Consider the following 57,671-nt stretch of genomic DNA (forward strand, 5'->3'; position numbering starts at 1 on the left):
GTACCAATACACCGAGGCGACGATTCGGACGCAGGCACAGCTTTTGACCTCGCACGCGGACGATGCACGGTTTGCCGGAGCGAAACATCTCGACGGGAACGCCGGGCTGCAAACCGAACTCTTCGAGCCGATGCACGTCGTCCGAGCCCCCGATCAGCTCGGCGATATACCCCGTTTCGCCCGGCTTCAGGTGGTGCAGCGGGACCAGCGAAGGATCATCCGTTATGCGTTGCTCCACACGGCGGAACGAGATCATTGAATCGACTCCCGGGTTGGGTTCCGGCCGAAATCGGCCAAGTCGCCATTATCGCAAAATTCCTGGAAAGCTCCACCCGCGGCTTCCCTCACCAACACCGCAAAGCAGCCGCGACTCATCCAGCCGAAACTGTTATTGATAGCGAGTCTCAAAAATTCTAGCATTGCAGTACCCAAATAGCAAGAGGGTTTCTCCCAAATTTCGCGGTGGGCATCTGGGACGGCGAAGCGATCAGAGAATTCCACCCAAAAACCGCAGAAAGCGTCGATTGCCGAGCAAGAAAAGGCCGGTCCGGCGACCACCAGGGTGGTCCTCACACGATGTGCGGTCGCCGGACCACGGAGAGCTACCAAAGGAGGCCCGATCAGGAGCTTGCCGCTTTCTTGCGAGTGAACAGGTCGTACAGAATCGGCAGCGTGATCTGCGTGAGCACACCAGAAACCAAGATTCCGCCGACGGTCGCAACTCCGACGCCCACACGAGGCTCGGCGCCGATACCGCGTCCCAAGGCCAACGGCAACATACCCAGCACTGCCGCCAAAGTGATCATCACGATCGGCCGGAAGCGATCGCAGGCGGCCTGGATCATCGCTTCGTGGCGTGCGACACCTTGTTCGACCAGCACGTTGAATTGGTCGACGATCAAAATGGCGTTGTTGACCACGATACCGGTCATCATGACAACGCCCATCATCGCAAACAGATCGAGGCTTTGGCCGGTCCAAGCCAGCGCCCAAATCGTACCCAGCAACGCGAACGGCACCGTCACCAAGACCAGAAACGTCCGCCGGAAGCTCTCGATGATGGCGGCCAATGAAAGGAACACGAGCACGACCGAGATGATGCCCGCCTCGATCAGGCCTTGGAAGCCTTCGGCCATCGTTTCATACACGCCGGCAAACGTGTAACGATAGCCGGGCGGCAGGGTGACTCGCTCATCGATCCCTTGGGAAATCAACTGAACCGCCGTCCCCAATGGAAGATCCGGAGCCAATTGGGCGGTCAGCTTCGTAATGCGTTCCTTATCCTTGCGGATGATCTGAATCGGAATGCGCCGTTCGTCGACTGCCCCCAAAGCGGCAAGCACGACGGGATGCCCCGGCCCGCCGGGGAAAAGAAATCCCTCGACCTGCTCTTTTCCTTCTTGTTCGGCAAACTTGACGACAATGTCGTAGTTTCGGGCGGTAGCCCGCGACTTGAACGTGCCGGCCTCGATCCCTTCAAGGTTGCCGCGCAAGACCATCCCCATTCCTAAGGCGGGCGTCCCCACATCGGCGAGAACTTCTCGCTTCGGTCGCACGCGAAGCTCGGGCTTGGGCGGTCGCACAGACGTATCCGGCGTCTCCACCCCCGCAATGTCTTGAGCCACACGCAGGCTCTCCAGCGCCAAGCGATTCAACTCCTCGAGGTCCTGGCCGGCTATTTCCATTTCGATCGGGTTCGACTGTCCGCCGATGATCGAGGTTTGCGTCACCGTCACGACGGCTTCGGGAAACCCGTTCATACGCCGCCGGACCTCGTCCATCAGGTCGAAAATCGTCTCGGGACGCTCGGTTCGCTGAGGGAATTTCAATAGCATTTGGGCCAAGTACACGCCTTCGCTCGATTGGCCCAAGGTCCCTTCCGCCTTACCGATGGTCGTCAACACGTGTTGCAACCGCGGCACATCGGCAATGCGACGCTCGGCTTCGGCCACGCGTTGCATGGTCGCATCGAGACTGTAGTCGGTCGGAAATTCAAGCCGCACGTAAACTTCGCCTCGGTCGGAGTCCGCGAAAAAGCCCGCTCCCACTTTCTTGGCGGCCACGAGAAAACCGTGCGCCATCAGCCCCAAAACAGCCAGGATGACCAGCGCCGCGGCCCACCGACGCCTTTCGCAAAAGTGCAGGAACGCCCGATACACGCCGACGAGCCGATTGAACATACCGTCGAACTGCCGTCCCAGCCATTTCAACAGCGAACTGTGCCCCGAATCGGCCCGCAAGATCAGCGAGCACAACATGGGCGTCAGCGTGAACGAGATGAACAGCGAAACGACCGTCAAGATCAACATCGTCAAGGCTAGAGGGGCGATGAACAGACCCACCCGGGTTTTCATGACGGCCAAGGGGAAAAGCACGACCACATTTGTCAACGCGCTGGCCAGAACGGCGATGAACACTTCACCCGCACCGAGCCTTGCCGCCTCTTTGGGATCATTCGATTCCTGAAGACGACGGACGATCGCCTCCAAGACGACGATCGAGTTGGTTACGAGGATACCGACGGAAAGCCCGATGGCGATCAACGTCGCCAGGTTGAGCGTGTACCCCACCGCATGCATGAAGAACAGGCTAATCACGATCGTCAACGGCATCGTGATCGCAACGACGAACAAGGTCCGCAAGTCGTACAGGAACAGGAACAGAATCGCCGCGGTCAGCACGATACCGATCGCAACGTTCTTCCAGGCGTCGAGGTTCGTCGCTTCGATGAAGGTTGCGTCGTCGGTGACCCAAACGAGCTTCATGCCCGCGGGCAACTGCTCGTTGATCGCCTCCATTTTCTCGCGCACGGCGTTGGCAACGACGACGGCATTGGCGTCGGCCTTTTTGACCACCTTGATCGCCACGCAAGGCTTGCCGTCCAAAAGCGCTTTCTGCCGCATTTCGGCAGTCGAGAGCACGACCTTTCCGATGTCGCGCAGATAACAACGCCGCCCCTCGCTGTTGGCGATTTCCAAATCGGCCATCGCCTCGATGGTCTCGTAATCGGCATCGAACTTGACGGAATACTCCTTTCCGTTGTCGCGAATTCGCCCCGCTGGAATCGACCTTACCGCCCCGCGGATCGCCTGGACTATGTCCATCGTCGAAAGGCCGCGAGCCGCAAGTTTGTCGCGGTCCAATTCGACATGCACTTCACGTTCGGCACCGCCGACCAGTTGCACGTCGGCGACACCCTGGATCACCGTCAAACGGTCCCGAAGCTCATTGTCGGCAAAGTCGTATAATTCTTCGATCGACAGATCGCCCGCCAAGGCCATCGTCACGACGGGCTTCGCATTGATATCGAACTTCTGGATAATTGGATCTTCGACGTCCTCGGGCAACTCGGAACGTACCAGGTCGATCTTTTCCCGCACGTCGGTCGCAGCGATGTCGACATCGACGCCCATCTCGAACTCGAGCAACGTCTGGCAGACGTTCTCCATGCAGATCGAGCTGACGTGCTTCAATCCTTCGACCGACGAGACGGCATCTTCGAGACGTTTCGCGACATCCACTTCCAACTCATCGGGTGCGGCCCCCGGATATACGGTAACCACCGTGATAATCGGCACGTCGACCTTGGGCATCAATTCCAAGCCCATGTTTCGGTAGGCATTGATTCCCAAGAGCGTCAGCCCGATGATCAGGCAGCTCGTCGCAACCGGTCGTTTGACGGCGAAATCCGACAGGATCATTGCTCGCCCTCCTGCTGGTCGACTACCCGCACCGGATCCCCATCGTCAAGCATCGATTGCCCCATGACGACCACGGGTTGTCCCGCTGTGATTCCGGAAAGAACCTCGCGGAAGCCGTCTTGGTCCCACCCGAGCGAAACGGGCACCATCTTCGCACGACCGTCGACGACCATGAACACGACCGACCGCCCCAATCGCTCCAAAACGGCCTTACTCGGCACGCCGACACCGCGGCGAGAATCAAAGACCAAAGTTACATCCGCCAGACAGCCGGGCACGACTTCGGCCGGCGGTGACGTGATACGCCCCTTTACTTGGAACGTCCGCAGTTTCGGCTCAACCACCGGACTCTTGTACGTGACCGGTAACTCTCCCAAATCGACCGTGCCGACACGCACGCGCATGATCGTCTTGCCGGGCTGAACTCGCTCGTAATACTCGGCGGGCACGAACACGCTCACTTCCAACTGTGACAGATCGTCGATGCGAACCACCGGCGTTCCCGCTCCGGCCATTTCTCCCGGCTCTTTCATCCGTTGCGAAACGCGACCGCTGACGGGCGCCTTCACCTGCGAATCGGCCAAATCCTTCTCGGCAATCCGCAGATTCAGTTTGGCCTGTTCGAGCTGCGCCTTCGCCAGATCAATCAACGTGCGGATATGGCGTACCTCGGCCTCGAGCGACTCGACTTGCAACTGCTGATGCTCGACAGTCTGCCGGGCAATTGCGTTCCGTTCATTCAAGTCGCGGTATCGCTCCAAATCGGTTTGCGCTTGACTCAATGCGATTTGCGTCTTTTCCAACAGTGCCTGTTTTTCTGCGACCGCGCATTCGGCCACGCGAACCTGCTCTTTCGCAATTTCGACCGCATTTTTCAGCTTGACGGAATCCGTCTGAAACAAGACGGTCTTGCCCGCTTCGACATAGTCGCCTTCGTCGACGAAAATGTCGTCGAGCGTTCCCGGAATACGGGCGGAAACCAAAGCGAAGCGATCGGCCAAAACACTACCGGCGACCTGGAGGCGATCCTCGAAGGTTCGTTCCTCGGCAACCGCCAGCACGACCGACATTGCCTCGGCGGCCGACACCGGCTTCGCGTCGTCCCTCGAAGCAATCGGCTTTTCTTCTGCTCCCTGGTACCGTTCGGCAAACACCGCAACGACCGCGATCACGGCCGTAAACACCCCTGCACCAGCGATCCACGCCAAACGGCGGGTTGGTTGTCGACCTGCCATGTTGTCGTCCTCCCGAAAAATCGCAACACCCAGACGGTGTATCGCGTTTGTCCCCGCTTCTTTTTGTCCGTTGTCCCATCCCAAGATTTGTTGCCGCCGTCCGAAAGAACCGTCTCGCGGCAACATCTACTCGCGGCCCATCACAACTTCAATCGCCATTGGTCGCCTCGCGGACATGCGAACTCGACCATTGTGACCGTGCCGAATCGGTAAGAAATCCGCGCAAAAACGTGTCGAGAATGTGCTGTACACATTCTTCGCCGTCGCGACGGACGCCCGTGTCGAGCTGCCGCTCGATGAGAAAGTTCGTCGCCCCAATGAGAAGTTCGGCCGCCGTCTCGGCATCCAGTGCCCGCACGACGCCTTCCTCGATCCCCTGTCTCAAGATTCCCGCAATACGATCGATCGTACGGCGATCCCGCTTCCTCCGGGCACTGAAACAGATTTCTCGAACTTCCGACTGCCGGAACAAGAAGTCGAACAGCCCACGATGCTCGGCAAACAGGTCGAACCACATTCGCAGCGTTGCCTTGAGCTTCTCCAAAGCCGACTGTTCCGATCCTGCGATTCTGTCCCCCCGCGTCATCGCCGGCTCGATAATCCGATCGAAGATGTGCGTCACCAGATCCTGCTTGCCGGAGAAATAGTTGTAGATGCTCCCCTTGGCGACACCGGCAGCCTCGGCCACGCGGTCCATCGTCAACCCGTCGTAGCCGTGCTGCTTGAGCACCTCGATCGCCGCATCGGCGATCCCGTCCTTCATTGCCGCGGTCGCCAGCTCTCGGCACCGCTCGGTCAGATTGGCCATCGCGTATTCTCCAAGTGCGGACCAAACGCCTTTGAACTCGCCCCGGCTGCCCCAGTGAAACTATAGGTCACTCGCTCGCCTGCGCCGTCACCGTCAAAAACTCTACGTACCATTATATCGACCTGTTCGTTTTCGACAATGACTGTTCAGTCACTTTGGTGACGATACGGTTTAAGACTGAAGGTTCTGTGACGAAAGCGTCGATTATCGGAATAGCTCTTTTTGCGCCGATTACACCGGAAAAGCGGGACACGCCCCCTCATCCGATGTAGCAAGAGCAGAACGCCCAGGACACGAAGACGTAAGTCCCTGTATTTCCAACGGTTACAAACAACGGACAAACGAGCCTTCAGGGGGGAAACGACATGTTTGCGGGAAGGCCCCGTAGCGCGGCCGCCTTTGCGCTCGCCGCGATCGTCTTGGCATCAACCACAGGATGCATGACGAGCTTCAAGGAATGGATTCATCAAGGTTTCAAAGTCGGCCCAGACTACCACCAACCGGGGGTTGAAGTCGGCGAAGCCTGGATCGACAGCGAACAACCGGGCGTCAATACCGGTGAGATGGACTACTCGGAGTGGTGGACCGTCTTCAATGATCCCCAGCTCAACGAGTTGGTTCTCTCGGCCTACGAAGAAAACATCCCGCTAAAGATCGCTTGCCTGCGGATCCTTGAAGCCCGCTATCAATTGGGCGTTGCCCGAGGCTACTTGCTTCCTCAAGAACAGCAAGTGGTCGGCGCGTACCAACGCCAGCAACTTAGTCACAACGCCTACCCCTTCGGCGACTTCTCGAATATTCCCGGATTCCGCCTCAGCGCCGACGACTTCTCGCTCGGCGCCACGGCCGCGTGGGAACTCGATTTTTGGGGACGTTTCCGCCGGATGATCGAGTCGGCTGAAGCGAACGTCCAAATCCAACAGGAAGATTACCACGCCGCGCTCGTCCTCCTTCAGGCCGAAGTCGCGCAAAACTACATCCAAATGCGAACGGCCGAAGAGCGTTTGGCCTTGGCTCGCAAGAACGTCGAATTGCAAGAACGGACATTGCAACTCGTTCAAGCCCGCTTCGACCAGGGACTCGTCAGCGAACTGGACGTAAACCAGGCCAAAGCGATCCTCGAAACGACCCGCTCGATCATTCCGATGCTCGAGTTGCAACGTCGATTGGCACAGAACCGTCTGTGTACGCTGCTGGGCCAGCCGCCTCAAAGCCTCGACGACATTTTGCAGGGACCGGCCAAACTGCCCGAAGTACCGCCCGAGGTCGTGGTCGGGATCCCGGCCGATCTGTTGCGTCGCCGGCCCGACGTTCGCAAGGCCGAACGGATGGCCGCCGCACAATGCGCGCGTATCGGCGTCGCCGAGGCCGAATTCTACCCGCACATCGCCATTACCGGCCAAATCGCCTTTCAGGCGGACGACTTCGCCCACTTGATCAATACCGACAGTATTGCAGGAATGATCGGGCCGGCCTTCCGCTGGAACGTGCTCAATTACGGCCGTATCAAGAACCAAGTGCTCGCCGAAGACGCCCGCTTTCGCCAGGCCGTCTTAGGATATCAAGAGACCGTCCTGCGAGCCTCGGAAGAAGTCGAAGGCATGATCACGGCTTTCCTGAAAGAACAAGATCGCGTCCGCAAGCTCGAAAAGGCCACCGAGGCGATTGCAAAATCGGTCGACCTGGCCACGCTGCAATATCAGCAAGGGCTGATCGACTTCCAGAGGGTCATCGATTCTCAGCGTGCCCTGGTGCAACAACAGGATGCGTTGGCCGAAGCCCGCGGAAACGTGGCCCAACACTTGATTGCCGTGTACAAGGCACTCGGCGGCGGCTGGCAGATGTGCTTCCGGATGCAGCCCGGTGCGGTGCACGTCGTCTCGGAAACCATCGTTTCGCCGGCAAACGAAGAGGGTGAAATCGTCGTCGGCGATATGGGCACAGGCGAACAAGCCCCGGCGCCGACGCCTGCGTTCACTCCGGAAGAACCGGCTACCGCCCCGTCCCCTAAGAACGAGGCCGCGCCGCTCCCGGCTCCCGCTCCGGATGAAAGCAGCGATGCGCCGCTTCCTGAGCTCCCGCTCGTTCTCACCAATCGTGCCATGTGAGGCGCTGTGAGGCCGACGGTTCGCTCGCCGACCGATCCCCGTCACCGGTTCGTTTCAACACCGCCGGTGACGTTTCTATTTCTTGAAGCAGTGGAACCAAACGACCGGCCGAAGGGGAACGCACAAGCGGCTCATTGTCGACAGTCGACAGCCTTTCAATTCGCAACACATCGGATGGGTCCTGTCGCCTTACCCCGAAGACTGTTACATTAGGGACAGACTTAACAGCGAACACGCCACGCGGAAAAAACCATGCGTAAGGCGTCTATAGGGACAACGGCTCGGCCGTCCTTCGGCCGCCGCGTTCCCCACCGGACGCGTGCAATCGGGGCTCGATCAGCCGCCGGCTCGCATCGGTTCGAAATCGTTTCAAACCAAGGGAGTCGTCATGAACCGCAACCAACCATTGATCCACGAGGACTTCCTCTTGTCGAATGAACAGGCGCGTCGTTTGTACCACGACTACGCCGCGAAGATGCCGATCCTCGACTACCATTCACATTTACCGCCGGACCAGATCGCAAGCGACCATCGTTTCGAAAACTTGGCCCAGATTTGGTTGTACGGCGACCACTACAAATGGCGTGCGATGCGGGCGAACGGTGTGCCTGAACGGTTTTGCACCGGCGATGCCTCGGATTGGGAAAAGTTCCTCAAATGGGCCGAAACGGTTCCCAAGACGATTCGCAATCCGCTGTACCATTGGACGCATCTCGAGCTGAATCGCCCGTTCGGAATCAAGGATCGTTTGCTCTCCCCCGAAACCGCAGAGGGCATCTGGAAGGAGTGTAACGAGAAGCTGGCTCAGCCCGAATTCTCCTGTCGCGGCATCCTGAAGCAAATGAATGTCGTCGCGTTGTGCACGACGGACGATCCAACGGATTCACTCGAACACCACAAGGCCATCGCGGCCGATGCGTCGTTCTCGATCGTCGTGCTCCCCACGTTTCGGCCCGACAAGGCCATGAATCTCGATTCACCCGAAGATTTCAATCGCTGGGTCGACCGACTGGCGAAGGTGTCGGGCATGGAAATCAAGGACTACGACACCTTCATCGAGGCGTTGCGGTCGCGGCACGACTACTTCCACGAGATGGGCTGCCGCCTTTCGGACCACGGCCTCGAAAACTTTCCCGATGCCACTTTCAGTGCCACCGAGATCGCCAATATTTTCCGCGAAGCATCCAAGAATCGGCCGATCCCGTTGCCGGAGCGACACAAGTTCCGCATGGCGGTCCTGCTTGAATGCGCCCGCATGAATCACGAGAAGGGCTGGACACAGCAATTCCATGTCGGAGCGTTGCGGAACAACAACACGAAGATGTTCCGGGAACTCGGTCCCGACACGGGCTTCGACTCGATGGCCGACGGTCCTTTGGCCAAGCCGATGGCCCGGTTCTTCGATCAGCTTGCCCGTAACGACCAACTAACGAAGACGATCGTCTACAACCTCAACCCGTCGAAGAGCGACGTCATGGCGACGATGATCGGCAACTTCCAAGACGGCTCGGAACCGGGCAAGATGCAATACGGTGCCGCCTGGTGGTTTCTCGATCAGCGCGACGGCATGTTGCGGCAGATGGAAGTCCTCTCGAATTACGGCCTGTTGAGCCGCTTCGTAGGCATGTTGACCGACAGCCGCTCGTTCCTGTCGTTCACTCGTCATGAGTATTTCCGCCGCATCCTCTGCGACATGCTCGGGCGTGAAATGGCCGACGGCTTGATCCCGAACGACATGGAAGCCGTCGGCGAATTGGTGTGCGACATTTGCTACAACAACGCCGCCCGCTACTTCGGCTTCGACGTACCGCAAGACGTTCGTCCCTGACGGACAAATCGTTTTGCACGCGGCAGGTTTGGACGGTAGACTGCGTGTGGTCATTTTTCCGGTCGGCCGAAGTCAATATCACGACGGCGGCCGATCGGATCGTGCGCCGTCGTCCCACCCGTCAGTCGCCTTTCAGCGGGGGCCTGCCATGTTCGACTTTCTTTCCGCCTTACCGATCGAGCGCAGCGTACCTCGGCCGTTCATCACGTCGAACACCGATTGCAAGCGAGCACCGACTTTCGTGCTCTTCTCGTCTTTTGTTGCGTCGCTCGCGTTGGCGACTGCGTATCTAGGCGGGAACGCCCTGGCGTACAATCCACCGGTCGACACGGTCGACGGGGTGACGGTACGAATCGAGGGGCCGTCCGAAATCCGTACGATCGCCGAGCCGTTTGTCGCCAAGGTGGTGGTGGAAAACAAAAGCGATGCACCGCTACACGCCCGCGTTCGGCCGGGCGTGATCGACGATTGGTCGGCGGAACCGGCGGAACGTGATTTGACGGTTGCCGCCGGCGACACGGCCGCGGTTCAATTCTCGATTCAACCGAGCAAACAAACGCACAACGCTTGGTATCCCGTACACACCTTCGTGGTCGGCAAATTAGGCGAGAAACCTTGGGCTGCCCATCCGATCCTCCTATTGCAGGCAAAACACCCGAACCCGCCTACGGCAACACGGGTGTTGCCGTGGCTTCCCGTTTTGGTGGATGCCGAAAGCACGCTTGCCTTGTGGCAAATCCCCACCTATCGCGCCGTCGTCGAAGTTTTCGATCATCCGCCGGAAGTCATGCCAGTCGGTTGGAAAGGCGCCCACGCGACGAACGGAGCTTCCCTGGTCGTTGAGCCGGGAATCGTCGTCGGCGGCCGAGCCGAACCGGGGTTTCGTGAACATCCGCCGTGGAAAGACGGGCAGGCGGGAACGCTTACGATCGAAATTCCTCTCAAGCTTCCGAAGACGTCTCCCATCGTGCTTCGGTTCGCCAACGGCGTTCCGGACGATCACAGCGACGGCGTAACGTTCCGCGTGTCCGTCGTCCCGTTCGACGCGCCGAATGGAACATCGGGCGATCCGATCTTCGATCGTCACGTCGCCCCCGGAAAGTTCGAGAACGGCGAAGCGGACCTTTCGTCATGGGCCGGGCACGAAATCCGACTGCAATTGCAGGTCCACCCCGGCCCCAACAAAAACACCGGATGGGATCAGTGCTGTTGGGGTAGGCCGACTCTCGTGTGCGGAACACCGCCTTCGAAACCTCCGTTTCCGCCCGCCTCGAACGACGGTGCGGTCATTCTGGGCGGAGGCCGGATCGGTTCTCAACCATGCACGTATTGGGTTCGTCCCGGCAAGCGAGGACTGCTGGACGCCGTTGTCGGTATCGAATGCAACGGCAAGACGCTTTACCTCGACGGGTTCCACGTTCGCGTTCTCGGGATGAATCTCGAAGACGCCGACAGCCCATGCCAACTCCGAGAAATCACCATCGATCGCCCGGACGGCAAAACGCTGACGGCAACGCACGCGTTGTCGTCGCCGTTGGGCAACTTGACGCTTATCGGCACGATCACCGTCCGAAACGGCGTTCTCGACACGGCATTTCAATTGATCGAAGCGCCGCCCGATCGTCCCTGGTTTCATGCCTACATCGAAGAAATCGCACTGGGGCGTTGGAGTGAACCGATCGAGGCGGTCTACGCCGGACCGGGTAACGTCGTCGTGAAACCGGAAGCCTACCGGCTGCGTTTCGACGGCCATCGTCTTGCGACGTCGTTCGTGGGTACCGACCTCGGAAACGACTGGCACATCGTTCACGGAACGAACAACCCTCCCACCGAACTCGTGACCGCACCGGAACGGCGCCATGTGTCTCTGTACGTTCCTCATGATTCACGACTGACGATCATTCCGGCCGAGTCGGTATGGTCTGGAGCCTGCCGGTGGCACGATGTCAACGGCCTCGAAGCGGCCGACGGCGTGCCCGCGGCTGCCGGGCGATTCGTATTCGACCTCTGGGGAGGTCGCTACGCCGACAGCGACCGCGCTCTTCGAAAAAGCCTCCGGTACGGTCTCACACACAGCATGGTCGTGTGGCACAACTGGCAACGCTGGGGATACGACTATCGTCTGCCGGAAATCTATCCGCCCAATCCGCAATGGGGTACGGAAGCCGAACTGAAGCAAATGATCGAAACGTGCAAAGCAAGCGGGGTCCCGTTTGCTTTACACGACAACTACATCGATTTCTATCCCGATGCGCAGGGCTTTTCTTACAAGACCGTCATCGCCTTTGCGGCCGACGGGCGTCCCGTCCCGGCCTGGTACAACCAAGGACGTGACGCACAATCGTATCGGTATCGAGCCGATGCCGTCGAACCGTTCCTACGTGCCAATCTCGAGGTCATTCGGGCGAATCTCGCACCGACGGCGTACTTCATCGATGTTTGGTCCAGCATTCAGCCGTACGACTACTGGACTTCCGACGGACGATTCGTCGATCGCGTGTTTACACGGAATTCGTGGGGCGACCACTTTGCGTGGATTCGCGAATTCCTAGGCAACCACGCGCCGCAAATCTCCGAAAGCGGTCATGACCAGCTCATCGGAAAGCTCGACGGTGCCCAGACGAATCATCTGCGGGTAGGCGAACCGACCGAAGGTTATTACAAGTGGGCCGTGTGGAACTGGAAGTGCGCCGACGCCGAACGTATTCCATGGTTCGATGCCGCACACCACGATCGCTTCGTACTTCACGGAGCCGGTTATTCGGGGCGTTACCAGGCCGGACTCGACGCCAAAATGCACGGCATCTACAGCGACGATTACATCGCCACCGAAGTGCTTACGGGCCACCCGCCGATGGTGCCCGAGCCGTTTTCCAGAGATTGCGTTCGCAAGTACTGGCTACTCTCGACCTTCGCGCGAGCAGTCGCCTTGGATCGAATCCGAAACGTCGACTTCGTCGACGGGAACATTCACCGTCAATTCGTCGAATGGGAAAACGGAACTCGCGTATGGGTCAACCGCGGCAGCGGTGATTGGATCGTGAACGACCACATCTTGCCGTCGTACGGCTTTCTGGCGATCGGCCGTTCCCAAGATGGTCCGTGGTCGATTGCGATCGAAAAACGCAACGGTATCATCACCGAAATCTGCAAGACGGTGAAATCGATATATGTCAACGGACGCAAGCCGCATCGCGACCGTTTCCCGGCAAAAGTTGCGGTTCGCGGATTCCGTGATCTAGGCGACGGCAAATTCCAGCTCGACCTTCAATGGGACTGCGAGCGCCCTGTGCCTGCCGAGTACCGTCCGTTTTTGCACTTATGCGACGAACAAGGGGAGATCGTCTTTCAGGCTCAACACCAACCGAACATCTTCGACGGAACGCGATCGGGACGATTCGGCGCAGCGGCATTCGGTATCGTCCCGGAAGAACGGCGAGCGACCGCCGGACACTACGAGCTGCGTGTCGGCTTTTACATGCCTAACGGCGGACGCCGTCTGGACATCGAAGGCGTGCAAGACGGAGAACATCGCACACGGCTGGGTACGTTGATCGTCACTCCGAGCGAAAAGGGGCCGCAACTGGGGTGGGAACCGCTTCCCGCACAGGCCGATCCCTACGAACGACGCATCAATCCGACGGGCAAACCGATCGATTTTGGCTGCATTGTCACGGCCGGAGCCCTGAAGCTGGAACGAACCGGGGATACGCTTCAGGTGATCCCCCTTCCCACGCCGCCCGACGACACCACCGAATGCGAGCTCGTGTGGGATGCTCTCCCGTGGTCGGTTCCCCCGTGCTCCCGGATCGACTACCTGGACGAAGCGGGAAACATCGTCCGACAAGAAAGTCGCTCACCCATCGGCGGCCGATTGTCCTTGACGATTCCGGGGTCCGTGTTCGCCGTACAGCTCTCACCGTAATGGCGATGAACTCGGCAACCTTCGGATCGCCGTGCCGGCCGCGGAGAACGCCCCCTCCGAAAAAACAGAGCCTACCGCTCCCCAATACTCAGTGAGACGAATTGCTGCTATCATAGAACGTTTTGAAGCACGGCAGGGGAGACCCTGCCGCAACGGGTACATCGTTCTGTACCGTGGCGAACGTCGACTGACTGCGAGGAGCGGTAGCCGTGGACGACATTCGAGAACAATTGACGTCGGACCTTGCAGGCTGTAACAGCCTCGACGACGTCGAAGCCGTTCGCATCAAATACCTCGGTCGCAAGGGTCTCATAACGACGCTGGCGAAGAATACGGACTTCAGCAAGCTTTCTCCGGAAGAAAAACGGAGTTTCGGCCAGCGTTTGAACGCGCTCAAGAAATTCGCTGAAGAGGCGATTCGCCAGGCAAAAGAGGCAGCCAAGACAAAAGAGACAAGCGGCGGAACCGTTCTCAAGGATCTCGACCTCACGTTGCCCGGCACCGATCATCGCCGAGGATCGTTGCATCCCATTTCGCTGGTTCAGATGGAGCTGGAACGCATCTTCAAAGGACTCGGGTTTCGCGTGCTGACCGGTCCGGAAGTCGAACTCGAATACTTCAACTTCGACGCACTGAACATCCCCGGCGACCATCCTGCCCGCGATATGCAGGACACGTTCTGGCTAACCAACGGGATGCTGATGCGAACACACACGTCGGCGAACCAGGTACGTGCCCTACAGACGTACGGAGCCCCGATCCGCGCCATCTTCCCCGGGCGATGTTTCCGGTACGAAGCCATCGACGCCAGCCACGAGAATACGTTCTTTCAACTCGAAGGCCTGCTGGTCGATCGAAACATTTCGGTGGCCAACCTGATCGCCGTGATGAAAACCTTGCTCAGCGAGGTCTTCCATCGCGACGTAACCGTGCGGCTGCGACCGGGGTTCTTTCCCTTTGTCGAACCGGGGTTCGAACTGGATTGTCAATGTCTGCTGTGTCACGGAAAAGGCTGCTCGACCTGCAAGTCGACGGGGTGGATCGAATTGATCCCTTGCGGCCTGGTACATCCCAAGGTTTTGGAGCACGGTCGCGTCGATACCGATGTGTACAGCGGCTTCGCCTTCGGCATGGGACTCACGCGCTTGGCCATGATGAAATACGGAATTCCCGATATCCGTTTATTCAATTCGGGCGACATCCGATTTTGCAGTCAATTTCCTGCGAGCGTTTGAGCGGAAAATTCGAATAGCCCCGCGGCCGACGCGCATGGAATCGACGTCGGCGGCCGTTCGTGAAGCGACACCCGCTCGGCCCGCATCGGAGGGAGGTTTACTCGGTGAAAATATCGCTGGACTGGATCTCGGACTACGTCGATCTTTCCGATCTCGATCCGACGACGATCGCCGACAAGTTGACGCTTTCGACTGCCGAGGTCGAAGACCTGATCACCGTCGAGCGATCGGTCGAAGGGGTACTCGTCGGTGAGCTCGTCGAAGTCGAACCGATCACCGCCGAGGGAAAGACTCTGCACCGCGTGGTCGTCGACTGCGGGAAGCAGCGTTTCACAACCGTTTGCGGGGCTCCGAACGTTCGCTCGGGCATGAAGTCGGCTTTCGCGCCCGCCGGTGTGACGTTGGCCGGTGGAACGACCATCACGAAAAGCGAGCTGGCTGGACACGTCAGCGAAGGTGTGTTGTGCTCCGCGGCCGAATTGGGAATGAGCCGTTGGCACGAGGGAATTCTCGACCTGCCCGCCGACTTGGAAAACGGAGCACCGCTGAGCCGGTGGATCCCGCCGACCGACACCCTGATCGAGTTGGACAACAAGAGCCTCACACATCGTCCGGACCTTTGGGGACATTACGGCTTCGCACGCGAGTTGGCGGCGATTTTCGGTCGTCCGCTGCGCCCGCTCCCGCAGGTCGACTTGAGTCGTTTCGACAACCTACCGGCATATCCACTGAAAGTCGAAGATCCCGAAAACTGCCCGTGCTACGCCTGTCTGGATATCAAACTCGACGCTGCGGTCCCGTCCCCGTTGATCGTCCAACGCCGCTTGCACGCGCTCGGTCAACGAACCTTCAACTTGATGGTCGATCTGACGAACTACGTCATGCTCGAGATCGGCCAGCCGACCCATGCGTTCGACGGGGACTTGGTCCACGAGATTCGTGTCGCACCGATGGGACAACGCGGCACGTTCGTGACTCTCGACGGCCAAGAGCGTGAAATGCTGCCGGAGGACCTGCTCATTTGGAACGAAAAGGAACCGGTCGCCTTGGCCGGCGTGATGGGCGGCTTGCACAGCGAGGTCACCGCCTCGACCCAGCGCGTTCTGCTCGAATCGGCGAACTTCAAAGCGGCGAGAATCCGCAAAACTTCGGTCCGTCTCGATTTGCGTACCGATTCGGCCCAGCGATTCGAAAAGAGTCAACCGCCGGTGATCGTCAAATGGGCGGTGGCTCGAATTCTCGCCTGTATCGAAGAAGCGGGGCGCCCCTACGAGGTGCTGTCGCGATTCACGGTCGCCGGTGATCTCGATGACGCCTACCGGCCGTTGGAAATGCCCTGGCGCGACGTCGCCCGCATGGCGGGTCAAGATCTCCCCGAAGACGAAGTGCTCGCCATTCTTCGTTCCTTGGGGTTCGAAGCCGAGCGACAGGGTGAAGTTCTCAAAGTGGGCGTGCCGCCGTTCCGCAGCCGCAAAGACGTTTCCATTCCGGCAGATATCATCGAGGAAATTCTTCGGATCTACGGGTACGGCCGATTGACCCCGCGCTTGCCGGAATCCCCCATCGCCCCGTTGCCGGAAAACCGGCCGCTGGACGTCCAACACACCGTTCGCAGCGTATTGGCCGAGGCACACCGCTTCATCGAAATCCACAACTATGCATGGACCGACGACAAGTGGTTGACCCAACTCGGTTTCGATCCGCAAGACGCCTTGGAACTGAAAAACCCGGCCGCGCAACCGTATCGCCGTTTGCGGACCACGCTGCTGCCGAATCTCTTGGCATTGGTACGCCCAAACCGAGTACACCGGGACGCCTTTCGACTGTTTGAAATCGGCGATGTTTACCGCGCCGACGGTGATGGTTGCGTCGAAACGACGCACTTAGGCGGTGTGAGTTTTCAACAGAGCGCCCTGGGAAGTTTGGAAGAGCATTTTCGCTCGATCCGCGGCGCGGTGGAAGAAATCGGGGCAGCCGTTTTGAAACGGCCGTTTCGCATCGAGGCGGGGAGGAAGTCATCTTTCCCGTGGTTGGAAGCCAAGCATTGGGTAACGATCAAATCCGACAATCAAGACCTCGGGTACCTTGCCGTATTGCCGCGGGCGATGATTCAGAAGGTAGTCGCTGAAGGTCAAGTGATCGTCTTCGAACTCGATCTCGACCGGCTGGCTGCGCTGCCCGTCACAGAACAACCTTATCGGCCTGCACCGGTCTACCCCGGCTCGTGGCAAGACTTCTCGCTGTTGTGGGACGCCAACGCGGGCTTTGCGGCATTGGACGACTGCTTGGCGAAATTCAGCCATCCACTGCTGAAACAACGCGACTTTTTGTACACCTACAAAGGGAAAGGTCTGCCTGCCGGCAAGTTCAGTTATACGTTCCGCTTCTGGATCGGTGCCGACGACCACACCTTGACGGGAGACGAAATCGAATCGTTTCGCCAAACATTCTTGGAGTTCCTCAAGCAAAACGCCATTGCCCTGCGTTGAAATCCCCTATTCCTCCTCGACAAACCGTCCTGTGGAGCGGAAGATCGGCCACCGAATGGAGGGATTGACCGACAACAGACCATCCTGACAATAAGCCCTTGGTGTCATCATCATATACTCCGATTTGGTTAGACGCAGGGTGGTGGAACTGTCGAGAACGCCAACAACGCCACCCGAGAACGGTACGTATCGTCGCGGCGATGATACCCGATGTTTCTCTGCCGCGACCGCGCCGTCGACTGCAACGGGGCTGCCCCGGCGCTCGGTCCGCTACTGTGTCGCCTAGGCAAACCGACTACCGTCGATCGGCGGCCTGATTGCCTGGCGTGGGAATACGATACAAACACGAGCACACAAATCCACAAGGAGAAACGAATGTTCGCCGAATTCCAACAGGCAGCCAAGACGATCTTCGAATCGGCAATGCACGACGGGCGATTGATTCGCAACCCCGATGAGGCCCGTTTGCGCGGACTTGCACTGGAGGAACCGAACGTCCGCGAGACCAAGTACGGCAGCATCATGGCCGAGTCGGAACCGATGTCGCGGGCGGCCATGTTTACGCGAAACAACGTCGACAGCGAGTTTGGAAAAGACGAATACGACCTTTTGGAAGCTGCCAAGCGGCGATTGGCACAAGAGGAACTGGTCAGTATCGATGTAGAAGTCGGCGACGGCGCAGAAGGCGTCACCGCTCGCTTGATCGTCCCCAAGCGATTTGCCCATATCGCGTACGCCGGCGTCAAGTTGTTCAAGCCGACTTCGACGGACGATCCCACATACCAGGTCGTGTTTTTCACCGACGAAGCCTATGAAGGCAACGTCGAAAAGCCGCTTCCCGAAAAAGACATCACGATCCGTTTGGCCTTCGGCGACGGCGGCAAGATGATCAAGATCGTCCGCAACAGCAACTACTTCGGCGAGTGGAAAAAGGGAGTCTTCGCCGGAGAGGACTACCGAGTCAAGCAAAGCGGCGATGCCATCTTCCTGCACGTCGGTTGTCGCAAGGATACCCTCGAAACCTCCCACGGGGGATACAAGACAAGCATTTCACTCTTTGCCGCATTGAGCGCCAACGGAAAAACGAGCACCAGCTGCAAAGTGCTTGCCCGCAAGGGCCATGAACGCTCGTGGCTTATTCAAGACGACGGCGGCAGTTTTTGCCGAGACGGCCGCTTTCGCGGCTTCGAGGCCGGCGGCCTGTTCATCAAGACCGACAAGCTCAATCCCGGCGATCAAATCGAAGCGTACTACGGCGCTTTGAAGCGAACGACCTTCCTCGAAAACGTTCATATCGAAGAAGACGGCAGCATCGACTTCTTCAACCTGGAACGCACCTCGAACGGTCGCGCCGTCGTCCAGCGACGCGATTTTATGCATTGCAGTAACGACATCAACACCGACCGCGTCGACAACCTTTTCCTGATCACCCGCGGGTCGATCATTCCCGCGGTCGCCAAGTTGACGCTCGAGCAAGCCGTCGCCTTCATGGTGCTGGGACAGTCGATGGAGTCTTCGGCGGGCGACCCCACGCAAGCCGGTAAAATCAAGAACGTGTTCTTCTACGACCCGTTCGTGGCCGGCGACCGTGCCGAACACGCCAACTTGTTCTACGACTTGCTCCAAGCCAATCCCCACATCAATTGTTTCCTGCTGAATACCGGTTGGGTTGGAGAAGGCGAGTCCTTCAGGGATATCCGACTGCAAGATACCATGGGCATTCTGGATTCTGTCCTCCGAGGCGGCCTGGAAGACTGGACATATTCGGAAGCCACCGGACTCCTGGTTCCCTCGGCGGTTCGGACCGTCGATTCGATTCTGTTCCATCCCGAAAAGCTGTTCTCACCGGCCGAGTTCGAGAAGCGCCAGAAAGCTCTCGACAAGCAACGTGCGGAGCAGATGGACAAGTACCCGGGCCTCAATCCGAAGATCCGCGAAGTCTTTCAAAAGTAATCGAATCTCCTTGAAATCAGTCGCCAGCGACGCGAGAGCATCCTCTGTCGGTGCTCTCGCTTTTCTTTTCGCAAGTCGAAACGGTAGCGTCGCGCACGACGGCAAAACGTGAAAGACTTGCCTCGACACATGGCCCACCTGAGAATCATGAAATGAACATTTCTCGGACTTCCTCATTGTGTGGTCGCGGCCCATGAATACGGCGATCTTCCGACGAGCCCTCGCCGACGGGTTTTGGCAACTGGTCTTCAGCGTGCTGATCGTGTTCGGCTTCGCGTGGCTTTTCGTGTGGCTGATGGGCAGTCTCGTGCAATTGGGATTGTGGACGAGTCTGCTCAATCTACTTCCCAAGTTCATCCACAAGGCAATGGGAATGTCGCCCGCAGCGTTGGTCAGTACCAAAGGGAGATTGAGCATCCTTTTCGTTCACGCCGTTCCGATGCTGATTTTCGTGGGGTGGGCCGTGGGACGCGGCAGCGACACGATTGCCGGCAACCTCGAGCGTGGCATTCTCGAACTACTCGCGACGCTCCCCTGCCGGCGATTTCAGTTCGTCGTCGTTCCCAGTCTTGCAACGCTCGTTGGAATCGTGATTCTCTCGATCGCACTTTGGACCGGCCTCGCCGTCGGCCTCTACACTGTCCCGCTTGATCCACCAGTCGATTGGCGAGAATTCTGGCCTGCCGTGTTGAACCTCGCGTCCATGAGTTTCGCTTTGGTCGGAATCTCGACGTTCGTTTCGGCAATCGTTCGCAACCGGTGGCGATGCATCTGGATCACGCTGGGATTGTTCACCATATCGATCATCATCAAGCTAGTCGCTCGGCTTTGGGATGCCGGTCAGTTTTTGGCCTACCTTTCGTTTCTCTCGGCCTTCGAACCGCAAATCCTCATCCTCGAGCCGGAGACCACGGCGATGACATGGCGGTATTGCAGCATTCTTGTCGCGATCGGCACGATGGGCATCATCACAGCGTCGCTGATGCTGGCTCACCGCGATGTTCCGGGCCCCGACTGACGGGCGCGGCACAGGTCACTCAACCAAAATCACCGGCCCATATTTCCAGCCATACCGCACACCCCACACCAATAGGGGGAAAGCCCCCGTGCAACGAGATGTTCCTCACCCGAATTTCGGCGCAAATTATCGGATAAAATGCACCAAAAAACGTACCGACAATAGATGATTGGGGCGATAGGTGAGCTACTTTTTTCTAGCTCCACAAACGCGGCCGCAATGCTCAAAAGCGACAAGATGTGCCGTTCCCAAGCGGGAGATAGAATCTCATGGCAGTCGCCCAAGCCCCGACCATTATCCGCGTCAGCATGGCCGGATTGGATTTCGCGAAGGAAGGCCAGCTTCTCGAAACCCTTTTGGGATCATGTGTGGGTATCGTGCTTTGGGATCGGGCGCGGCGGCACGGGGCATTGGCACACATCATGCTATCCGACTCCGCCGGACGTTCCGGCCCTGTAGGGAAGTACGCCGACACAGCCGTTCCCGCGATGATGCAAAAGCTGCGTTCCTGGGGATCGATGCCCTCGGATCTCCTGGCCAAAATCGCCGGAGGTGCGACAATGTTCGGTTCCCGCACGGCAAACGATGTCGGCGAGAAAAATATCCAAGCGGTTCGTTCTCTCCTGAAGCAGCTCGGAGTTCGCATCGTCGCCGAACACATCGGCGGCACGCAGGGGCGAGTCATTCGCTTCAACCCTGCCGACGGTACGGTACAGGTGACCGTCGCCCGCAATGTGGTCGCCGTGCTCTAGCAATCGTTGCCCCCTGTGCGACCTGCGGAAGGCTCTTCGGAAAAGCGCCATCGAACAGCCGAAACGGCTTGTTCGATCCGCTTTGTATCGGCACGGTACTCAGATACAAAGCATCGCTACATCGCTCTCACCGTTTGGATCGGTTTTCCGGCGGGATGAAATCCCCGAACCGCCGACGATGACTGGTAGCCCGCGAGCACCGTCGGTCGTACGCACGATAGACCGTCTTGTGCTCGTTCGGTTGTTCGGCACACGACATCTCTTCCGAAAACGATTCTCCGGGGTACACGTTCGCCGATCGCGCACTGCCCTCTAGAAGAATAAACTTACCGCTTGCAGAACTACGGCCGGCCGGAAAACGCCGGCTGCGGAAAGGATTGTCTGCGTTCACGCGTCGTACAGACAGAAAGCTACCACGACACTTATTTCCGGCCGTTTCGTGCGCCATTCTCTCCGATTGCACGCAGAACTCGAAGCTGACTTGCAACGGGCCGCTAACCGCCTTCTCCGTTCGTTTTCCCTGGTTTTCGTCCGGGCAACGAAACTCCCGGGGCCTACTTCTCTTTCCGGTGGCCTTGCGGCATCCTATAACAGAACGCTGACTCGGCGCGGCAACGTACGAATGCTTCGAACCGACATGTGGGTCGCGGCCGCAACCTTTTCGACCGGGAGGAAATCACGATGCGAGTGCTGGGAATCTCTGGAAGTCCACGAGTGGGCGGAAACACCGATATTGCGATCAAACGTGCGTTGGACCGCTTGGCGCAAGCCGGTTTCGAAACCGAATTTCTCTCACTGGCCGACCGACCGATCAAACCGTGCATGGCGTGTCGAGGTTGCGCAACGGTCGATGACATCCGTTGTGTTCAAAACGATCCCGCCTTCGAAGGCATGATCGAAAAGTTCATGGCCGCCGACGGCATCCTCGTCGGCTCACCCGTATACTTCGGTTCGGCTACGCCGCAGGTCATGGCCCTGCTCGATCGCGTGGGATATGTCGCCCGATGCAATCGGAACTTCTTGCGACGCAAGGTCGGGGCGGCGATTGCCATCGCTCGCCGAGCCGGCGAGAACTTCACGTTCGCCCAGCTCAATTTCTTCTTTCTGATCAACGAAATGATCGTCCCCGGCTCGACCTATTGGAATGTAGGCCTGGCACTGGAGAAGGGCGACATCGAGCGGGACACGGAAGGATTGCAGACAATCGACAACCTCGCCGACAACATGGCCTGGTGCCTCAAGCATTTGCCGGCAGACGAACGTTGACGCGACAATTCTCGCGGATCACGATGATATTGCTTCGTCGTGTCGGAAAGAACCAGTGCCGCAACTCGAGAGGACGCCCCCATGCTCGCCCGCTTCCGCGTTTTGTCGGTAGGTGTGTTGTGCGCCTGTCTCTTGGGGCCTCTGTCGGTAGTCACCGCAGTCGGCCGGGAACACGGTTTCGATTACCGGGTATACGTGGGCACATACACCGGTACATCCAGCCGCGGGATTTACTACTTCGACATCGATGTCGATTCGGCTACCGCCGGCGACCCGGTTCTTGCGGCGGAAACCAAGAATCCGTCCTTTCTCGCGATCCATCCCCGCAAGCCGGTGCTTTACGCCGTCGGTGAATTCTCGGGGTACGACGGCAAGCCGACCGGTGCCGTGCAAGCGTATCGGATCGACGTGGACGGCCGCTTGACGCTTCTGGGCACTCAGCCTTCGGGCGGAGCCGGCCCATGTCATGTGTCGGTCGATGCAACCGGTCGAGTGGCCTTCGTCGCAAATTACGGCGGCGGCAGCGTGGCGGCCTACCCCGTGTTGGAAGACGGCCGTTTGGGCCGACCGGGCGCCGTGATTCAGCATGAGGGTTCGAGTGTACATCCGCGGCAGACCAAACCGCACGCGCACCAGATTTTCCCCGCCCCCGACAATCAAGTCGTTCTCGTCCCGGACTTAGGCCTCGACAAAGTTCTCCGGTACACCTTTACGCCCGACGGCGTGTTGAAGCCGGCACCGATTGCCTCATATGCAATTCCGCCCGGATCAGGCCCCCGACATGCGGTTTTCAACGCCGACGGCGACCGATTGTATGTGCTGAATGAGTTGACCGCCACAGTCACCGTTTTCGCCGTACAAGAGGGCGGAAAGGCGACTCGCCTTCAACATGTGAGCGCCTTGCCGGAAAACTTCGACGGTCAAAACACTGCTGCTGAAATCGTCTTGCATCCCACAGGGCGGTTCCTGTACACGTCGAATCGCGGCCACGACAGCATCGCCGTCTTCAAAATTAGTGCCGACGGGCGCATCGCCTTGCAGGGACACGTCCCTTCAGGCGGCCAAACGCCCCGGAATATCGCCGTCGATCCCACCGGCCGACTCTTGTTGAGTGCCAATCAAAACAGCGACAACATCGTGCTGTACCGAATCGATTCGAACGACGGCATGCCGTCGCCTGTGGGTCGTGAGATCACGATCGGTAAGCCTGTTTGCCTCGTATTCCTTCCGCTGGATGGAAACCGATAGCGATCAGTCCTACGCCCTGGGGCGGTATCGCGAGAGAAAAAGCAAGCGACTTTTTCGATATCAGTTACGGAAACCGTCGCACCGGAACATCGTTCGGCAACGGCGCTCCGGGTGTACTCCGACCGCGGCTGATGATTTCTTCCAGAAGTGCCCGCATGTGAGCGACGCGTTCGGGTTCTTGGTCGGCAAGATTCGTCGTCTCGCCGATATCGCGGCTCAGATCATACAACTCGGGTTTCTTGGCGGGAATGAACTTCCACGTTCCTTCCCGCATACCGGGCAAACCGCTTGCCGCGCAACTGACCGCGTGCGGACGAATGGGGCGATCCTCACCGCGCAACAGGGGCACGAGGCTGAAGCTATCTTCTCCCGCGGGCTCGGAAACCGTGACGTCTAAAACCTCGCGAACGGTGGCGAAGACATCGGCTTGGTGCACGAGTTGATCGCAAACAGTCCCCGGCGCCACGACGCCCGGCCATCGCACGATGAAAGGCAGTCGATGCCCGCCTTCGTACACCGAAGTCTTGTACCCGCGTAACGGGCCGCTGGAATAGTGACCCATCTGCTCCAATTCTGCGGCGCCGGTATACGCGGCCTTGCCGTTGTCGCTGGTAAAGATCAGCAACGTATCATCGGTCAACGCCAGCCGATCGAGTTCGTCAAGAATCGTTCCGATGATCGCGTCGGTTTCCATTACGAAGTCGGCGTATGCGTTCAGTCCGCTCTTGCCTTTCCAAGGATCGTTTACCGCGATCGGCTCGTGGGGGGCCGTCAGCGGGAAATAGAGCAAGAACGGCCGATTCGACTCGGTGCACTCTCGCAAGAATGCCTTGGCACGTTCGGCCAAGGTCGGCAAGATCGGCGTCATTTCCCAATCGGGCACAGCCGGACCTCGGCGACTGGCCAACAGCGGATCGTGGCCGAAAAAGCGTTCCGGCAGGAACTCCGACGGAATCCCCACCGTACGATCGTTCTCGATGAAACAATAAGGCGGCCAATTCGGCACGCTGGTCCCGAAATAAAGGTCAAACCCGCGCGTGGTCGGCCCGCCGGGAATTCGTTGCGAGAAGACTTCCTTCCACGCCTGCTTGTGCGTCTCACCGGCTTGTAAGCCGGGCTTGTTGGGAACGACAAAGAGATCCCGCTTATCCTCCGGAATCGGCCAATCCCAACCCAAGTGCCACTTGCCGATGCACGCGGTGCGGTATCCCTTCTTTTGTGCCAATGTTCCGATCGTAGGTCGATCGGGCGCGATCAGGGGCGTTCCGAATACCCCGACGATGCCGCGTTGTAATCGGGTGCGCCAATGATAGCGTCCCGTCAAGATCGTATATCGCGACGGCGAGCAGACGCCGCTGCTGGAGTGCGCATCGGTAAAGCGCATGCCCTCTCGCGCGAGCCGATCAATGTTTGGCGTGGGAATCTTACCTCGCTGGGGATTGTAGCAATGGGCGTCACCGTAACCGAGATCGTCGGCGTAAATCAAGACGATGTTCGGAGTCCCGGGTTTCGCAGCCGACGCCGATCGAACGGGCAACGGTCCCACCAGGGTCACAAGCAATACGCACCAGGCAACTCGCGGCATCATCTTTCTCCTCGTCAGAGAAATCAACGATCTCGGCCCCTCACTCAACGCTGCTCGGACGCACACGCTTCGATGTAAAACTCGAAGTCGCGATAAGTGTCGACATCGGGATATCCGTCGGTGGTGGGCGTCAGGCGAAATCGATCAGGGAGCGGCGGAAACAGGCTTTCGGCCACCAGCTTTTCTCGCAGGGAACCGGCCGCGGGCGGGGCACTCTCGCCGATCATCGTCGGCGGCACCAGCCCGTTTCCCTCGCGTCGAATTCCCCATCCTTGGGGATACAGGTCATGTCGATCCCCCAACGCGGGCGGATCCGGCAACGAAGCAAAGTTTCGGTTTCCAAGGGTGAATGCTCGATGGGGCCCCGGATGCACGAAACCGACCATAAAAGCGTACCGTTTGCCTTTTTCAAAGACTAATTCGTCGTCACCGGTGAAATCGAATCGCAAATAGTGCAACTTTCCGGTTGCATCACCGGTCGGATTGCCCCGTTCGTCCACCGTCGGCGGCAAATCGGGAAACGTGCCCCCTCGAACCACGCGAATCGGACGGTACGTCACCCCGGTCAGGAAATCGTCGCATCGATGATTCTTCGAAAAACCGTGCGTCGCCGACGTGCCCGGCGGCGTTCCGTTGTCGTCGATCCGCGGTTCGCCCGATACCTCGAAAAACTGGACAAAAAGCTCGGCACCGGGCGCCCCGGGCTTGACGGCCGCGTCGGAGGGCCCTGTTCGCAGCACGATCGCGTCGAGCCGAAACGTCTCCCGGGCAAGGAATACCTGGCCAAGATCACGGTTCCGCTGATAATAGCCTTCCTCCTTCCATTCGAGGTGGGCGGCATCGTTGTTACGCACACTCGTGCTACCACCGCCGTCGGATGTGCGCACCGATAGGATCGTTCGCTCGGCATCGGGGACGAAACGCTTTCCTAATGCCGAAACGACCAATCCCCCGTGACAAACCCCGGCTACCAAAATGTCGGCGCATACGCTCAGGCATAGAAGCCCCCAACTCCCTCGATGCCGTCTCATACTCGCTCTCGTCAGGATCATAATGACGTCTACAACTACCGTTCCAACTCAGGCATCATAGTTCTCCGCCGGTTCACTCGCCATAGCGGGACGTGTCCGATGCCCAAGCGTTTCAGTTTGACATCCCCCCTCGCGGGATGCAAAATCGAAACATTCACCTTCGCGCAATGCGTCACCGATAGTGATTTCGGCGCATTGTCTGCCGAGGGTCACCCTTCCCCGGAACGGAACAGAGTAGTCCGATCCTGCTTCGCCTCTTTCCTTGCAGGAATGCGGTATGGTGTGCTCCCGATCCAGTCGATCGATGCGATGGATTCTGTCGATTGCAGTTACAGGGGCGAGCCTCCTGGGTACCGCAGTGCAAAGCGACTGTGCCTCTGCCGAAGGTGAGTGGGAAATCACCTCGGAAAGCCAAGCCGCCCTCGATCTAGGACTCGAATGGCTTGCGAAAAACCAGGAGCCCGAGGGCAATTGGTCGTCCAACGATCTGGGGTTGGTCAGCACCGGTGTACTCGCCTTTCTCGCCGCCGGTCACATGCCGGGACGCGGACGCTACGCCGATACGGTCGATCGCGCGGTCGACTACGTCCTGCACAATGCCGATGCTTCGGGGCTTTTGAACGCCGCCGACCCTCGACGCGGGATGTACAATCACGGGCTATCGACCTTCATGCTCGGGCAAATCTACGGAATGAGCAACGATCCGCGCGTCGGTCCCGCCTTGGCCCGTGCACTTCGCGTCATCGCCGAAACCCAATGCGACGACGGAGGCTGGGATTACGTCGCAGAGCGGAAACCTAACGGGCACGATCTTAGTCTGGTCGTCATGCAATCGCTTGCGCTGCGAAGCGCCGTCGACAGCGGACTCGAAGTCTCGCCCGACACTGTCCAAAAAGCAATCCGATGTGTGCGGGCGCATTACACGCCGCAAAACTGCCCTCGCGATGCCGACGAAGAAGAACAACGCCGCCACAAAGGCCAATTCACCTACACGAAAGGCGGCGGTAACGCCAGCGTCGCCATGGCCGCCGCGGGTGTCGTGTGCCTTCAAGAATTCGGACAATACGACGATTGGCGAATCGCCAAGAACATGCAAGTCATCGAACAGGCAATCCGCAACAAGGCGAAGCCTGATGAGGCCGCTCGCTCGAAGCGCATGCCCTTCGATCCGTACACAACGTACTATGTCGCCCAAGCGCTGTATCAAGTGGGAGGGGAATACTGGGAACGCAATTATCCCTTGTTGCGTGACTCGATCGTTGCCTCGCAAATTCACAATCCCGATTCGCCCGCCGAGCACGGAATGTGGCGAGCCTCGGGCCACGTCGGCGGCAAGCCGGGTGATTTGTATGCAACCTCGGTCGCCTGCTTCGTCTTGGCGATTCCCAACCGCTATCTGCCGATTCTTCAAGAAGGCCGTATCGGCAGCCTCGAGCGCCAATTCGGCAATCCCAGTCCGGAGTAACCGCCAGCCCGCCTGATCCTGTTTTAATTGCCGCATCACGGAGTTCGCGTCCTTCGATGTTCCTATCGCCTTGGTTTCTCGCCGCCGGAGCCGTTGCCGCCGCCGGGCCGATCATCATTCACCTGATGCATCGGCGTCGTTACCGTGTGGTCGAATGGGCGGCGATGGACTTCTTGCTCCAGGCAACGCGACGAAACCGGCGAATCTTCGAACTTCGCGATTTACTATTGATGTTGTTGCGAACGGCGTGCATCCTGCTGTTTTCTCTCGGAATGGCACGCCCCTACTTCACCGGCAGCCTGCCCGCCGCCTACGGTCCGATTCATGCAGTCGTCGTCATCGACAACAGCACGAGCATGGGCTACACGGTGCTCGATCGCTCCTTACTCAACGAAGCCAAACGCCGTGCCGCAGATTACCTTCAGACACTTCCTGCCGGAAGCCACGTCACCGTTTTGAGCACATGCTCGTCGACCTCCGTGCCGACGGCGTACAGTACACCTCGCGATGCAAAGCAAGCCATCGACGGCATTGCGATTGTAGACCGCTCCGGCGACTTACTCGAAACCGTAATGCAAGCCGTCGAGGCCGCGAAGGCCGTAACTGCTCCCGAAACCAAGCAAATTGTCGTCTTTACCGACGCTCAATTGTCGAATCTTCGGGACTCGGCGGCCTCTGCCGAGCTGCGATCGCCGTGCCCCATCGAGATCATCCAGATCGTTCCGCCGGTGGTCGAAAATGCGGCCGTCGTCGATCTCCGATCACAAGACGTCGTCATCCAGCGAAATACCCCTACCACGTTCGTAGCCGAAATTCGCTACGAAGGCCCCGCCCCCCGCAATGGGATTCCGGTGGCGATTCGCGTGGACGGAGTGGTCGTGGGAACGCAGTCGATCGATCTCGAACCGGGACAAACACGGTTGGTGGAGTTTTCCGACATTCCGGTCGACGTACCCACAGACGGGGGCATCGGTTTCGTAGCGATCGAGGTTTCTTTGCCTGTCGATAACCTTTCGACCGACGACACGTGCACCCGGATGTTTCCCGTCGTCGATCGTTTTCCGATCACCTTCGTCGATCAATACGGAGAACGTGAAGATCCGACCATCGACCGACTAGGAGACACCTTCCGACTGCGACGATTGTTGTTGTCGGCCGGACCGATGAGTCCCGATCCGAGATCGGCTATCCGCCACACGACGATCGACCGTCTCGACCGCGAAGCGCTTGCCGAAAGTCGCGTCGTCGTCATCGCCGGCGTGCGTTCGCCGGAGGACAAAGCGGCCTTGCTTCGAGAATTCGTTTTGCAAGGCGGTCGTATTTTGCTCGCGCCCGGCACCGAATTCGATCCGGTGGTGTGGAATGAACTCGCCTGGAACGACGGCCGAGGCTTTCTCCCCGGTCCCGTCGGCCTGATTCCGATCGGCGCGTTGCCCCGCGAGACGGCAGAGCCCATTCACCCGTTCCAAATCGATTTCGCCACGTGTACCGACGACAGTTTCTTTCTCCCGGGCACGACACGTGACGAATTGGAGCAAATCTACCGCTCGGCGTTCTTCTTCAAGGCGTATCCAATCGACGTCAAAACGTCCGACATTGCACCAACCGATACTACTACTCGAATCACGCTCCCGGAATCGTGGCTCGCCTGGGCGGAAAGCGACTTCACGTTCCGATCGAAAAACGACGCCCCTGCCGACACCGTCGCCGTGTTGGCACGGTACGACAACGGCCACCCCTTCGTCCTCGAACGACGCCTGGGCCTGGGCCGCGTCGTCTTCCTCACCAGCGGCGTTTTCCGCGACTGGAACACGTTGACCGTTACCCCGGCAGTGCTGTACCTCGATCGCTTGTTGCGAACACTCCTGCAAGAAACATTCCCGGATCGAAATGTGCACACGGCGGACTCCCTTACGATTCCGGTCCCCCCTTCATTGGCTCATGCAGAATGTCGGTTGACGAATCCCGGCGGTACGACGACCGCCCTGCCTGTCGGTGCCGTCGATGCCGAACACTGGGGAATCACCCTCGACGGCGTTCCTTCGCGCGGGGAATACCGCTTACGAATCGACGACGGCGACAACGCATCCGGCAACCCTTCTTATCGAAACATCCGGTTTGCTGCACTGGGCCCCATGGAAGAATCGGACCTCACGTACGCCGATGCCTCGGCTTTCGAGGGCTCCTCGTTCGTTTGGCAAAACGACGTCCGCGCGACCGTCGCGGGCAGGGCCAATCGCGGGGGGACGTGGTGGCGTTGGCTCATTCTAGCTGCCCTGACGGGGCTTGTGCTTGAGATGGTCGTGTTGGCGCGGCGTCAAGACAAGGAGGTCGCACCGTGATCACGACTATTTTGACGCGATTACTCGGGTTCACGACGGCCGACGAGATCGAACAGATTCGCTTTTCGTTCGCAGCCGCGTGGGTTCGCAACGGCCCGGCTTGGCTGGTATTCGCCGGTTGCGCCGTCGTCGCCTTGGCCGTGGTATTCTACTTGCGATTCCAACCCGCGAAATCGAACGTTCGTCGTGTCGCGCTCGCGTCGGCACGAACTGCCGTGTTGCTGCTGCTGGTCTTCACGCTCGCCGAACCCGTCGCCGTCATCCACCTTCGCAGCAAGCTGCGCCCGGTCGTTTGGTTCTTGGTCGACGACACCGAAAGCATGACGATCCGCGATGCCCACCCAAAGGCCGAAGAAGCGGCGACTCGGCAAGTAACCGCGTTCGAAACGACGGGCGGCGAGCAGGCCCCTCCGCGTCGTATCGACTACGTGCGTTCGCTACTCCGCAACCGGTCGGATTTGTTTCGTGAACGACTTGCGAAAGAATTCCAGTTGCAATGGTATCGCTTGGCGAACGCCGAAGGCGTCGACCTGTTGCCGGCCGCCGAATCGGCGCAAAGTCGCACCGAGGCCGCCCCCGTTTTACCCGACGTAGAGGCGTTGACGGCAAAAGGCGAAGTAACCGCCTTGGGAGCCGCCTTAGCCGATCTCGCACGCCGTCGCGCCGGCGTCAATTTGGGTGCCGTCGTCATCCTCAGCGACTTCAATCAAAACGCGGGCCCACCACCTTTGCAAGCAGCCGAAACACTCGGTGTGCCGTTGTTTACCGTCGGCTTGGGAAGGGCGATGACGTCGGATGTTGCCGTGGAACTCCAATTGCCGCCGCTATTGAAAAAAGACGAGCGTGCGTTGTTGACGGCCGTCGTTCGTCACGAAGGTTACGACGGACAAACCGTCCGGGTCGCGTTCGCCGCGCGCCGCGTCTCCTCCGATCCCTCGGCGCCGGCTGCCGAAACGCCCCTCGGCGAGCGGACGGTCGTTCTCGATCAACCTTCGGTCGACGTTACGTTGCCGATCGAACCGCACGAGGCAGGACACTTCGAGTTCGTCGCCCAGGTCGATCCGCTCCCCGAAGAGACCGTCGTCGAAAACAACCGCAGCGTGCGGGACAATTACGTTCGCGAATATTATCTTCGGTTGCTGTTCGCCGAATATGAACCGACCTGGGAGTGGCGATTCGTCAAAGAGGTCTTTCACCGCGATCGGTTGGTGGGCGAAGAGGGCTTCCGAACCTATCTGCGATCGGCGGACCTCAGCGTGCGACGCCGAAATCCGCTGTTTCTGGAAACCTTGTCGCTACCGCGAAGCGAGTTTTTCAGCTACGACGTCATCATTCTCGGCGACATGCCCGATGCCGCGCTCACGTCGAGTTTTTGCGAAATGACTCGCGAATTCGTCGGCGAGATGGGCGGCGGCCTGGTCGTGCTTGCCGGTCCGCGTTTTGGCGCGGGGCGGCTGATGAACACGCCGTTGGGCGATATGTTACCGGTCCAACTTGGGGCACACTCGCAAATTCGGCAAGGCCGTCCTTTTCGTCTGCGTCGAACGGCCGAAGCCGACCTGTACGACTTCATGCAACTGGGCGACAACCCGTTGGAAAACGATCAAGCCTGGCTCAACCTCGGTCCACTTGCGTGGTATCAGCCCGTGGAACGGCTGCGTCCCATGGCGACCGCCCTGGCTGTGCACCCGACCGACAAATGTATAGACGGCGTCACGCCGCAGCCGATCATCGCCGTTACCAATTATGGAAAAGGAGAAGTCGTGTACATCGGCTTCAACGAGCTGTGGCGGCTGCGTCGCAAATACGGCAATCTGTATTATCGTCGGTTTTGGGGACAACTCATCCACCGCTTGGCACTCCGCCACGCGTTAGGCACACAAAAACGATTCGTCGCACGCACCGACCGCAAAGAATACAAGGCGGGCGACACTGCAGTACTGACGGTCGAAGCATACGATGCCGACTATCATCCCCTCGGAGACGATCTCACCGGAGGTGTGCTCGAAGGGCGATTGGTCTCGGACCGGTCGGTGCAGGCATTGCGACTGACGATGGTGCGCCCCGGTTTGTTTCAAACTCGCAGTTCCCCGGCCGCGGGCGGTGAATACCGCTTCCAGGTCCGTGATCCCATCACCGGCGATTGGGCCGAATCCCGTTTTCAGGTTCAATCGCGATCGGTGGAAAAGCAAGTCGCATCCCGCAATCTTGAACTTCAACGCCGTCTGGCCGAAACAACCGGCGGACGCGCATACGAACTCCGCGAATTCGAGCAGTTGATCGACGATCTGCCGGCCGGCAGCAAGACGGAAACGACCGTTCAAGAGGTTCCGCTCTGGAATACCTGGCCGGTCTTCCTGGCAGTCGTCGGCGTGTTGTTCGGTGAATGGTTCTTCCGAAAGCGAGCAAATCTGGCGTGAATGAGCTGAGCCGACTCCATCGAACGCTTCGCCGGATCTCCCGTCGCCGCCGGGCGATTCGCTCGGCGATTGCGTTCTTCGGACTGGTGTGCGGGGTGGTATGGGGCCTGGGGCTGCTCTTTTTCTTGGATTGGGCCTTGCGGATGTCGTCGTTGCAGCGCCTGCTCGCGTTGGGGGTTCTCGTCGGCATCGGCACTTGGGCATGGCGGCGTTATGTGAGCCCATGGTTACGCGACGGCGAATCGGAACTCGACGTGGCGTTGCTGGTCGAAAAGCAAGTTCATCTGGATACCGACCTGGTCGCGGCACTGCAATTCGAGCGTCCCGAAGCCGCATCTTGGGGGTCTCGGGAACTGGAAGAAGCCGTGATGCAACGCGCCGTCGAGATCACCCAGGCCGCACGATTTGACGAAGGCGTCCCCAAGGCACCGCTCAAACGACGTACGTTCGCACTGGCGGCGACGTTACTGGTCGCGACGACGGCGGGTTATCTCGCGCCGGATTACCTGGAAGCCTTCTTTCGGCGACTGATGTTTCAACGCACGTCGTATCCGACGGCTACCGTGATCGATTCCGTGAGCGTGGGCGGCCGTCCGCTGGAACCCGACACGCGGTTGGTTCGCTGCCCGACCGGCATCCCCATCGTGTTCGAAGTCACTTGCAAGGGGCGCGTTCCGGCAAGCGGCGAACTCACCCTACAAGGCGAAAAGACACACCGCGAGGCCCATCTGCCGTTGGAACCGGCGAAACGAACACAGGGTTTATTTCACGCGAAACTCGATCGCTTGACCGAAGACTCCGAATTCACCATCCGTCTAGGCGACGCCGAAACGTATCCTGTTCGCTTGGAACTCGTCCCGCCGCCGGAGGTCGAACCGCGATTCGTGGTCACTCCGCCCGATTACCTTCCCGACCACACGACGAAAACCGTCCGTGGCCTGAGACAAGTAATCGTCCCGGAAGGCGCACGCGTCGACTTGTACTTGGACTCGAACAAACCCCTGACCTCGGCAACCCTCACCATCAACGACACCGAGTACCGACTGACTGCGAACGATCAGCGCGACAGGTGGCGACTTGCGGCGGAGAACACCCCGCTGCGGGAAATCGTCGGCTCCGTGCACTTTTCGGTCGACGCGGTCGATGTCGACGGTCTTCACGTCGACCCGCCGCTACAAGGCATCGTGCGGGTAAAGGCCGATTATCCGCCGCGTGTGTCGGCTCGAATGTTGACGAAACTCGTCTTACCGACCGCCCACCCCAGTGTGCTGATCGATACGGCCGACGATTTCGGAATCGCTCGCCTCGAAGTCCGCGGGCGTGTCTTGCTTCCCGACGGCACGATACGGGAATTGGAACCGCAGAACCTCGTCGATTTCTCGGAAAGCAGCCCGCCGAAAACACTTCAGCGGTCCTTTCCGCTTGCGCTCGAAACGTGGCGATTGAAAAAAGGCGATCGGTTACAATTGATCGTCGTCGGAACGGATTACCGCGGCAAGGATCGCCCCGGAAAGGCGACCGAATCCCTTCCGTTGGAGATCGAAGTCACCGATCGTCAAGGAATTCTGGCGGCCATGGCCGAAATGGACCGCGAATCGGCCGAGCAGCTCGAACAGATGATCGAGCGACAGCTCCAGATAGGAGGTGCACCATGATTTCGGGTGTTTTCAATACCGTTTTTCATGGCTTGTGTGCCTCCCGTTTGCGCACGATCGTTACTTTACTACTTACGGCGGCCATCGCCATTACAGCGGCCGAAGGGGTATCCGCGCAGTCGTCCGGCACGGTGTCCGTCGACGACGGTACTCTCCAAAAGAAAGTCGTCCAAGAAAGCGTTCGCCAAATGGCCCGCCAATTGGTGGCCGACCTGCTCGATGCGCAATTGCGACAATTGGAAGAGAACGGTCTGACGGATCTCGATATCTACAGTGAAATCCGTTCGATGCGTTCCGATTTGGATGAACTCGTCGTTCGCCACATGAGTGAGGTCGTCGCCTTGCTCGAGAAAACAATCGATGCATCCCCCGAACAACGCCCCGACTTCTTCCGCCAGGCCCGCGAAAAAAGCCGACAAGTCCTCGTGCGCCTTCTAGTCGAACGGCAGAAACTCTTGCGGCGACTACGGATCGCCGAGATCGAGGCACGTGTGCAACGGCTGATTGCCGAGCAAACCGACGTTCGAGACCGTACCCAGACACTTCCCGAAACCGCCCCCGCCGAACGCGCGGCTTTGGCGGTCGCCGCTCTCGAAGATCAGCAAGACGTAGCCGTGCTCTACGATGAGATGCGCACCGCGTTGGACGAGGTAACCGGCTGGGGTGGTCGTCTTGCGCAAACAGCCGAAAAGGCCCGAACCGCCCTCCAAGAAGCCGGCGTAGACCGTGAATTGGCCGCCGCTCTCGACGCGATGCGAGCCGCCGAATACAACGACGCCGCCGTAGCACAGACGAACATCATCGCTGCATTGGAAGAACTGCTCGAACGCATCCATCAGGCCCAAGGCTTAATGGAACGCTCCGACCGTAATGCCGCAAAGGAAGCAGTCGAACAGCTGGCCGCCAAGCAAGAAGCCTTGCGGCAACGAACGGCGGCACCGAACGTCACTACCGACGAAATGGACCGCCTCACGGAGGAACAACTTGCCTTGCGGCACGAGATTGCAGAACTGGCCCAACAACTCGACCAGGCCCGGGCGACTCTTTCCGAGGCGGCGGAGCAAGCCGCCGAAGCGGCCGCTGAACTATTCGAAGGCAACACGGAAGAAGCCGTCGCCAAGCAAGCCGAAACCGCCCACACGTTGGCCCGTGCGGCAGAACAATTGGACCGGGCACCGTCCTCTTCGGCAACGCCGCAATCGGATTCCCCCGAACAACTGACGCAGCAGGTCGACGCATTGGAGCAGACGGAAGCAGCCCTCCAGGAAGCCAAGCAAGCCCAACAAACGGCCTCAGAGGCGGCTGCCGACCGTCCGCAGGAAGCCGCACAACACGAATCGGCGATTGCCCGCGACCTTTCCAAACTTGCCGAGTCGCCCCGCATTCCAGAGGAAGTCCGATCTGCCATCGAGCGTGCCTCGCAGCAAGCCGAACAAGCATCCAAAGCCATGTCCGCCGAAGAGACCACCGAACGTGCCGAGTCCGCTCGACGAACCGAGCAAGCCATCGACGAGGCAATTTCGACGACCCGTCAAGCCATCGCCGACCGAAATCAACGGCGTCTTGCCGCGGAAATCGCCCAAGCCGCCGATCGCGCCGCCCGAGCCTCGACACCGCAAGAACGCGCCCGAGCGCTCGAACAAGCAAAACAACTCGCTCGGGACTTGGCGGAAACAACCGCCCGACAACGCGAACAAGCGGCCGAAACGCGCCGTGCCGTCGAAGACGCCTTGGCCTCTCGTAAGCCTGCGGAATCCGAATTGGAACGCCTCGCGCACGCCGCTGCAAAGGTCTTTCAAGCAGCGGCGGAACAACAGCGCGCATTGGGAAACGAACGAGCGGCCGCGGCCATCGAAAAGGCCGCCGATGTCGAGACGGCTGTCGAAGAAACCAAACGAGCGGCCGACGAGGCCGCCCGCGCCGAGCCCGCGAGTCCTTCGCCGGCAACCGACGTTAGCCGCTCCGAATCGTCCACTGCGAAATCGCCGCCCCAAACATCGGAGAACGCACCGCAATCCTCCCCGTCGGGCGAATCACAAGCCGCCGAGCCGGAAAACGCGAGGACGGAGGTCGATGCGCGCCCTCCAAACAGCGATCCCTCCGATACTTCACCCACAGAAAGTACCGCCGAGGAATCACCCAGCGGCGACGCCCCCTCGTCCGAGTCGCCCAACTCTCGAGACACGTCGCCGCAAGAGCATCAGCAGGCCGTCAGCGAAGCCGTCGCAGAAGCACGCCGGGCGCTGAATGAAACGTCTCCTGTCGCGGCCGATCTGGCGGAGGCCGAGGCACGATCACGTGCAGCCGAAGCGGCCCTGAAAGACGGCAACCACCCATACGCCGAAACGCGACAAATTGAAACGGCCGGTAAATTGGCAGAGGCCGCCGGAAAACTGGCACAAGAGATTCGCAACGCGGCCGCCGAAGCTCAACCCCAGCTTGCAACCGACGAACAAACCGCGAGACCGCTGGGCGACCAAGCGGTTCCCGTCGATCCCGAGGCCACCGGTTCGCTGCATGCGGCAGAGAATGCTGCGAGACAGGGTAGGAATACCCCACCGAGCCATCCCCAAACGATTGCCGACCAGTCGCGACGCACGACGGAAGCGATGGCCCAAGCGGCCGCCGCCCTCGCCGAACGCGAACAGGAACTCGCCCAAATCGCATCGATGGCGGAACGTCTACCTGAGCTATTGGACAAAGCCGTGGCTCAAGGACGTTTCCCCGAAGCGTCTTCAGCGTCGCAAGGCGAAGCAGCCCCCGAAGAACCGACCTCCGGAACACTGCCGCCCGAACTGGCGGCGTTGGCGGCCATGTTGCAGGCAATGTCTTCACAACCGTCACAGTCGGGCGAAACGTCTTTGGATCCGTTCGTTGCCCAAGAGGCCGGCCAACCATCGCAACCGCAATCCCCTAACGGCCCTCCGCCGCAGCAATCACCGTCGCAACAACCCTCGACGAATCAAGCAGCCACATCACAGCCCAGCCAAGGCCATTCACCCGAAGGCGATTCTCGGTCGGGTGATGCCGCCCAAATTGCCGTCCAATCAGGCGACAGTTCCGGCAATTCGTCCTGGATCATGAGTTTACCGCCGGAAACCCGCAAAGCCATCCGGGCAGCCATGGAGCAACCGGCTCCGCCGGGGTATGCCGAGCGACTGAAACGATATTTTCAAGACGTCGAACGCTGAGGACGATTTGTCGTAACGTTCGTCGACCGAGACTGATCACATCGAATTCCGAAGCACGCGTCACCGAACAATCATCGATTGATTTTGGAGAAGCCACCATGACTCACGATACCATCTCCGGCGAAGATAAAGCTGCCGTCGAACGGTGTCACCAAGCTTATGTTCGCATTTGCGATGAATTGTCCAAGGTCATCGTCGGCCAAAGACAGGTCATCGAGGAGATCTTGATCGCCGTCCTCGCCCGTGGCCACGCGTTGCTTGAAGGCGTCCCTGGACTTGCCAAAACGTTGCTGGTCAGCTCGCTGGCCCAGGCGACCCATCTGACGTTTCGGCGCATTCAGTTTACCCCCGACCTGATGCCCAGTGACGTAACAGGAACGGATATCCTTCACGAGGATCCGGCAACCGGCGCCCGCGAGTACAAATTCTTACCCGGTCCGATCTTTGCCAACATGATCCTCGCCGACGAGATCAACCGCACCCCGCCGAAAACGCAAGCAGCCATGCTCGAGGCGATGCAGGAGCGTCAGGTCACGACCGGCGGCGTCACCCACGCTTTGCCTGATCCGTTTTTTGTTTTGGCGACTCAAAACCCGTTGGAACAAGAGGGTACGTATCCCCTGCCCGAAGCGCAGCTCGACCGCTTCTTGCTGTATATCAAGGTGCAATATCCGTCGGGTGAAGAAGAATGGGAAATTGCGCGACGCGTCACCGGAGGTCAAATGGGCACGATCGAGCCGCTGATGGGCGGCGACGACTTACTTGCCTTTCAACAACTGGTGACCCGCATTCCGGTCTCCGATCAGGTGCTCGGCTACGCTTGGACGCTCGTGCGATCGTCTCGCCCCGGCACGCCCGACGCGCCTGATTTTGTCGATCGTTGGGTAGCGTGGGGGGCGGGCCCCCGCGGCCTACTGACCTTGATCACCTGCGCCAAGGCGCGCGCGGCTCTTCACGGTCGTTTTCACGCCACGATGGGCGACGTCCAGGCGTTGGTCAAACCCGCTCTCCGCCATCGGATCGCGGGAAACTACTCGGCACAGGCGCACAACCTGACCAGCGACGGCCTGATCGATATGCTCCTGGAGGCAGTCCCGGCCGACAGAACATATTCGCGTCCCGAAGAACCCGCCCTCGGCTGATCGACGTGTCGATTCGGCCCGTCCTTGATCCACTCGATTCGTTCCATGGCACGCAGCATCCTTTCCCGGTATCTCGATCCCGAAGCTCTCGCCCGTATCAGTGGCCGACGCTTGGAACCTCGCGGCCTTGTGTACGGCAACCTGGCCGGATCCCATCGGTCACCCCTCTCAGGATTTGCCGTGGAATTCATGGGCCACCGGGAGTACGTTCCCGGCGACGAACCCAAACATATCGACTGGCGGGTCTATTTCAACCGGCGTCGCGTCGTCGTCAAACAATATGCAATGGAGACAAACTTCGTTTGCCATCTATTGTTGGACGTCAGTGCGTCGATGCGATACGGCGACGGTTCGGCCAATAAATTGGACTACGCTTCGAAGTTGGCCTGTGCGTTGGCGCACACGATCATCCGACAAAGCGATAAGGCCTCGCTCGGACTGCTGGACGACGGAATTCGCGGTTACGTGCCGCCGAACAACTCCTTCGCGCAGATCGTGCGGATGACCGAGGCGCTCGACAATGTTGCGCCGCAAGGCAAGACCGACTTGGGCGCAGCCGTCCGGGAAATCGCCGCCCGCTTCGGAAGACGCGAAATCGTGATGCTTTTCAGCGACTGCTTCACCGACGTCAAATCCTTGGAAGAAGCTTTACAGCAACTTCGGTACAATCGGCACGAAGTCGTCGTCTTTCACATCCTGCACCACGACGAGCGCACGTTTCCGTTCGAGGGCATGGTGAAATTCGTCGGTCTGGAACAAGCGGATGAACTGCTCACCCGCCCGGAAGACCTGCGTCGCGCCTATCTCAAGGCACTTGACGCCTACCTCGAAACGTTGGACGAGATCTGCCGTCGAAATCGTGTCGAACTCGTCCCCGTCGACACCGCGGAAAACATGGGTGAAACTCTGGCCGACTATCTCAGCCGTCGCGAGCAAATTCCCCACGCCCGCTGACGGCCGATTTCCTCATCAAAGAGACACGCCTCGATGGCATCGCCTTCTTGACGCAACGCGTCCGGTCACCGACTTTGCGGTTCCGTCTGTCCGAAGAGGTGGTAGATCGTCGCACCAACGGCCGTCAACAACATCATCAGCCCGATAGCCGGAACGAGACACAATCCGATCAACCCGCCGATCAAAAACGCGCCGCGTCCCCACCAGGATCGCTGCCACTTAACCACGTATCGGCGAACGATGTATCCGGCGGCCAGCAGCAACACCAGGACAACCGTCGCCCCACCGGCTTGCCGTCCCCGTGACACCGTATCTTCGTCGACCGCCCATGCCCCGATTCGTGCGGCACCTTGCGGCGCGATGAACGTGTATTCGCGTCCTTGCCGCGGAATGGGAACATCGACGCTGGTGAGATTTTCGAACAACATGCCGGCTTCCTGTGATTGGGGAACGACCTGCTGTCCGCCGATCGCAAACGACTGCGCGGCGTCTTCGTTTGCGCCCGCTTGCCGGCCGAGTTCCAGTTGCTCGACTTCGCGGTCCATGCGACGTCCGGCGATCGCCTCACCACCGACGCCTCCGCCGAATCCTCCTCCGGCGAAGCCTGCAATTTCCTGCGAATATCGTTCTTCGTATTGTTTGACTTTGTCTGCGGCCCTCGCTCTTTGCGGCCCCAATGCGTCCATCTCGGCCTCGTAACTTTCCTTGTATTCGGGAGCGCTCTTTGATTTTTCTGCCGCCTCGAATCGGCTTGTAAGACGACGACTTTGAAGGGGCGCATTTTGAGGTGGTGTCGTCGGGCGATCTTGCGGCATTGGTCCGCTGGCCGCCGAAGCGGCCTGTCCCTTTTTGCCGACCAATTCCCCGAACCACCGGGTGTTGACATCACGTGCCCCGCCGGCTGCTTCCGCCCCTCCGGACGGCTTACTTTCGAGCCCCCAGTTCGACACCGCTCGTTCGACGACGTTTTTCCCCCGACGGACACGCTGCTGACGATACAACATCTCGAGTTGAACCGTGTTGTCGACCTGCGCGGCGGCACCACGTTCGCCTTCCGCCTGATCATCGTATTCGGTGCCGAGATTCTGCAGCAGAGCAAGCGATTCTTCGATGACCCCGCCCGAACTCCGACGGTCGGCGTACTCCGAAGTAAGCGACGAAAACAATCCGGCATTCTGTTTCGCTCGAACTCGCGAAAACTGATCGCCGTGTCTTGCCGTTTCTACAAGATCCCGAACGATTCGGGCCTCGAACTCGGTAAATCCGGCATCCAATTCCTCGGGAGCCACCGCACGCATCGTCCCGTCGAAATGCAGCCAGCGCAATTCGTCGGGAAGATACAATCGCAACTGGCTCCATTCAGGCGTCACGTCTTCCGGCTCAATCAGAGGAAAAGAAACATGCGTCACCAACGACGACAGCGAGATCGTTCCTCCGTATTTCAGTTGGATTTGATACGGCAGGTCGCCGGGTGCCGTGCGAACGATCGGAACGTGGATTCGCTCCGGTCGGGCGCCGTCCATTACCAAGGGTTTCACGGGATTTCCGTTGACAATCGCCGTCCACAAGCGGGCACTTTCCGGCAGCGTGACGACCAAGAACTGCTCGGATCGGTTCTCCGTCCAATACACTTGCTCGGCCCGGTAGGCACCATCGGCTCCCAGCGACAGGAGACATTCGGCCATGCGAATCCGCACCGGCGACGTCATGGCCAACGGCCGCGATCGGACGCGAAAAGCGAGATCGGCCTGAGCGAGTTCGGCACGCACGCGATACGCCGCGGTCACGAATCCTTTTCCATCGCCGATCTGCATCCGGCGCCACAATTCTTTTTGCCGTTCGGGCGTCAGTTTTTCCACACCTTCGGCCGTCTCCTCGACAACTTCGTCACGGCCCACATTTTGCAACGTCACATATCGTTCACCGGCGCGAACCGCAATGCCGTCGTCGACGGCCACGGCAAATGGAACGGGTGCCGGGTGGCGTTGGTCGTCGACCAACCGGTCGTTCCGGACCAAGACTCGCAAGTCGTCCATCACATCGTCTTGGAACGTCAATCGTACTTCCACCGGCGAGTTCGGATCCTTTTCATCGAAGACGATGTCTTCTGTACGAACCATCGGCGCCGCTACCCGACATCCTTGCATCGAGGCCGGCAATAAAAATCGCAGTTCACGAATCCCCGCCTCTTTGATATCGAAGTCCAACAACACTGTGTCTTCGATACTTCGGTCCGTGAAGCGGACATTGGTGATCGTGTCATACGAGACCACGGCCTTTCGCCGCTCGACGGCAATACGTCCTTTCACATCCTCCGCTTGCGACGCCAATATCAACTGCACGAAGGACCGCAATTCGCTACGTACCCATGAAGCCGACTCGAGCGGCTGCGGACGCATACCTTCCAATTCCAGCGGTCGCAGCCGATAAACCGGGTCGATCAACACGGCCATCCGCATGGCCGCATTGCCCTCCAAGAAATCGAACGCGGGCACGTCGATTTCGCCGCCGATAGGCTCACGTTGAAGCGTCATCGTCGCAACGGCATTGACGTTTTGAACGGCACCACGAGGCATCCACAAGTGCAATATCGTGCGTCCTTCGCTTTGTGAGGTGGACCAACTGCACTCAGGCGGCACGGAAACATCGTCCAACGACGTCATCGTCGGCGGCAATGCAAAGCGCACATGCGAAAACGGAACCCGGTTCACTTCGTTGATGTCGAATCTCGCCTCCAATGTACGTTGATACGTTCCGATACGGTAAAGAGCATCGATTCTCGTAACGAATCGCGGCTGCTTCGACACGGCTTGCATCGTGATGCGATAATCGCCCGATTGAAATCGATATCCGGCATGGACCACCGGTTCCAGCGGACTCTCTGCGGACGCCCGCACGACGGCCTCAGACGGCTTCCAGTTCGCCGTATCGATCGACGTCACGTTTTCCGTCTCTCGAATCTGGAGATCGAGACGCGGACTTCGACGTACGATGATCGTTCCTTGCGAGATCGCAGCCCCGTCGAGCGCCAATTGCGGCACGTCGAGTTGCGTCGGTTGATGTCCGATCGATACGCCGCGTTGAAGCTCCACGGTAATGTGCTCGGCATCTTCAGCCATCGCGAGCAGGTCGACCTCGATCGTGTCCGAGCCGCCGGCCTCGTTACGGCGCCATTCCCATCCTCGAACGTTTGGTCCTTCGACCCTCAACACATGCCAACCGGCAGGAATTTTGAGCTGAAAGGCATCGCGTTTCGATTGAGGAAAACTAATCGCCGTATCCCACACGACGCGAATTCCTTCTTCGGCGACCTGGAAGAGGATGGACGCATCGGTAGACAAAGCGCGGTCCACTCGTCCGGCCAAGATCTTGGGACGCCATCGCAACACGACATGTCCATCCATACCGACGGCCGAGACCACGTGTTCCCCGTCTTGCGAGGTCACGTAATCAGCCCGATCGGGCTGGCCGCTGAAACGCACCTCGGTTTCCGCCTCCGGCACATGGAGGTCGAACTGCGCACCCGGCAATCCGCCGATTACAAAATCGGCTACGCGCCATCCCCCTTCACGCTGCAACGGAACCTGAAGACGAAGTTGCAACCGGTGCGTTCCCTTGCCCCCGAAGCGCACGACGACCACTTGTGAGCCCCCAGGATGCGGTGCCTGCCGGTTTGTCTTGTCGTCCGGTGTGACGTGGGCCAGACCGACGACCGCCGGTTTTCCGTCGACAACGGCTTCAACGACCCCGGCCCCCGCGGGCCGAAGCGGCAACTCCACCGGCTCGTCGACGAACACGGTGACTTCAACGTCGAGGGTCACTTCCAGCGAATCACCTGTACTTGCGGTGCCCGTCAACGTCGCCGGAGATACCGCGAACTTGGTGGGCGGTTTCGGCAGCTGCTGCGGACGCGGATGAGTCGCTTCCAACAACTTCAGGTACCGGTCGTACGGCACCCAAACATTCCCCGCGTCACGAGGCAATCCGCTCTCGGGATCATAGGGCACCAACAACGCGTCTTCGGGTACGTCAAGCGGCGGGAGGGCGTCAATCACCTGGACGACGACCCCATCGTGCTCGACAGACTTCTCCGGTTGCTGCGACTGCACGGCTCGGCCGTGAAAGAGGCATGCCAGCGCGACGACGATCGGCAGTATGCAGCTTCCGGCTTTCGACGACACCGCCCACCAATACACGCGAACGATTCCGCCGACGAGCAGTCGCCCCACGCCGGTCACGAACAGGGAAGCCACACGCCATAGCGGATCGACGACCATCAAGATGACGACGGCGATCACGACTCCATCGCCGATCGGTGCTGCCATGTCAAGCCCCGGAAGCAACGGAAGGAACGTTCCCGCAGCGATGAGCAACAGCGCCCAACGCCACTTGAGCCGAAATCCCCGCCGATACAACACGACGGCGAACATGACGATCAGCAACACGGCGATCCACGTGGCGCCTTCGAGCCCCCCCGCGGCAACGCCGTCGATCTGAATCGAAGGAGACTCTCCCAAAAATCGCACATCGACTTCGTGGTAGTATCGGGGAAGCATTTCCGGAACGAAGGTCATCGTCCGGAATCCCGCGTACATTACGGCTCCCTCGGCCTTGTGCTGCGGTTGTTCTACCTGCGCACGTTTTTCGTCGCGATCCGCCCGCGGAACGGCCGCTTGCATTTCGACCGGTGCCTCGGGAACCGGCGGCTCCGCTTCAGCGGCCTCCTCCTCGGCCAAAGCTTCGTCGGCCGTTTCCATCGGCATCTCTTCGGCGGCTTGCGGCAGTTCGGCTCCCGTCTCGAAATCCCCCACCGCTTTTTCCAGCCCATCCTGAACCGGTGCGGTTGCGGTCGGCAGAGGCTCACTCATCCCCGCGGCACCGCACCCGATCACAATCGGGGTACACGCGGCCGCAAATCCTTTTGCGATGGACAGCAAAACCGGCGAGCGACGTTTCGTAATGCGATATCCCCGCGGCCCCCAGCGCACGACCTCGTACTGTCTGGGCACATGGACCGACCATTCGGCATCCGCAATCGGCACATCGCGATTGCCGGTCGTATCCTGCTCAGGCAACATCAACGCGGGCAATTCGACGACGGCCGAGGCCCACATTCCCAACGGTCGCTTTCGTTGACGGTAACACACTTCCAAGGCGCGCTCACCACCGGCAGAAGCGTCGTCGGTCGCCATGCTCAAGAGCAATCGACCATCTCTCTCCTGCGGACGCAACGGTTTGCCGTCCACGGCGACCGACCACAATTCCGATTTGCCGGGCAGCTGCATGGCCAGATACGGAGTCTTACAAATCACGTGATACGTGACCTGCGTCGAAACTGCGCCGTCGAGCTCCATGACGCTCACGGCCTTCAAGTCTTTTGCTACGGCGGGCGGCGCCGCAGACACGGCCGTTTCCGACAATCGTCGAACCGAAGCAATGACCGTCGGTCGGTGCCCCACAAAACTGTACACCCCCAAGATCTGTCGGCCGGGTTGATATTCGGCATCGACCAACTCGCCGATGTCGACACTGCGGGCGTTCGAGGCGATCTCCACCTCGAGCTCACCATGCCCCTCAACCGCAACGAAGCCGGAACGAAAAGCCGCCTCGGGCTCCAACAACGGCAATAACCATTTTTCGAGCTGCTCTTCCGGCAAGGGCATACGGAATTCCGCCACCAGCCGAACGCGTCCGCGTCGCTCATCCTTGAGCGTCACTTTCCAACGTCGTCCCGAAGTCGTTTCCTCGGCGACGTAGGTTTTGATCTCGACGTCATCTAGTCCGAAGACGTCGATACTCGGAGGCGTTTCCTTCGGAAGCACGAACGCCAATTCATCGCACGCCGCACGATCTACGAAATAGTCGATTTCGTAGCGCGGCACCAATCCGTCGGGCTGAATCCGCAAGAACGCGTACGTACAGGCGGTGATTCGAGGCTTGGTCTTTTCGACATCGAACGTCGCACGAAAGTCGGTTCCATCGAATCGGTAAGCCAGCCTCGTTTCAACTGCCGCCAGCCCGAAGTCGGCTTTTTCTTTCTCGCTCAAAGCCACGAGACGATCGGTTGCGATCGGTCGAACAGCCAAGTCGTCTTCTTCCCGCACGGCTATGGCACCGACGGTGCGCGTCGTCCCGACGCCCTCGAAGTTCGGAAAACGAATCGTTCGTTTCCCCGTCCATTCGTTCAACCAGCCCTTGGGAACATTTTTGGCGACGAAGTCGACTCGCACCTGCTCGCCGGGTTCCACGGCGACGGGCAAGCGTACTTCGACCCGCTTGGTCCCACCCTCTTCCGAATACACTTCGTATGCCAAGGCGCGGCCCTGATAATCGGACACCGATTCGATTTGCCATTGCGAAGGCATGCGGAATGCAAACTCTACCAACCGTTCGACGCGCGGCGTCAGGAAGAATTCACCCTGGACCGCCAGGCCGTGTCGGCGAACACTCAATAGCGCGTTTGCAATGCAGTCCAACTCGGGCTCGGGCTCGAAGAAGTTTCCGCTTACGGCGTAATCGGCCGTCGGCGCGTACCAGGCAGCGAGAGGCCGACACCGAGGGGTCGTTTCGCCCGCGGTGGCCACGTCGCCGACCGCCGCCGCATCGATCGGCAACACCCCTGTTGTCGAAATCGTTTCGGCGTTCAGCCGCTCGTCCAAGAGCAAACCGACCACGGCCGTGCGCATGATGGCGTCGACCGGTTCCAGTTTCGGAAAAGACCAGTTCGCCAATTGGACGGGCGTGCGCAACAGCGTGATTTGGAACGAAACGGGCTCGGCCGTCGCTTCCCTCAAGTGCAATCGAAGAAGCCGTGTGTCTCCCGACTCCACCAGCTCCCAGCGAGCCAAGCTCGGCGACGTGACTTTGGTGACTTCGAATCCCCCGGGAATGCTCAAATCGAGTTGCTGCACGGCGCGATGCCGAATGTCGAAGGCGACGACGGCGTCGAGTTGCTCGTAGGCGCGGGTAACCCGGTCGACCAACACCGACCGTCCCAAGATTAGTGCCTTTTCTTGCAACGTGTGGCTATTGAGCGACAAATGCAGCTCGACGGTTTGTTTCGGCAACACGATTTCGAATACGGTCTTTCGAGCAGCCTCGTCATACCGCCGAGACACCACGCTCGCCCCCGATTTCACTTCCACATCGCCGGCAACCTCCAGGGTCGTTTGCTCGGCAGCCGCCGACGGCAGGCGGAAGCGAAACCATTGTTCCGCGGCCGTCGTTTGCAACGGTGCGGTAAACATCAATTCCAGACGATGCAGGCCGGAACCTTCGACAAACGCGATCAGCCGGCCGGGATCGGGACGGGCGACGGGAAGCGGTTTTCCGTCGATCGTCGCCGCAATCAGCCCCACACCGTCGATACCGAACTGGACGGCCTGAAGCTCGTCTTTCAAGGCTTCAAACACGATTGACGATCGCAACAACACACGCCCGTCGACAACCTGGATACGATGTTCCGCCGAAAGTGCCGCCCCCGCCACCGGCGGCAGGTCCGTATCGTCTTCCACCTTCGCCGCTTTCAACAAGCGCGCATACTCTTCGCGGTCGACGAGCACCCGTCGCGGCGCTTGCTGCAAGAGAACGTTGAGATCCTCATACGGCACGTAGATTTCCCGAACTTCCTGCGGCTGCGCAGTGACGGCCCCTGCAAGCAACACCGACACCACCAAGGCAGTAAAACTCAATACGCCAAAGCGTCCGGCGCGCCATCCGGGTATTCGCCACGCGGCCTTCTCGCATTCCCGATCGGTTTGAGTACACGATGTATGATGCTCACGCATGGCGGTCGCCCTCCTGCTCCTCATCGTCAGCGTGCTCGTCGCCCGCTGCGGGCTCGTCGTCATCCGCCTCCGAGGGGTCCCCCAGCACGATGTCTCCCGACGAATCGTCCTCTTCGTCGAAGTCGGGCTCCAAGAGTATGTCGTCGTCCGACAACGGCGTGTCTTCTTCGTCGGTCGGAACCGCGTCGACGACCGGCTCGACGTCGCGTTCGGGTTCCACAAGCTCGGCTTCCGTGACGCCGTGATCACCATCCGGAGCTTGCGGCGGGACGTCGCTCTGTTCTCCGTCTCGCGGTGGAAGCGGTGGTTTCCAACGCGACACGATCTGGAACAATCGCCGCGCCCACTGGAGTCCCCAGACGATCACGACGATGACAGCTCCGGCCGCCATTCCTTTGCCGACGATCTGTTGCGCCGGAATCGGTGCAACGATCCACATTACGATCCACGCAACAACGAGCCCTGTTATCGCCAGGGTTCGCGTACGCCAACCGAACGGCAACAACACGATACCGATCAACAGAGCACACCCTGCAACTATCAAATGCAAGACCCGATTGTCGACCAGCGTCAGACGAAGTCGTTGTTCAGGTGTGTCGCGAGGATCGACGGCCGAGAAAACGTAAAACGTTCCATCGGTCGGAAACGTGCCCACCGAAACACCCTCACTCGCCCATTCGAGCAAGTCACTGTCGTTCACTGCGGGCATAGCCCGCAGATCCAACCGAAGACGCGACCACGTGAATTCCTCGGTCCAAGTGCCGTTGTGCGAAAACAGACAGATTTCTTCCGGCAGGTACATCCCCAAGTAAATCTTTTGAACGGCAGGTGCCTGCGGTTGGACGTCGGAATCGATTGGAAACGTAGGTAGCGGAATCTCACTCCCGTCTCCCGGCAACGTGTAACGCAGTTCGAGCACGACCGGTTCGCCGGGTTCGGTTCCCACCAAGGGGACGTAATATCGCCGCCGCGTCCTGCCGTCGTCGGGCGTTTCCGCCGGCGCAGCGGCCGACTCGGCTTCGGTCGTGACGGCGTCTGCTGCTTCGGATGCCGCAGCATTCGGTTCCGTCTCATCGATCGTCGTCTCGGGATGGAACCGATTGCCGTTCAACCGCTGTTCGGCGTCCAACACGGCCCCCTCGGGCAGTTCGACGGCCAACCGCTGCTGAACGCTCCGCAGTCGGTAAATCGCCTGCACGCTCATCGTACCGGATCGGGTCACGACCACACGGACGAAGCCGCGTTCGATGCCGGTCGGCTTACCGGGATGAACTTGGTAGCGTGTCGCCAGTAGTTGCAACGTCCACGGCCCGTGGAATTCGAAAGCGCCCGCGGCATTCTCAAATTGCAGCCCGTCCATCAGGTCGTGCTGGGGATCGATCGGACGTACGCCTTCGGCGCCCGGTGCATCGCGAACGTCGATGTTTTCGGCCTTCAGGACGACAACTTGCCCCCACGACTGTTCCACGTTGCGGGGTATCAATCGCGGCACATCGACGGGCACGTCGCGAGCCTTGTCGAGCTCGTTCGACAATTCGCGGGTCCATGTGAGAGTGAGTGTATAACTGCCCAACAGTTCTTGCGGCCCGGAGAACTTCCATGCTTGATACCCCGGTTCGAGGTCATCGGGATCCGGCGTGATGCGTTCCTCACGAAAGTTGCGTGTGGTCAATCGAAACTCATCGGCCAAGACTTCAGGAATGTCGATGCGGAACGACTCGACGCCCCCGTACTGCACGTCGAAACGGAATTCGTCCGTATAGCGAATCGCCCGGTCTTCAACGGCGACGGTGAGAAGATGCCGCACTTCAACCTGCGGTTTGCGGCGTTCGAGCGTATACGTCACCGTCGGCGACTCTTGTGCCCAAGCGAATGCCTGAATGAGAACATTCCTGCCCGGCGAGGTGATCAGCCCTGCTCGGTCACCCTGCAAGCCTTCATAGGCTTCTTCCGGACTGACAGGCCGCAAGTTGCGAACCTGCTTGGGTACACACAACAAACTGGAAGCGGCGCGAACGACAACAGCCCCTTCGTTCGATTCGACAGAGGCGTCGTCGGGCCGCGAAATCGCCGGTGTCAGCTCGATTTTTCGTCCGACCTCTTGCAATTCTCGCTTGGAATCGAACGCCACCGAGTACTGATATTGCAAGCCGACCTTTCCGAAAGCCTGGCGAGAAAGATCGATCAACACGCGGTTCGGATCATCGGGATCGCGAACGACGCGTTCGACCTGCACCGGCGTGCCGCCGACGTCTGCACCTCGCACATTCAACACCTTCACCGGGATTTCCGGCGGCACCTCCAACGCCAGTTGGAAAACGCCCGCCCGCTGCACATCGAATTGCGTCAAGCCGGTAAAACTGTATGTCGTCGTTCCGATGTCGACGGCAGCCCAACTCTTGGCGTGAACCAACGGCTGCACTTTCTCCAATCGGAATGTCGCCTCGATCGGCAATGCCACGTATCGGTAACCGAATTTCCAGTTCCCCTCCTTCAGCGATTGAGGCACCTCGTTCGTGTCGATTTGCAATAGGCCCTTCCGATCGACGACTTCCGCTCGTAGGCCTTGTTCGGTCCCGACAACCACGATCCCCTGCTGGCGGACGACACCGCGGGCTTCCAGGACGGGCAACGACACCTCGGATTGGCGATCGAGAATCTTTTCCAATTCAATCGTTAGATGCTGCGACTGCGTCGCGGGATCGAAAAGAACGATCGAGAGAACTTGCGGGTCGCCCTCTTTTTCAGAAGGTTGCACCGACCATTGGCGAATGTTCGGATCGAACACCGAAACGATCTTTTGATCGGCTGGTACGGCGACGTCGAGCTTGTCGACTGCCGCGCGACGAATCGTGTAATCGAACTCCGCCCGCGTTCGAACGACGCCTTCGGCCATCACCATTTGCGTCTTGGTCTCGACGCTCACCAGCGCCTCCAGCCCCGCCGCCCCTTCAGCCTTGGGCGTCCACTCGAGCGTAACCGTCGGTGTGGCGCCGACGAATGCCAACAACACCGATGCGTCGGAAGGCGTTTCCGGCGATTCCGGCTTCTCCGGCGCCTCTGTGGCCGCCAGTATCGGTGTGATCTGCATTTTGATTCCCGGCTGCGCGATGTGGACGGTCCAGCGAGCGATCGGCGCCTGTGGAACCTGAAACGAAACTGCGTTTTTCCCGGGCGATCGAGTGATCGCCTTCGCGAACTCGATTTCGACGGTCACATCTTGCGGCTCTTTGGTCTTGTGCTCAAGCAGCAACGCGTAACCGTCTTGCTGGGAGATGAGTCGAGCCGGTTTTCCCTCGCAAGTGGCCGATACGATCGCGGCGTCGCCCAATCGGACAGGCACGGTCAACCACCCTTTATGCAGCAACGTGATGCTCAACTGTGACTTGACGCGCACTACGTCGGTCTCGATCGATGCGTCGTTACGAACCTCGTTGATCAACGCACCGTAGGGCGATTCCGGTTCAGGTGTGACTTCCGGCTCGCCTCGTGCCGCTTCCCACAAGGCGCGAAATTCTTCGTACGGCAAGTAAACACCGCGGCCTTCCCGCTCGAAAACCTCGCGCAATTTGTCGTAGGGAATGTAGATTGTCCGCTCGCGGAACGAGTCGTCTTCCGGTGCGGTCGATTCGGCATCGGCCGGCTGTGCCGTTTCACGCGACGGCGAAGCCGTCTCGGCCACCGCAGCCGGCGTTTCGGAGGCTTCCTCAGCTCGCACCGGTACCGACCGCAAGCCGAGACAAACGAATAAAGATACCAAAACCGCCGCATAACCCCCTGCACGAACAATCGGCGGCAATGATTGTCCGCAGTAGGAAAGCGAGGAATACAACCGGAAGCGAGAATTGCCGAGAAGCGTCATGACTCCACCTTGATTCATGGAGGAAAATGTTCGGCCGAACGGGACGCGATGCCCGCGTTACCTGAAAATCGATCTATTTCGGCAATCGCCCATTACGGCGAGGGAGGGATCTTCTGGCATCCTGCCAAGAGAAAGAATGCTCGTTACTCCTACGGCATGCGAAATGGTCGGCTGTTACCCGCTCGCGGGAAATGTCGCACGAGTGACGAGGCCCAATGCGTCGCACGCCCCAACATCTACGCCTCGTTTCCTTTTGCAAACGTAGCTCGCCGCATGCCCGCACGACGGCCCGAGACTGAGAGTCGTCGGCGCGCTCGGTACAACCGTCGCAGCAGGCGCAACCCAAGCAATTGATCCCCGGTGCTCCCACCAACGGCTTCGGAAAGCGAGCCATCGCATTCTGCGGATAGGATCCGCGGCGCAAAGGTGGTATTCCCGTAAACTGGAGGAATCCCCCCTTTTCTCATTGCGCTCCCCGGTGATGCATTTACGTTGCCGTGATGTGCCGTTTGGACGCACCGCCGACGCAAGAAGTTCACGAGTACTATGGAGAAATTCGGCCTGATAAGGTCGTGTATCGAGAAGCCTGCCCGATCCGCGTGCAATCCGCCGATCCCGGACAAGAAAACTAAGGAGTCCAAGGGCACAACACAGGGGGGGCGAGCCCCCCAAGAAACACCAGGCCGGACGCCGGCCTGCATTCGTGCGTCACAAGCCGCCGAAGCGCACGAAAACGCCTGCGGTCACCGGCTTTGGGAAAGACCGCAGGCATCTATCGCAAGTGAGGCTGTGGGGATTCGAACCCCAGACCTACGGATTAAAAGTCCGTTGCTCTACCGGCTGAGCTACAGCCTCTCCGGCAGTCGACCACAACCTCGCAGAATATCGGTTTTGTTTTGCCGCACCCTTCAGCAAATCGTACGACAACATACAAGCCCGATTTCGTGCGAAACGGGTTAGCGTGACGACAGCATAACATCTTACAGCGCCCCGTCCGCCGATCAAGGGGGACACGTCTGAAGACGGAACCGTAAATTCGTGATCGAACAGAGAAAAGCGTGTCGCCAAGCCCCCGAAGCCACGAAAACGGGGAGACATCCTGTGGTACCAGGACGCCTCCCGGCTGATCGTGGCCGACGAATTCTTCCGCCTCGCGTTTCGAGTCGACATGCAAGTCGGCGGTGGAATTCACCGCACAGCGGTTTACAGGTCGAACTTCTGGACTTCCTCGGGCCCGGGCGTCGCGTAATTCGGATCCTTGGCTCGTATGTAGACATCGCCGTCGACGAGCTCGCGCACTTCCAACGGCACGATCGTGACCCCCTGGCGGTTGATCGTATAGGCATTGTCACTGAGATCGCGCGAGCGCGCTTCTTCGGGGGTAAGCGGCGGTACATTCGCATTGAAGAACGCGGTACACCACCACTTGCCGTCACGATCTTGGAACGGTGTCCCATGGCCGAGAAAGCGCCCCACAAACCGCCGAGGTCCGAATGGGCCGGTCGGCTTGTCGGCCGTGCAATAGTAGAGGTTGTACGTTCCCTTGCGTCCCTGGTCGGTCGACCACGCAGTCCCGAAGTGGACGTACTTGTTGCCGATCTTTTTCATCGTGGCGCCCTCGTGGCCGATCCGGTTGATCTTCTCGCCGGTCACCGGATGAATTCGATACCCGGCCGGATCGATTCGCACCGGTTCGGCCGTCAACTGCGAAAAGTCGGGAGCCAACGGTGCAATCACGGTGTTTCCCCACAACAAATACCAAGTCCCATCCTCGTCGCGAAACATCGACGGGTCGTGCATGCGGGGCTGGTTTTCGCCCAGGGGATACTCCCACGGCCCGCCGATTTCGGGCCCCGCCGACAACGCGAACGTCGAAACAACCGACGGGCAATGCACCAGCGTCCAACGATCGCCCGTCCAATGCAGTTCAGGTGCCCAAATCAATCGGCGATCGGGCTTCTTACCCAGCACTTTGGCCGGCAAGCTGTCGGCAATGCTGAATGGTTCACCGAGGTATTCCCACTCGATCAAATCCTTGCTGCGCCACACCCGCACGTACTCGCCGACGATACTTCCCTCGCCCAAGCCGGTATTGTGCGGTTCAATGACTTCGCGCGGATTGTTCGGATTCGGTTGGGTTCCGGTCAGGTAGTAATAGTCGTCGGGGCCCAAGACGATGTACGGATCGCGGATCCATCCCGCCTTGATGTACAAAGCACGATCGTGGGAAGCCAAGCCCCGTCGAATCTCCTCCGGCGACATGACCGCAGGCAGCTTTGCGACGGCCGTCTTGGTTACGCGCTGCTGCACTTTTGTCGAATCGGTCTCGGGAAGCGGCTCGTACAACCGTCGATTGATCGCCGCCAGATCGGCCTCCGGCATCTTCTTGACCTTTCGGTCGTAGGTCATCAAACCGTTGATCTCACCTTCGACATCGGTCGTCTGCGTGTATACGCCTCCGGCAATGCCTTGTTTTCGCAATTCATCGAGCAGTGCGATCGAGGTTCGATAGCGCTGTTCGTATTCGTCCTTGGTTTGCGGCAGGCCGCCGTATCCCCAGTTACGCCGATTCGCGTCCCACAAGTGCTCTCGGAAAGGATAGCCGTGACCGCCGAATTCGCCGACGACCTTGATAAAGTCGTCGAATCGTCCACCCGCACCATCTTCAAAGGGAAAACGCGGCTGCGGATACGCGTGCGCATCGACCACATCTCCGACCGGCCAGAAGTTGCCCCCGCTGGCAATATTCACCAGTCGCGTGGGATCCCGTTGCACGACCCACTCGCCGACCTCCATCGTTCGATGCTGTCCCCAACGTTCGTTGAAGGGGATCCAGACGACGATGGAGGGATGGTTTTCGAGCGTGTCGATCATGCGGGCGAGTTCACGCATGAATTGTGCATGTTCGGCGTCGGGCCAGTCGGCATCGACGGGATCGGGCTTCAAACGGGTCCACGGCGGATTGGCGCCGCCGCTGACATGATCCTGCCAAACCATCAAGCCCAACCGATCGCAGTGATAGTAATAACGACGCGGTTCGACCTTGATGTGTTTGCGCATCATGTTGAAGCCGGCATTCTTCAGAAATTGAATGTCGGCCACGATCGCTTCGTCGGACGGCGGCGTGAGGAGCCCGTCGGGCCACCAACCTTGGTCCAAGGTGCCGAAGTGGAAGATCACCTTGCCGTTCAAGGTGAACCGCCAATGGCCGTTCTCGTCTTTGACTTTTCCGACGCTGCGGATTCCGGTGTAAGAACGCACTTGATCGACCACGTTTCCGTGGGCATCCAACAACCGAACGACCAAATCGTAAAGATGGGGTGAGTCGGGCGACCACAGTTTCGCATCGGGCACGGTCAACTCGACCAATGCCCCGTCGGTTTCTGCCCGCGCCACGTCTTTATCACCGTCTTTGACGACCACCTCAACTCGCTGATCTTTGGTCCTGTGATTCGTAATCGGGGCGACTCGAATCACGCCCTTCTCGGCTTCCGTCGTGATCTTCAGGTCGGCAATGTAGGCATCGGGCACTTGTTCCAGCCACACGGTTTGCCAAATGCCGGATACCTGCGTGTACCAGATTCCGCGGGGATTCAACGTTTGCTTTCCCCGCAATTGCCAGCCTTCGGTTTCGTCTTCGACCCTCACGATCAGCAAGTTGTCGCCGTCGACGACCGCATCGGTAATATCAAACGAAAACGGCGTAAACCCGCCCTTGTGTGCCCCCACAAGCTTTCCGTTCACATAGACTTCGCACGCGTAATCGACCGCCTCGAAATTCAACAATGTCCGACGACCGGGCGTTTTCTTCACGGTAAACGGGCGTCGGTACCACAGGGCTTCGTCGGGCGTCAGCAAACGCTGGACGCCGCCCAATTTGGACTCCAGGCAGAACGGCACGAGAATCTCACCGTCCCACTCGCCGGGCACGGCCTTTTGACGATCACTGGTGATCGCGTATTGCCAAATCCCGTTGAGGTTCGTCCAATCGGTCCGCACCAGTTGAGGGCGAGGATACTCACGCCACGCGTTTTCGGGAGTCACCTTTTCGCCCCAGGGCGTGATCAATTCGGAAACAAACGGCTTCAGGCTGCGTTTAGGCTCGGGCAACGTCGGCACATGATTCGCATCGACCACGTGCACGTCGATGAACTGGCCGCCGGTCGTCTGCCGACAATGGACGGCCAGCACGTTCTCGCCCTTCACCAAAACCGCCGGGTCTTCGATCGGAACAACGCGATACTCTTTCCAAAAGCCGGGGAATTCCCCGACCAGCTTGCCGTTGATGTAGACTTCGGCGTCTTCGTCGTGATGCATGAGCAAAGCCGGTTTGGCGGGCAACTTGTCGAGCACGAAGCGTTTTCGGGCCCAGATCTCCTGACCCGCCCAATTCGTGCCGACACGAGCCCCCGGTGTCTCCAGCGTCCCGAAACCTCCGTTTCCTTCCGCCCAGCGGGAATCGTCAAATGTCGGGTTTTTCCAAGTCTGAGGCGGTTGTCGATCGATAAACCGCCAGGTATCGACGATCTCCTGCCCGAGACCGTTCCCCCCTGCACCGAAGAACGTCCACAAAACCGCCCAAAGCCAAAATGCGTACAACGATCTCATCAACATCCTTTCCTTTTTCTACATGGGTTCCCAAAGAGATCACTTCGGGATGGGAATCTGCATTTCATGGAATTCGCCGCAAAGCATTCACCGGCACGGTGCCGTCGCACGTTCGGTGTGCATTGTCTCTACCGCGTGCAGTCGAAGCAACCATCTGCATGCCGCCGGCGCAACATTTCGGTAGCAAAGTGGTGAGCCACGTCCTCAACCGTCCCAAAACTGCCGCAGTCGTATCATGCGATTGAGAAATTTTGCGCAGAGCCACGCGGAACCGCTCTTAAACGCCCAACCTCATGGACAAGGCCGCACGCTTAGCGGATTCCTGCGGAAAAATCGGCAAAGAACGCGTTCACCGAATCGCCGTAGGCCCTTGCGAAAATATCCCCCACAGGCTTCTCGATCTCGAAGCCTTCCCACAGCGTTTTAATTATAGTTGCGATCCAAAGCGCACGCAAAAATCGTCGAGGAAGCCCAAGACCGGAACCTACGGCCGATGCGGAAAGTGGGTACCGAAGGTCGCTATCACGACCTATTCCGCCAGACGTTCTTCAGCGCGGCCGCTGTTCGGGATAGAGGACGAACTCGACGCGGCGATTCGTCCGTCGGCCGGACTCGCTTGCATTGGACGCGCGAGGGTGCGCCGCCCCGTGACCTACGACGAAGAGTTGATCGGAAGACAATCGTGTCTGCGTTACCAACACGTGATGGACGGCGGCCGCCCACGAAAGGGAAAGTTCCATGTGGTTTTTCCACAAATTGCCTGCGATCGGCCCGTTGTCCGTGAAACCTTCGATCCCTACCATCTGGTCCGGATAGAGTCTGAGAATTTCGCGGGCAATCGCCGAGATGATTTCGGTCGCACCGGATTGCAACGTCATCGTCCCCGGGACAAACAACGAATCGGCCGGAACAATGATCCGGATGACGTCCCCGTCGCGGATCACCTCGGCTCCGCCGACATTTACCATCGGCAGGGTATCCAACAGACTGTTATTGGGATCGATCGCCACGCTTCCTTGCCGATGCAGCGAGGCGGTGAGCGTTTGTACCTGCCGTTGCGATTCCTCCGCCGCCTTTTTCGCCTGCGCGAGCTGCTCGGTCGTGTCCTTTAGTTGCTGCCGTAACAACTCGAGTTGTTCCTGGGCGGTCTTGGTGCGTTGATTGGCTTCGGCGAGTAGTGTTTGGAGCTGCTGATTGTCGCGGTCGAGCGTTGCCGCTTTCGTCCGGTACTCATCCAGTTGGCGGGAAATCGCGAGTTGTTGCTTTTTCCATTCCTCGGTTTGTGTCGAACTCAACAGGCCGCCGTTTTGCGCGCAACCCGCAAGAAATACGGCCGAAACCGCTAACCATAGCCAGCCATGTTGGATGAGAGCACGCTTTGTGTTCATTCCCAAAACACGTGCAAGGAGGTGATCGGCCGAATCGCCGGGCCGCGCAACCGGTCCGAAAGCGGGCGGCACGTTATTGCGACGTCGTCGCAACCTCTACGGCGATGGCGAGGATGGTAGCAATTGCCCACCGTCGAAACAAGACGGTTTTTTTGCAACCCTCGGCGAGCCGGAAAAGAAAATAGGCAATCCAGGAAAAGCAGAAAAACTCTTTAGGCTCCGCGAAGAAAACGCCAAAGCAACAAAATGAAAGCCGAACCCACGATACACGTAACCAAGAGCAAAATGAGCACCGGCCCCAACGCAAACCAACTTACCGTGCCGCTCCAGATTCCCGACCAAAAGATGACCACCGTCGCCGCCCCCAAACACAAGAATGGTCCGTAGGGAATGCGGTGATCTCGAGTCGCAATCAGGATCACAAGCCCCAACGCCAAGCCGAAGAACGGCGCCACGAAAAAGGCCATCAACGAAGCCTGCCACCCCAAAAACGCGCCGATCATCCCCATCAGGGTCACGTCGCCGAACCCCATCGCCTCACGATCCAGGACGAGACTGAAGACGATCCGGATAATCCACGTGATTCCAAACGCGGCGATCATCCCCACCAGCGACGAAAGAAGCCCCTGCCAGTGATGCCCGTCGAGCTTCCACACGACGGCAATCACCACCGAT

The 57,671-nt window shown here is 59.3% G+C and carries 28 protein-coding genes and 1 tRNA gene (2 of these 29 cut by a window edge); 17 read left to right on the forward strand and 12 right to left on the reverse strand.

Annotated elements, in window-relative coordinates; translation table 11 throughout:
• The 4 genes from ACYQ2I_RS12895 to ACYQ2I_RS12910 form a co-directional block, all read right to left on the reverse strand.
• Positions 1–256 carry the 5' portion of a FeoA family protein gene (locus ACYQ2I_RS12895; RefSeq protein WP_460167430.1) on the reverse strand. 38 nt of this gene lie to the left of the window's left edge, so the window shows 256 of its 294 coding nt (coding positions 1–256); the start codon lies at positions 254–256; its stop codon lies beyond the left edge, outside the window.
• A gap of 364 nt (positions 257–620) precedes the next feature.
• Positions 621–3,701 carry an efflux RND transporter permease subunit gene (locus ACYQ2I_RS12900; protein WP_460167431.1) on the reverse strand — a complete coding sequence of 1,027 codons (3,081 nt, stop codon included), beginning with the start codon at positions 3,699–3,701 and terminating at the stop codon, positions 621–623.
• Positions 3,698–4,936 carry an efflux RND transporter periplasmic adaptor subunit gene (locus ACYQ2I_RS12905; RefSeq protein ID WP_460167432.1) on the reverse strand — a complete coding sequence of 413 codons (1,239 nt, stop codon included), beginning with the start codon at positions 4,934–4,936 and terminating at the stop codon, positions 3,698–3,700. Before ACYQ2I_RS12905 ends, ACYQ2I_RS12900 begins: the two co-directional genes overlap by 4 nt.
• Before the next feature lie 148 nt (positions 4,937–5,084).
• Positions 5,085–5,744, reverse strand: coding sequence for a TetR/AcrR family transcriptional regulator (locus tag ACYQ2I_RS12910; RefSeq protein ID WP_460167433.1), 660 nt, complete (start codon positions 5,742–5,744; stop codon positions 5,085–5,087).
• A 440-nt stretch (positions 5,745–6,184) separates the two neighbouring features.
• Here ACYQ2I_RS12910 and ACYQ2I_RS12915 point away from each other — a divergent pair, with 440 nt between their 5' ends.
• The 10 genes from ACYQ2I_RS12915 (at position 6,185) to ACYQ2I_RS12960 (ending at position 23,566) form a co-directional block, all read left to right on the forward strand.
• A complete protein-coding gene (locus ACYQ2I_RS12915; RefSeq protein ID WP_460167434.1) occupies positions 6,185–7,852 on the forward strand; it encodes an efflux transporter outer membrane subunit in 1,668 nt (555 codons plus the stop codon).
• Positions 7,853–8,240: 388 nt separating this feature from the next.
• Entirely contained in the window at positions 8,241–9,680 is a 1,440-nt protein-coding gene (uxaC, locus tag ACYQ2I_RS12920; RefSeq protein WP_460167435.1) for a glucuronate isomerase, read from the forward strand.
• Between the two features lie 148 nt (positions 9,681–9,828).
• Complete coding sequence (locus ACYQ2I_RS12925) at positions 9,829–13,605, forward strand: DUF5696 domain-containing protein (RefSeq protein WP_460167436.1); 3,777 nt, start codon at positions 9,829–9,831, stop codon at positions 13,603–13,605.
• Between the two features lie 209 nt (positions 13,606–13,814).
• Complete coding sequence (gene pheS, locus ACYQ2I_RS12930) at positions 13,815–14,840, forward strand: phenylalanine--tRNA ligase subunit alpha (protein ID WP_460167437.1); 1,026 nt, start codon at positions 13,815–13,817, stop codon at positions 14,838–14,840.
• Between the two features lie 104 nt (positions 14,841–14,944).
• Complete coding sequence (gene pheT, locus ACYQ2I_RS12935) at positions 14,945–17,329, forward strand: phenylalanine--tRNA ligase subunit beta (RefSeq protein ID WP_460167438.1); 2,385 nt, start codon at positions 14,945–14,947, stop codon at positions 17,327–17,329.
• 375 nt (positions 17,330–17,704) lie between these two features.
• On the forward strand, positions 17,705–19,282 hold the full coding sequence (locus ACYQ2I_RS12940; RefSeq protein ID WP_460167439.1) for a phosphoenolpyruvate carboxykinase: 1,578 nt from the start codon (positions 17,705–17,707) through the stop codon (positions 19,280–19,282).
• Between the two features lie 193 nt (positions 19,283–19,475).
• Positions 19,476–20,300 carry an ABC transporter permease subunit gene (locus ACYQ2I_RS12945; protein WP_460167440.1) on the forward strand — a complete coding sequence of 275 codons (825 nt, stop codon included), beginning with the start codon at positions 19,476–19,478 and terminating at the stop codon, positions 20,298–20,300.
• Between the two features lie 269 nt (positions 20,301–20,569).
• Entirely contained in the window at positions 20,570–21,052 is a 483-nt protein-coding gene (locus ACYQ2I_RS12950; RefSeq protein ID WP_460167441.1) for a chemotaxis protein CheD, read from the forward strand.
• Positions 21,053–21,733: 681 nt separating this feature from the next.
• Positions 21,734–22,318 carry a flavodoxin family protein gene (locus ACYQ2I_RS12955; protein WP_460167442.1) on the forward strand — a complete coding sequence of 195 codons (585 nt, stop codon included), beginning with the start codon at positions 21,734–21,736 and terminating at the stop codon, positions 22,316–22,318.
• 81 nt (positions 22,319–22,399) lie between these two features.
• The gene (locus tag ACYQ2I_RS12960) at positions 22,400–23,566 is read left to right on the forward strand and encodes a lactonase family protein (RefSeq protein WP_460167443.1); all 1,167 of its coding nucleotides are present in this window, start codon (positions 22,400–22,402) and stop codon (positions 23,564–23,566) included.
• Between the two features lie 64 nt (positions 23,567–23,630).
• On the opposite strand, the gene ACYQ2I_RS12965 is transcribed toward ACYQ2I_RS12960, so the two are convergent.
• On the reverse strand, positions 23,631–25,154 hold the full coding sequence (locus tag ACYQ2I_RS12965; protein ID WP_460167444.1) for a sulfatase family protein: 1,524 nt from the start codon (positions 25,152–25,154) through the stop codon (positions 23,631–23,633).
• Between the two features lie 41 nt (positions 25,155–25,195).
• A complete protein-coding gene (locus tag ACYQ2I_RS12970; protein WP_460167445.1) occupies positions 25,196–26,182 on the reverse strand; it encodes a hypothetical protein in 987 nt (328 codons plus the stop codon).
• Between the two features lie 304 nt (positions 26,183–26,486).
• On the opposite strand from ACYQ2I_RS12970, the gene ACYQ2I_RS12975 reads away from it, so the two are divergent.
• The 7 genes from ACYQ2I_RS12975 (at position 26,487) to ACYQ2I_RS13005 (ending at position 39,351) form a co-directional block, all read left to right on the forward strand.
• Entirely contained in the window at positions 26,487–27,647 is a 1,161-nt protein-coding gene (locus ACYQ2I_RS12975; protein ID WP_460167446.1) for a prenyltransferase/squalene oxidase repeat-containing protein, read from the forward strand.
• A gap of 56 nt (positions 27,648–27,703) precedes the next feature.
• Positions 27,704–29,989, forward strand: coding sequence for a BatA domain-containing protein (locus tag ACYQ2I_RS12980; protein WP_460167447.1), 2,286 nt, complete (start codon positions 27,704–27,706; stop codon positions 29,987–29,989).
• Positions 29,986–32,409 carry a hypothetical protein gene (locus ACYQ2I_RS12985; RefSeq protein WP_460167448.1) on the forward strand — a complete coding sequence of 808 codons (2,424 nt, stop codon included), beginning with the start codon at positions 29,986–29,988 and terminating at the stop codon, positions 32,407–32,409. The genes ACYQ2I_RS12980 and ACYQ2I_RS12985 overlap by 4 nt, the downstream gene beginning before the upstream one ends.
• Complete coding sequence (locus tag ACYQ2I_RS12990; RefSeq protein WP_460167449.1) at positions 32,406–34,064, forward strand: hypothetical protein; 1,659 nt, start codon at positions 32,406–32,408, stop codon at positions 34,062–34,064. Before ACYQ2I_RS12985 ends, ACYQ2I_RS12990 begins: the two co-directional genes overlap by 4 nt.
• On the forward strand, positions 34,061–37,255 hold the full coding sequence (locus ACYQ2I_RS12995) for a coiled-coil domain-containing protein (protein WP_460167450.1): 3,195 nt from the start codon (positions 34,061–34,063) through the stop codon (positions 37,253–37,255). The genes ACYQ2I_RS12990 and ACYQ2I_RS12995 overlap by 4 nt, the downstream gene beginning before the upstream one ends.
• A gap of 98 nt (positions 37,256–37,353) precedes the next feature.
• Positions 37,354–38,397 (forward strand): AAA family ATPase, encoded by a 1,044-nt coding sequence (locus ACYQ2I_RS13000; protein ID WP_460167451.1) that lies wholly within the window; start codon positions 37,354–37,356, stop codon positions 38,395–38,397.
• A 45-nt stretch (positions 38,398–38,442) separates the two neighbouring features.
• Entirely contained in the window at positions 38,443–39,351 is a 909-nt protein-coding gene (locus ACYQ2I_RS13005) for a DUF58 domain-containing protein (protein ID WP_460167452.1), read from the forward strand.
• Between the two features lie 65 nt (positions 39,352–39,416).
• Here the strand turns inward: ACYQ2I_RS13005 and ACYQ2I_RS13010 are convergent, their stop codons facing one another.
• The 6 genes from ACYQ2I_RS13010 to ACYQ2I_RS13035 all read right to left on the reverse strand — a co-directional run.
• The gene (locus tag ACYQ2I_RS13010; RefSeq protein WP_460167453.1) at positions 39,417–47,138 is read right to left on the reverse strand and encodes a hypothetical protein; all 7,722 of its coding nucleotides are present in this window, start codon (positions 47,136–47,138) and stop codon (positions 39,417–39,419) included.
• Complete coding sequence (locus ACYQ2I_RS13015; protein WP_460167454.1) at positions 47,131–50,856, reverse strand: hypothetical protein; 3,726 nt, start codon at positions 50,854–50,856, stop codon at positions 47,131–47,133. Before ACYQ2I_RS13015 ends, ACYQ2I_RS13010 begins: the two co-directional genes overlap by 8 nt.
• Before the next feature lie 926 nt (positions 50,857–51,782).
• Positions 51,783–51,855 (reverse strand) — tRNA-Lys (locus ACYQ2I_RS13020).
• Positions 51,856–52,203: 348 nt separating this feature from the next.
• The gene (locus ACYQ2I_RS13025; RefSeq protein WP_460167455.1) at positions 52,204–55,608 is read right to left on the reverse strand and encodes a family 43 glycosylhydrolase; all 3,405 of its coding nucleotides are present in this window, start codon (positions 55,606–55,608) and stop codon (positions 52,204–52,206) included.
• Between the two features lie 548 nt (positions 55,609–56,156).
• Positions 56,157–56,996 (reverse strand): OmpA/MotB family protein, encoded by an 840-nt coding sequence (locus tag ACYQ2I_RS13030; protein ID WP_460167456.1) that lies wholly within the window; start codon positions 56,994–56,996, stop codon positions 56,157–56,159.
• A gap of 212 nt (positions 56,997–57,208) precedes the next feature.
• Positions 57,209–57,671, reverse strand: the final stretch of a protein-coding gene (locus ACYQ2I_RS13035; RefSeq protein ID WP_460167457.1) for a prepilin peptidase. The gene runs 788 nt beyond the window's last position; 463 of the gene's 1,251 nt are visible here — the last part of the coding sequence; its start codon lies beyond the right edge, outside the window; its stop codon occupies positions 57,209–57,211.

It is taken from the genome of Thermostilla marina, from assembly GCF_054657455.1.

Coding starts and splice junctions, on each gene's coding strand:
- ACYQ2I_RS12900 (WP_460167431.1), bottom strand. CDS start 3,701: ATGATCCTGTCGGATTTCGCCGTCAAACGACCGGTTGCGACGAGCTGC.
- ACYQ2I_RS12905 (WP_460167432.1), bottom strand. CDS start 4,936: ATGGCAGGTCGACAACCAACCCGCCGTTTGGCGTGGATCGCTGGTGCA.
- ACYQ2I_RS12910 (WP_460167433.1), bottom strand. CDS start 5,744: ATGGCCAATCTGACCGAGCGGTGCCGAGAGCTGGCGACCGCGGCAATG.
- ACYQ2I_RS12915 (WP_460167434.1), top strand. CDS start 6,185: ATGACGAGCTTCAAGGAATGGATTCATCAAGGTTTCAAAGTCGGCCCA.
- uxaC (WP_460167435.1), top strand. CDS start 8,241: ATGAACCGCAACCAACCATTGATCCACGAGGACTTCCTCTTGTCGAAT.
- ACYQ2I_RS12925 (WP_460167436.1), top strand. CDS start 9,829: ATGTTCGACTTTCTTTCCGCCTTACCGATCGAGCGCAGCGTACCTCGG.
- ACYQ2I_RS12940 (WP_460167439.1), top strand. CDS start 17,705: ATGTTCGCCGAATTCCAACAGGCAGCCAAGACGATCTTCGAATCGGCA.
- ACYQ2I_RS12945 (WP_460167440.1), top strand. CDS start 19,476: ATGAATACGGCGATCTTCCGACGAGCCCTCGCCGACGGGTTTTGGCAA.
- ACYQ2I_RS12950 (WP_460167441.1), top strand. CDS start 20,570: ATGGCAGTCGCCCAAGCCCCGACCATTATCCGCGTCAGCATGGCCGGA.
- ACYQ2I_RS12955 (WP_460167442.1), top strand. CDS start 21,734: ATGCGAGTGCTGGGAATCTCTGGAAGTCCACGAGTGGGCGGAAACACC.
- ACYQ2I_RS12960 (WP_460167443.1), top strand. CDS start 22,400: ATGCTCGCCCGCTTCCGCGTTTTGTCGGTAGGTGTGTTGTGCGCCTGT.
- ACYQ2I_RS12965 (WP_460167444.1), bottom strand. CDS start 25,154: ATGATGCCGCGAGTTGCCTGGTGCGTATTGCTTGTGACCCTGGTGGGA.
- ACYQ2I_RS12970 (WP_460167445.1), bottom strand. CDS start 26,182: ATGAGACGGCATCGAGGGAGTTGGGGGCTTCTATGCCTGAGCGTATGC.
- ACYQ2I_RS12975 (WP_460167446.1), top strand. CDS start 26,487: ATGCGATGGATTCTGTCGATTGCAGTTACAGGGGCGAGCCTCCTGGGT.
- ACYQ2I_RS12980 (WP_460167447.1), top strand. CDS start 27,704: ATGTTCCTATCGCCTTGGTTTCTCGCCGCCGGAGCCGTTGCCGCCGCC.
- ACYQ2I_RS12995 (WP_460167450.1), top strand. CDS start 34,061: ATGATTTCGGGTGTTTTCAATACCGTTTTTCATGGCTTGTGTGCCTCC.
- ACYQ2I_RS13000 (WP_460167451.1), top strand. CDS start 37,354: ATGACTCACGATACCATCTCCGGCGAAGATAAAGCTGCCGTCGAACGG.
- ACYQ2I_RS13005 (WP_460167452.1), top strand. CDS start 38,443: ATGGCACGCAGCATCCTTTCCCGGTATCTCGATCCCGAAGCTCTCGCC.
- ACYQ2I_RS13010 (WP_460167453.1), bottom strand. CDS start 47,138: ATGCGTGAGCATCATACATCGTGTACTCAAACCGATCGGGAATGCGAG.
- ACYQ2I_RS13025 (WP_460167455.1), bottom strand. CDS start 55,608: ATGAGATCGTTGTACGCATTTTGGCTTTGGGCGGTTTTGTGGACGTTC.
- ACYQ2I_RS13030 (WP_460167456.1), bottom strand. CDS start 56,996: ATGAACACAAAGCGTGCTCTCATCCAACATGGCTGGCTATGGTTAGCG.